The 57671-nt window shown below is 54.3% G+C and carries 61 protein-coding genes and 1 pseudogene (2 of these 62 running past the window's edge); 53 read left to right on the plus strand and 9 right to left on the minus strand.

Annotated features, from left to right (window positions below; all coding sequences use genetic code 11):
- From ABID47_RS03065 to ABID47_RS03180, 24 genes are all read left to right on the plus strand, one after another.
- Positions 1-148: the 3' portion of a hypothetical protein gene (locus ABID47_RS03065; protein ID WP_167372870.1), read on the plus strand. Its footprint begins 17 nt before the window's first position; 148 of the gene's 165 nt are visible here — the last part of the coding sequence; its start codon lies beyond the left edge, outside the window; it ends in the stop codon at positions 146-148.
- Between the two features lie 347 nt (positions 149-495).
- Positions 496-1665, plus strand: coding sequence for a chorismate synthase (gene aroC / locus ABID47_RS03070; RefSeq protein WP_076170099.1), 1170 nt, complete (start codon positions 496-498; stop codon positions 1663-1665).
- A 2-nt stretch (positions 1666-1667) separates the two neighbouring features.
- Complete coding sequence (gene aroB / locus ABID47_RS03075; protein ID WP_354495698.1) at positions 1668-2774, plus strand: 3-dehydroquinate synthase; 1107 nt, start codon at positions 1668-1670, stop codon at positions 2772-2774.
- The gene (gene aroH / locus ABID47_RS03080) at positions 2767-3141 is read left to right on the plus strand and encodes a chorismate mutase (RefSeq protein ID WP_076170100.1); all 375 of its coding nucleotides are present in this window, start codon (positions 2767-2769) and stop codon (positions 3139-3141) included. The genes aroB and aroH overlap by 8 nt, the downstream gene beginning before the upstream one ends.
- A 318-nt stretch (positions 3142-3459) precedes the next feature.
- Complete coding sequence (trpE, locus tag ABID47_RS03085) at positions 3460-5013, plus strand: anthranilate synthase component I (RefSeq protein ID WP_354494880.1); 1554 nt, start codon at positions 3460-3462, stop codon at positions 5011-5013.
- Between the two features lie 25 nt (positions 5014-5038).
- The gene (gene trpD / locus ABID47_RS03090) at positions 5039-6079 is read left to right on the plus strand and encodes an anthranilate phosphoribosyltransferase (protein WP_076170102.1); all 1041 of its coding nucleotides are present in this window, start codon (positions 5039-5041) and stop codon (positions 6077-6079) included.
- Positions 6069-6899 (plus strand): indole-3-glycerol phosphate synthase TrpC, encoded by an 831-nt coding sequence (gene trpC, locus ABID47_RS03095; RefSeq protein ID WP_354494881.1) that lies wholly within the window; start codon positions 6069-6071, stop codon positions 6897-6899. Before trpD ends, trpC begins: the two co-directional genes overlap by 11 nt.
- Positions 6892-7563 carry a phosphoribosylanthranilate isomerase gene (locus ABID47_RS03100; RefSeq protein WP_354494882.1) on the plus strand — a complete coding sequence of 224 codons (672 nt, stop codon included), beginning with the start codon at positions 6892-6894 and terminating at the stop codon, positions 7561-7563. The genes trpC and ABID47_RS03100 overlap by 8 nt, the downstream gene beginning before the upstream one ends.
- Positions 7560-8759: a tryptophan synthase subunit beta gene (trpB, locus tag ABID47_RS03105; RefSeq protein ID WP_145131995.1), complete on the plus strand. Its 1200-nt coding sequence runs from the start codon at positions 7560-7562 to the stop codon at positions 8757-8759. The genes ABID47_RS03100 and trpB overlap by 4 nt, the downstream gene beginning before the upstream one ends.
- Positions 8756-9562, plus strand: coding sequence for a tryptophan synthase subunit alpha (gene trpA, locus ABID47_RS03110; RefSeq protein ID WP_354494883.1), 807 nt, complete (start codon positions 8756-8758; stop codon positions 9560-9562). Before trpB ends, trpA begins: the two co-directional genes overlap by 4 nt.
- 28 nt (positions 9563-9590) lie before the next feature.
- The gene (gene hisC, locus ABID47_RS03115) at positions 9591-10688 is read left to right on the plus strand and encodes a histidinol-phosphate transaminase (RefSeq protein ID WP_354494884.1); all 1098 of its coding nucleotides are present in this window, start codon (positions 9591-9593) and stop codon (positions 10686-10688) included.
- Between the two features lie 27 nt (positions 10689-10715).
- Positions 10716-11813 carry a prephenate dehydrogenase gene (locus ABID47_RS03120; protein ID WP_354494885.1) on the plus strand — a complete coding sequence of 366 codons (1098 nt, stop codon included), beginning with the start codon at positions 10716-10718 and terminating at the stop codon, positions 11811-11813.
- A gap of 499 nt (positions 11814-12312) precedes the next feature.
- Positions 12313-12906, plus strand: a complete 594-nt coding sequence (locus tag ABID47_RS03125; protein ID WP_076170192.1) for an RNA polymerase sigma factor — start codon at positions 12313-12315, stop codon at positions 12904-12906.
- Positions 12903-13505 (plus strand): anti-sigma factor, encoded by a 603-nt coding sequence (locus ABID47_RS03130; RefSeq protein ID WP_354494886.1) that lies wholly within the window; start codon positions 12903-12905, stop codon positions 13503-13505. The genes ABID47_RS03125 and ABID47_RS03130 overlap by 4 nt, the downstream gene beginning before the upstream one ends.
- A gap of 38 nt (positions 13506-13543) precedes the next feature.
- On the plus strand, positions 13544-14131 hold the full coding sequence (locus ABID47_RS03135; RefSeq protein WP_354494887.1) for a histidine phosphatase family protein: 588 nt from the start codon (positions 13544-13546) through the stop codon (positions 14129-14131).
- Positions 14132-14224: 93 nt separating this feature from the next.
- Positions 14225-15352: a hypothetical protein gene (locus ABID47_RS03140; protein ID WP_354494888.1), complete on the plus strand. Its 1128-nt coding sequence runs from the start codon at positions 14225-14227 to the stop codon at positions 15350-15352.
- A gap of 44 nt (positions 15353-15396) precedes the next feature.
- Positions 15397-15903, plus strand: coding sequence for a gamma carbonic anhydrase family protein (locus ABID47_RS03145; RefSeq protein ID WP_089548041.1), 507 nt, complete (start codon positions 15397-15399; stop codon positions 15901-15903).
- Positions 15904-15927: 24 nt separating this feature from the next.
- Positions 15928-16107 carry an IDEAL domain-containing protein gene (locus tag ABID47_RS03150; RefSeq protein ID WP_076170113.1) on the plus strand — a complete coding sequence of 60 codons (180 nt, stop codon included), beginning with the start codon at positions 15928-15930 and terminating at the stop codon, positions 16105-16107.
- A 151-nt stretch (positions 16108-16258) separates the two neighbouring features.
- On the plus strand, positions 16259-16699 hold the full coding sequence (locus ABID47_RS03155) for a DUF2487 family protein (RefSeq protein WP_354494889.1): 441 nt from the start codon (positions 16259-16261) through the stop codon (positions 16697-16699).
- Between the two features lie 170 nt (positions 16700-16869).
- The gene (locus ABID47_RS03160) at positions 16870-17412 is read left to right on the plus strand and encodes a ubiquinol-cytochrome c reductase iron-sulfur subunit (RefSeq protein WP_181908922.1); all 543 of its coding nucleotides are present in this window, start codon (positions 16870-16872) and stop codon (positions 17410-17412) included.
- 15 nt (positions 17413-17427) lie between these two features.
- Entirely contained in the window at positions 17428-18099 is a 672-nt protein-coding gene (gene qcrB, locus ABID47_RS03165) for a menaquinol-cytochrome c reductase cytochrome b subunit (protein WP_076170115.1), read from the plus strand.
- Positions 18100-18118: 19 nt separating this feature from the next.
- On the plus strand, positions 18119-18994 hold the full coding sequence (locus tag ABID47_RS03170; protein WP_076170116.1) for a menaquinol-cytochrome c reductase cytochrome b/c subunit: 876 nt from the start codon (positions 18119-18121) through the stop codon (positions 18992-18994).
- 152 nt (positions 18995-19146) lie between these two features.
- Complete coding sequence (locus tag ABID47_RS03175) at positions 19147-19770, plus strand: DUF1405 domain-containing protein (protein WP_105444696.1); 624 nt, start codon at positions 19147-19149, stop codon at positions 19768-19770.
- 61 nt (positions 19771-19831) lie between these two features.
- Positions 19832-20713 carry a sporulation protein YpjB gene (locus tag ABID47_RS03180; protein ID WP_116229709.1) on the plus strand — a complete coding sequence of 294 codons (882 nt, stop codon included), beginning with the start codon at positions 19832-19834 and terminating at the stop codon, positions 20711-20713.
- Positions 20714-20798: 85 nt separating this feature from the next.
- Here ABID47_RS03180 and ABID47_RS03185 read toward each other — a convergent pair whose 3' ends face one another.
- Entirely contained in the window at positions 20799-21668 is an 870-nt protein-coding gene (locus ABID47_RS03185) for a YitT family protein (RefSeq protein WP_076170119.1), read from the minus strand.
- Positions 21669-21855: 187 nt separating this feature from the next.
- Between ABID47_RS03185 and ABID47_RS03190 the strand changes: the two genes are divergently transcribed.
- The 27 genes and pseudogenes from ABID47_RS03190 (at position 21856) to ABID47_RS03320 (ending at position 48886) form a co-directional block, all read left to right on the plus strand.
- A complete protein-coding gene (locus ABID47_RS03190) occupies positions 21856-22185 on the plus strand; it encodes a nucleotide pyrophosphohydrolase (protein ID WP_354494890.1) in 330 nt (109 codons plus the stop codon).
- Between the two features lie 50 nt (positions 22186-22235).
- Positions 22236-22772: a tetratricopeptide repeat protein gene (locus tag ABID47_RS03195; RefSeq protein WP_116229710.1), complete on the plus strand. Its 537-nt coding sequence runs from the start codon at positions 22236-22238 to the stop codon at positions 22770-22772.
- 115 nt (positions 22773-22887) lie between these two features.
- Positions 22888-23688 (plus strand): 4-hydroxy-tetrahydrodipicolinate reductase, encoded by an 801-nt coding sequence (gene dapB / locus ABID47_RS03200; protein ID WP_145023933.1) that lies wholly within the window; start codon positions 22888-22890, stop codon positions 23686-23688.
- Positions 23689-23706: 18 nt separating this feature from the next.
- Positions 23707-24129 (plus strand): methylglyoxal synthase, encoded by a 423-nt coding sequence (gene mgsA, locus ABID47_RS03205; protein WP_116229712.1) that lies wholly within the window; start codon positions 23707-23709, stop codon positions 24127-24129.
- Complete coding sequence (bshB1, locus tag ABID47_RS03210) at positions 24126-24839, plus strand: bacillithiol biosynthesis deacetylase BshB1 (protein WP_354494891.1); 714 nt, start codon at positions 24126-24128, stop codon at positions 24837-24839. Before mgsA ends, bshB1 begins: the two co-directional genes overlap by 4 nt.
- A 194-nt stretch (positions 24840-25033) precedes the next feature.
- Positions 25034-26196: pseudogene (bshA, locus tag ABID47_RS03215) on the plus strand (N-acetyl-alpha-D-glucosaminyl L-malate synthase BshA).
- Between the two features lie 31 nt (positions 26197-26227).
- Positions 26228-27493 carry a CCA tRNA nucleotidyltransferase gene (locus ABID47_RS03220; protein WP_354494893.1) on the plus strand — a complete coding sequence of 422 codons (1266 nt, stop codon included), beginning with the start codon at positions 26228-26230 and terminating at the stop codon, positions 27491-27493.
- Positions 27480-28454 carry a biotin--[acetyl-CoA-carboxylase] ligase gene (locus ABID47_RS03225; RefSeq protein WP_354494894.1) on the plus strand — a complete coding sequence of 325 codons (975 nt, stop codon included), beginning with the start codon at positions 27480-27482 and terminating at the stop codon, positions 28452-28454. The genes ABID47_RS03220 and ABID47_RS03225 overlap by 14 nt, the downstream gene beginning before the upstream one ends.
- Before the next feature lie 272 nt (positions 28455-28726).
- Positions 28727-29599, plus strand: coding sequence for a 3-methyl-2-oxobutanoate hydroxymethyltransferase (gene panB / locus ABID47_RS03230; RefSeq protein WP_354494895.1), 873 nt, complete (start codon positions 28727-28729; stop codon positions 29597-29599).
- On the plus strand, positions 29596-30483 hold the full coding sequence (gene panC, locus ABID47_RS03235) for a pantoate--beta-alanine ligase (protein ID WP_354494896.1): 888 nt from the start codon (positions 29596-29598) through the stop codon (positions 30481-30483). The genes panB and panC overlap by 4 nt, the downstream gene beginning before the upstream one ends.
- A gap of 3 nt (positions 30484-30486) precedes the next feature.
- The gene (gene panD / locus ABID47_RS03240) at positions 30487-30870 is read left to right on the plus strand and encodes an aspartate 1-decarboxylase (RefSeq protein ID WP_076170868.1); all 384 of its coding nucleotides are present in this window, start codon (positions 30487-30489) and stop codon (positions 30868-30870) included.
- Between the two features lie 134 nt (positions 30871-31004).
- On the plus strand, positions 31005-31634 hold the full coding sequence (locus tag ABID47_RS03245; RefSeq protein ID WP_354494897.1) for a tetratricopeptide repeat protein: 630 nt from the start codon (positions 31005-31007) through the stop codon (positions 31632-31634).
- 153 nt (positions 31635-31787) lie between these two features.
- A complete protein-coding gene (dinG, locus tag ABID47_RS03250; protein ID WP_354494898.1) occupies positions 31788-34649 on the plus strand; it encodes an ATP-dependent DNA helicase DinG in 2862 nt (953 codons plus the stop codon).
- 116 nt (positions 34650-34765) lie between these two features.
- Positions 34766-35452: a redox-sensing transcriptional repressor Rex gene (locus tag ABID47_RS03255; RefSeq protein WP_145158511.1), complete on the plus strand. Its 687-nt coding sequence runs from the start codon at positions 34766-34768 to the stop codon at positions 35450-35452.
- Positions 35406-36740 carry an amidohydrolase gene (locus tag ABID47_RS03260; protein ID WP_089548029.1) on the plus strand — a complete coding sequence of 445 codons (1335 nt, stop codon included), beginning with the start codon at positions 35406-35408 and terminating at the stop codon, positions 36738-36740. Before ABID47_RS03255 ends, ABID47_RS03260 begins: the two co-directional genes overlap by 47 nt.
- A 41-nt stretch (positions 36741-36781) precedes the next feature.
- Positions 36782-37300: a cell wall elongation regulator TseB-like domain-containing protein gene (locus tag ABID47_RS03265; protein ID WP_354494899.1), complete on the plus strand. Its 519-nt coding sequence runs from the start codon at positions 36782-36784 to the stop codon at positions 37298-37300.
- A 462-nt stretch (positions 37301-37762) separates the two neighbouring features.
- Positions 37763-38287, plus strand: coding sequence for a hypothetical protein (locus tag ABID47_RS03270; RefSeq protein WP_105442124.1), 525 nt, complete (start codon positions 37763-37765; stop codon positions 38285-38287).
- Entirely contained in the window at positions 38287-39789 is a 1503-nt protein-coding gene (locus tag ABID47_RS03275; RefSeq protein WP_354494900.1) for an AAA family ATPase, read from the plus strand. Before ABID47_RS03270 ends, ABID47_RS03275 begins: the two co-directional genes overlap by 1 nt.
- A gap of 124 nt (positions 39790-39913) precedes the next feature.
- On the plus strand, positions 39914-40786 hold the full coding sequence (locus tag ABID47_RS03280; protein ID WP_076170885.1) for a 3-hydroxyacyl-CoA dehydrogenase family protein: 873 nt from the start codon (positions 39914-39916) through the stop codon (positions 40784-40786).
- Positions 40783-41991: an acetate/propionate family kinase gene (locus ABID47_RS03285; protein ID WP_116229725.1), complete on the plus strand. Its 1209-nt coding sequence runs from the start codon at positions 40783-40785 to the stop codon at positions 41989-41991. The genes ABID47_RS03280 and ABID47_RS03285 overlap by 4 nt, the downstream gene beginning before the upstream one ends.
- A gap of 44 nt (positions 41992-42035) precedes the next feature.
- On the plus strand, positions 42036-43331 hold the full coding sequence (gene asnS / locus ABID47_RS03290; RefSeq protein ID WP_212967864.1) for an asparagine--tRNA ligase: 1296 nt from the start codon (positions 42036-42038) through the stop codon (positions 43329-43331).
- A gap of 20 nt (positions 43332-43351) precedes the next feature.
- Entirely contained in the window at positions 43352-44044 is a 693-nt protein-coding gene (locus ABID47_RS03295) for a DnaD domain-containing protein (RefSeq protein ID WP_076170893.1), read from the plus strand.
- A 286-nt stretch (positions 44045-44330) separates the two neighbouring features.
- Positions 44331-45218 carry an NAD-dependent epimerase/dehydratase family protein gene (locus ABID47_RS03300; protein ID WP_354494901.1) on the plus strand — a complete coding sequence of 296 codons (888 nt, stop codon included), beginning with the start codon at positions 44331-44333 and terminating at the stop codon, positions 45216-45218.
- 210 nt (positions 45219-45428) lie between these two features.
- Positions 45429-45962, plus strand: a complete 534-nt coding sequence (locus ABID47_RS03305; RefSeq protein ID WP_240913289.1) for an RNA polymerase sigma factor — start codon at positions 45429-45431, stop codon at positions 45960-45962.
- On the plus strand, positions 45959-46414 hold the full coding sequence (locus ABID47_RS03310) for a hypothetical protein (protein ID WP_354494902.1): 456 nt from the start codon (positions 45959-45961) through the stop codon (positions 46412-46414). Before ABID47_RS03305 ends, ABID47_RS03310 begins: the two co-directional genes overlap by 4 nt.
- 42 nt (positions 46415-46456) lie before the next feature.
- Complete coding sequence (locus ABID47_RS03315; protein WP_354494903.1) at positions 46457-47683, plus strand: hypothetical protein; 1227 nt, start codon at positions 46457-46459, stop codon at positions 47681-47683.
- Between the two features lie 291 nt (positions 47684-47974).
- On the plus strand, positions 47975-48886 hold the full coding sequence (locus tag ABID47_RS03320) for a phosphotransferase (RefSeq protein WP_435530583.1): 912 nt from the start codon (positions 47975-47977) through the stop codon (positions 48884-48886).
- Positions 48887-49020: 134 nt separating this feature from the next.
- On the opposite strand, the gene ABID47_RS03325 is transcribed toward ABID47_RS03320, so the two are convergent.
- Positions 49021-49401 carry a hypothetical protein gene (locus ABID47_RS03325; RefSeq protein WP_354494904.1) on the minus strand — a complete coding sequence of 127 codons (381 nt, stop codon included), beginning with the start codon at positions 49399-49401 and terminating at the stop codon, positions 49021-49023.
- A gap of 184 nt (positions 49402-49585) precedes the next feature.
- Here ABID47_RS03325 and ABID47_RS03330 point away from each other — a divergent pair, with 184 nt between their 5' ends.
- Positions 49586-49708 (plus strand): hypothetical protein, encoded by a 123-nt coding sequence (locus ABID47_RS03330; protein WP_354494905.1) that lies wholly within the window; start codon positions 49586-49588, stop codon positions 49706-49708.
- A gap of 189 nt (positions 49709-49897) precedes the next feature.
- On the plus strand, positions 49898-50440 hold the full coding sequence (locus ABID47_RS03335) for a hypothetical protein (RefSeq protein WP_354494906.1): 543 nt from the start codon (positions 49898-49900) through the stop codon (positions 50438-50440).
- Positions 50441-50540: 100 nt separating this feature from the next.
- Here ABID47_RS03335 and mtnB read toward each other — a convergent pair whose 3' ends face one another.
- The 7 genes from mtnB to ABID47_RS03370 form a co-directional block, all read right to left on the minus strand.
- Positions 50541-51218, minus strand: a complete 678-nt coding sequence (gene mtnB / locus ABID47_RS03340; RefSeq protein ID WP_354494907.1) for a methylthioribulose 1-phosphate dehydratase — start codon at positions 51216-51218, stop codon at positions 50541-50543.
- 2 nt (positions 51219-51220) lie between these two features.
- Entirely contained in the window at positions 51221-51895 is a 675-nt protein-coding gene (locus tag ABID47_RS03345) for a 2-hydroxy-3-keto-5-methylthiopentenyl-1-phosphate phosphatase (RefSeq protein WP_251676965.1), read from the minus strand.
- The gene (locus ABID47_RS03350) at positions 51892-53115 is read right to left on the minus strand and encodes a 2,3-diketo-5-methylthiopentyl-1-phosphate enolase (RefSeq protein WP_354494908.1); all 1224 of its coding nucleotides are present in this window, start codon (positions 53113-53115) and stop codon (positions 51892-51894) included. Before ABID47_RS03350 ends, ABID47_RS03345 begins: the two co-directional genes overlap by 4 nt.
- On the minus strand, positions 53112-53972 hold the full coding sequence (gene proC / locus ABID47_RS03355) for a pyrroline-5-carboxylate reductase (protein WP_234489343.1): 861 nt from the start codon (positions 53970-53972) through the stop codon (positions 53112-53114). The genes ABID47_RS03350 and proC overlap by 4 nt, the downstream gene beginning before the upstream one ends.
- A gap of 46 nt (positions 53973-54018) precedes the next feature.
- Positions 54019-55266, minus strand: coding sequence for a glutamate-5-semialdehyde dehydrogenase (locus tag ABID47_RS03360; protein WP_116229739.1), 1248 nt, complete (start codon positions 55264-55266; stop codon positions 54019-54021).
- A gap of 37 nt (positions 55267-55303) precedes the next feature.
- A complete protein-coding gene (gene proB / locus ABID47_RS03365) occupies positions 55304-56407 on the minus strand; it encodes a glutamate 5-kinase (RefSeq protein ID WP_116229740.1) in 1104 nt (367 codons plus the stop codon).
- Between the two features lie 383 nt (positions 56408-56790).
- A protein-coding gene (locus ABID47_RS03370; RefSeq protein WP_354494909.1) for a pyridoxal phosphate-dependent aminotransferase crosses the window boundary here: on the minus strand, positions 56791-57671 show its 3' portion. The gene runs 331 nt beyond the window's last position; the window shows 881 of its 1212 coding nt (coding positions 332-1212); its start codon lies off the right edge, out of view; its stop codon occupies positions 56791-56793.

The raw sequence follows: 57671 nt of genomic DNA on the forward strand, positions 1-57671 counted from the left end.
AATTACCGCGTATCAGCGCGGGTTTATTACCATTCAGGAATGCGGACAGATTCTGGGCATTGAGAGCGTCCAGCTGAGCCGCCTGGTACAGGATTCCCTGGAAGGTCAGAAGAATACGCAGCGAAGCGGCCAGCCGGTCAGCCGGTAGGCAGGCGGAAGCTGGCGCTAATAAGCACCGTTCTTTCACTAGGAAAGACGGTGCTTTTTTGTGCTTGGTTACGGGGCTATTCTTTCAGGTGCCCCGATGCAAAGGACTGAAGCTGTAAACGAACCGAACAGCTGGCCTTGATCGTGGGCTTTCAATATAACGGGCTAATATGAACCAAGCTTCTCCTTGAATCATCTTCAATACAGCGAAGTGTTTTCCCTAGCTTTAGCACATTGTATATAGCTGTAGGGGTTTCTTGTCAAAGCGTGGCACCTATACTATAATGGCAAAAGATATCTGCGGATTTTAGCCAGTTAATGTTTAACAGTTTAAAGGGGGAAAGCACCATGAGTATACGCTACTTAACGGCGGGGGAGACGCACGGACCTCAACTCACGGCCATTATCGAAGGATTGCCGAGCCAGTTGAAACTGGACTTTGAAGCCATCAATTTTCAGCTTGCACGCAGACAGAAGGGGCATGGACGCGGGCGCCGCATGCAAATCGAGAAGGATACGGCGAATATTGTAGGCGGTGTCCGGCACGGTTATACGACGGGAGCGCCAGTTGCCCTCGTGGTCGAGAACAAGGACTGGGCGAGCTGGAGCAGCATCATGAACGTGGAGCCGATCGAAGGGTCGGATGAAGAGAAACGCCGCGTTCACCGTCCCCGCCCGGGACATGCCGACCTGAACGGAGGCCTGAAATACAACCATAAAGACCTGCGGAACGTGCTGGAGCGCTCCAGCGCGCGCGAGACGGCGGCACGCGTTGCCTGCGGGGCGATCGCCCGCCAGTTTCTCGAAGCTTTCGGCATCAAAATTGCCGGGCAGGTCATCCGGATCGGCGAGATTGAAGCGCCGGCCAACAACCTGAGCGTCGACGAACTGATCGAACGCACCGAGGCTTCCTCGGTTCGGGTGGTAGATCCTGAGACGGAAGCGAAAATGGAAGCCTACATCGATGAAATCAAGAAAGAAGGCGATTCCATCGGGGGGATCGTGGAGTGCGTCGTTGAGGGCGTACCGGTCGGTCTGGGGAGTTACGTGCAGTACGACCGCAAGCTGGACGGACGGATCGCTCAGGCGGTCATGTCGATCAACGCGTTTAAAGGCGTCGAGATCGGCATCGGGTTTGAGGCCGGCGTGCTGCGCGGATCCCAGGTTCACGACGAGATCCTGTACGAGGAAGGCAAGGGATATACCCGGGCCAGCAACCGCCTGGGCGGTTTTGAGGGCGGCATGACCAACGGCATGCCAGTTGTCGTCCGGGGCGTGATGAAGCCGATCCCGACGCTGTACAAACCGCTGCAGACCGTGGATATTGACACGAAAGAGCCGTACACCGCTCAGGTAGAACGTTCGGACGCCTGCGCCGTTCCGGCGGCGAGCGTGGTGATGGAGCATGTGGTCGCATGGGAAATCGCCAAGGCGTTCCTGGAGAAGTTCGGCGGCGATTCCATGGACGAAATCAAAGCCAACTATGAAAATTACCTTGCCCAAGTGGAGAGGTACTAATGATGAGAACCGTACAAGTGGAGCTTGGCGACCGTTCGTATCCGATCTATATTGGCCCGTCCCTTCTTCCCGAAACGGGAAGTTATCTGGAGAAGCATGGGCTGACCAAGAAAAGCACGCATCTGATCGTCACGGATGAGCAGGTTGCGGCCCGCCATCTGGACACCCTCAAGCAAAGTCTGGAAAGCCGGGGATATACAGCGGTCGTCTCGATCGTCAAATCGGGGGAAACGTCCAAATCCCTCGCAGTGTATGAAGAAGTGATGACGACGGCCATCCAGGGCGGTCTGGATCGCAGCTCGGCCGTTCTGGCACTCGGCGGAGGCGTAGTCGGAGACCTTGCCGGCTTCGTGGCTGCTACATATATGCGCGGTGTCAAGTTCGTGCAGATTCCGACCACGATTCTGGCGCATGACAGCAGCGTCGGCGGGAAGGTAGCCGTCAACCACCGGCTCGCCAAAAACATGATCGGCGCCTTCCACCAGCCCGAGCTGGTGCTATACGACATGGATACGCTGCAGACGCTCCCGGCACGCGAAGTATCCGCCGGTCTTGCCGAGATGGTCAAGCACGGCCTGATCCGGGATGCGGAGTTTGCCGGCTGGTGCCGCGACCACGCGTCTGAGCTGCTGTCCCTGGACCGGGAGGCGCTGGCGTACGGATTGGAACGCGGCTGCTCCATCAAGGCCGATGTCGTGTCAGCCGATGAACGCGAGGGCGGCCTGCGCGCCATTTTGAATCTGGGCCATACGATTGGCCATGCGATTGAAGCGGTGGGGGGTTACGGAGAATTTTTGCACGGTGAGGCGATTTCCATCGGGATGGCGGGCTCGGCAATGCTGGCTGTCAAACTGGGACGCGATGCCTCCATCTTTCCGGAAACGGTGTCCATGCTGAAGGCACTGAAGCTTCCGGTCGTACTGCCGGAGCACTTGTCCACGGATGAGCTGATCGCGGCGATGAAGCATGACAAGAAATTTACGGAAGGCACCATGGTGTTTATCGTCCCGGATCGGATCGGGGAGGTCAGCATTGTGAAAGACATTCCGGAGGCTCTGGTCCGCGAAGTGATCGAAGAGCTGAGAAGAAAGGAGCCTGAGCATGTATAACCGGGGAATACGGGGAGCAACAACAGTAACCCGCAACGACGAACAGGAAATTCTGGATGAAACCCTTCGTTTGATGAAGGAAATTGCCGACCGCAACGAGATCAATCCGGAAGACATTTGCAGCATCTGGATTACGCTGACCCAAGATCTGGATGCAGCGTTTCCGGCCAAAGCGATCCGCCAGCTGGAAGGCTGGGAGCTTGTACCGCTGATGTGTTCGATGGAGGTTCCTGTCAAGGGAAGCCTGCCGCGCTGCATCCGTCTTATGGTGACGGTCAATACCGAGAAGGGCCAGGCAGAGATCAACCACGTCTACCTGAATGAAGCGAAGAAGCTGCGCCCGGATTTGGCCGCACCCAAAGCCTGAGTTGAAAAACATGGTTGCCATAACAGGGAATGTTCCTGTATAGTGTAGGTAGTTGAGATGAGTAGAGTTTAGATGAGATGAGTTAAGTATAGAAGAGCAGAGTCCATAAGGTTGCATATATATTTCGTCAACATGTCCGTGCTAAGGCAGTCAAGGCGTTTCCTTGTATTAGGGAACAGGTGAATGCTGATGCGGTTCATGCTGTCGGACTCTTTCATATACTTATTGAAATCCAAACCTCTACTTCGGTAGAGGTTTTTTTGTTGCTTTCGAGTCTGCTGCTCAACAAAGTCCTGATCAATCGAAGGAGGGTACACGATGTTGAATCCTAGTAAAGAGCAGGTCATCGCCCTGGCCGGGCAGTACAATTTGATCCCGGTCGTCAAGCGGCTGCTGGCCGATATGGAAACGCCTATCCGTATATTTCAGCGCTATGCCCAGCGGGAATGCGCATTTCTGCTTGAAAGTGTAGAGGGAGGAAGCCAGTGGGCCCGTTATTCGTTTATCGGGACGGACCCGTTCATGATGATCTCCGGCAAGAAGGGGGAAATCGTGCTGGAGCAGGGCGGACAGAAGCAGTCCATGAAAGGGAAGCCTGTTGAGGAGCTCAAAGCGCTGCTTCGCTCGTATCGAAGTCCGAAACTCGATGATCTTCCTCCGTTCACGGGAGGAGCGATCGGCTTCTTCGGATACGATCTGCTGCAGTATTATGAGAAGCTTCCCGCGCATCAGGTCGACGATCTGGGGATGGACGACATCCGCTTCATGTTCTGCGACACCGTCATCGTGTTCGATCATGTGAAGCAGCAAATTTTGCTGGTCGGCAACGTGCATGTAAAGGAAGGGGACAACGACGAAGCGATCCTCAAAACGTATGACGAGGTGGACCGCAGGCTGGAGGAGATCGCGGGGCAGCTGCAAGAGCAGGGTCCGCGAGAGAATGTCAACGGTCGCAGCATTCCGGTGGACATCGACCTCGGCGAAATCAAGTCGAACATGACCAAGGAGCAGTATATGGCGAACGTTCGCCAAGCGCAGGAGTATATTCGCGCAGGGGACATTTTTCAGGTAGTGCTGTCCCAGCGCTTTCATATCGAGACGGAGGTGTCCCCGCTGCATGTGTACCGGGTGCTGAGAACACTGAATCCTTCGCCTTATATGTATTATTTGAAAATGCATGAAGAAATCATTGTCGGCACCTCACCCGAAGCGCTGGTCAAGGTCGACGGCAACCGGGTCAGCACCCGGCCGATCGCAGGCACGCGGCCGCGGGGAGTCGATGAGGCCGAAGACAGCCGCCTTGCTGCCGAGCTGCTCGCCGACGAAAAGGAGCGCGCCGAGCATCTGATGCTCGTGGATTTGGGACGCAACGATCTTGGCAGGGTGTCGGCGTTCGGCACCGTGAAATGCGACAGCTTTATGGAAATTGAGAAATATTCGCATGTGATGCACATGGTTTCGAATGTATCGGGGACGCTGCGGGACGACAAAGATTTCTTCGATGCCTTTCTGTCCTGCCTGCCGGCGGGAACGGTGTCCGGAGCACCGAAGTTGAGAGCGATGGAGATCATCGCTGAGATGGAGCGGGAGGCGCGCGGCGCTTATGCCGGTGCCATCGGGTATCTGGGATTTAACGCCAACATGGACTCCTGTATTACGATCCGGACGATCATATTCCGCAAGGGCAAGGCTTACGTGCAGGCGGGAGCAGGCATCGTGTGGGACTCCGTTCCGGAGAAAGAGTATGAGGAGACGGTAAACAAAGCCAAAGCGCTCCTGAAATCGATCCGGACAGCGGAAGCGATGTTCCCGCCGGTCAAACAGGAGCGGGAAGTGACCAATCAGGATTATTTCTTTGAATATACACCTTAATGGACCGGAAAGGAGAGGAAAGAGCATGAGCGCAAGCGAATTGATACATGCGAGTTTGTCACAATTGATCGGAGGCGCGGATCTTTCAAGGGAGGAAGCCCGCGGACTGATGCAGTGCATCATGGAAGGAGCAGCAACATCTTCCCAGATCGGGGCGCTGCTGACGGCGCTGCGGATCAAGGGGGAGACCGTGGAGGAAATCACGGGGTTTGCCGAAGCGATGAGAAGCGTCGCGAGCCATGTGGCGACTGATAACGCAAGGCTGCTGGATACTTGCGGAACGGGCGGATCGGGGATCCACAAATTCAACATTTCCACCGTCTCGGCGATTATTTCTTCTTCCGTTTCGGTCCGTGTGGCTAAACATGGCAACCGCTCGGCCTCCGGCCGCGCGGGCAGCGCCGATGTGCTGGAGGCGCTCGGCGTTAACATTCACTTGAGCAGTGAACAGGCTAAACGGTGCCTCGAGGAAATCGGCATCTGCTTCCTGTTCGCCCAAATCTACCATCCGTCCATGAAGCATGCAGCCGCTCCACGCAAGGAGCTCGGCGTACGGACGGTATTTAATATGCTGGGACCGCTGACGAATCCGGCCGGAGCCGACCGTCAGCTGCTGGGAATCTACGACCGGAACAAGACCGAAACGATCGCAAACGTGCTGAAGGAGCTCGGCTCCAAACGGGCGCTCGTTGTGACCAGCCTGGAAGGGCTGGACGAAATCAGCATCTCGGGGCCGACGCAAATTTCCGAACTGCGTCACGGCGAAGTGCGGACCTATCAGATTCACCCGCATGATCTCGGGTTGGACGTCCACCCGCTTGAAGCCGTTCTGGGCGGCGATGCGGTGCAGAATGCCGCCATTATCCGTTCGGTGCTGGCAGGCGAGAAGAGCCCGTACCGCGACATCGTGCTGGCCAACGCGGGGGCATGTATCTATGTCGCAGGCCTTGCGGACAGCATCGCGGAAGGCGTACAGGCGGCGGCCCGAGCCATCGACAACGGCAGCGCATCGGCCAAACTTGAGCAACTGATCCAAATGACAGGAGAGCTGAGCTATGTATCTTGATAAAATCGTACAAACCAAACGGACCGAGGTGTCCCGACTCGCCGAGCATTTTTCACTTGCGGAAGCGGAGCGCCAAATCGCGGCGATGCCCGCGACCAAAGGGTTCCACAAGGCGCTGACTGCAGGACGCAAGCGGAGCATGGGTCTGATCGCCGAGGTGAAGAAGGCGTCGCCTTCCAAGGGTCTCATCCGTCCGGATTTTCATCCGGTGCGTATCTCCCAGGCTTATGAAGCGGCAGGGGCCGACTGCCTGTCAGTTTTGACGGACGTGGAATACTTCCAGGGGAGCGGTCAGTATTTGCGCGATGTGCGCGCCGCGGTGAACCTGCCGCTGCTGCGGAAGGATTTCATCATCGACGAGCGGCAAATTTATGAAGCCCGCCTCCTCGGTGCGGACGCGGTGCTGCTGATCGCGGCCATTCTGGAGCCCGATCAAATCGCCGCTTACCTGCAGCGGGCGGGTGCGCTCGGGCTCGACGCTCTGATTGAGGTTCACAGCCGGGAAGAGCTTGAAGCCGTGCTTGGCCTCGGAGCGGATCTGCACCAAGGAGCGCTGATCGGGATCAACAACCGGAATCTGCATACGTTCGAGACTTCCCTGGAGGCAACGGCAAAGCTTCGGGAGCTGATTCCACAAGGGATTCCGGTCATCAGTGAGAGCGGTATCGCCGGCAAAGAAGATATGGCTTATTTGGAGCAGGCGGGAGCAAGCGGCGTGCTGATCGGAGAGTATTTCATGCGCCGGGATGACATCGCGGAGGCGGTCCGTGACTTGATGGGGCCGATCTTATCCGGGGAAGAAGTGAAGCATCGTGGGTGAGACGGCGGTAAAAATTTGTGGACTTCAGGACGTTGAAGTGCTAAAATCAATGGTAAACTTGCCTGTGGATTATATCGGATTCGTATTCGCACCGAGCCGGCGCCGGGTAACGCCTGAGCAGGCTGCCCTGCTTTCAGCGCAGCTGAAGGCGTGGAAGACGCCCGAAATTCCGCAAAGCGTCGGCGTGTTCGTCAACCCGGAACTGGAAGAGCTTGCCGCGATCGTGAAGGAAGCCCAGCTCGACGTCGTTCAGCTCCATGGACAGGAAAGCCCGCAATTTTGCCGGGAGGTCAAGGAGCGCTTGGGGACCCGGGTATTCAAGGTCTTATCGGTTCAATCCCTTAATGAGAATTCTGAAGCATCTATAAATCATGAACTATACGCAGGCGTGATCGATGGCCTGCTGCTTGATACATTCGATCCGCTGTATGGCGGAGGATCGGGAAGCACGTTTGCCTGGGAGGAGATACCGGCATACCGCGATTGGGCGAGAGCCCAAGGGATTCCGCTGTTTGTAGCCGGCGGACTTCTGCCGTCCAACGTGGCCGAGCTGATCGATAAGTACAGCCCGGACGGCGTAGACGTTTCCAGCGGCGTGGAAAGTGACGGAGTGAAGGATATAGACAAAATCGCAGCATTTGTGGGAAGGGTGAAGCAGGCATGACAACACAATTACCAGACAAGAACGGACGCTTCGGACCGTTTGGCGGAAGATTCGTTCCCGAGACGCTCATGAACGCGCTGATCGAGCTCGAGGAGTCATACAACCGATATTCGGACGACCCAAGCTTCCAGGAGGAGCTGAACTATCTGCTTAAGCAGTACTCCGGCCGTGAGACGCCCCTGTACTATGCGGAGCGTCTCAGCAAGCATTTGGGGAAGGCGAAGATCTACCTGAAACGGGAGGATCTCAATCACACCGGCGCCCATAAAATCAACAACGCGCTCGGACAAGGCGTCCTCGCTAAACGAATGGGCAAGACGAAGGTCATTGCCGAGACGGGAGCAGGCCAGCATGGTGTGGCAACGGCAACCGTAGCCGCACTCCTTGGCATGGAATGCAAGGTGTTCATGGGGGAAGAGGATACGAAGCGGCAGGCGCTGAACGTATTCCGGATGCAGATGCTGGGCGCCGAAGTCGTACCCGTTACGTCCGGTTCGCGCACGCTGAAGGACGCCGGCAACGAGGCGCTGCGGTACTGGGTCAGCCATGTCGACGATACGTTCTACATCCTCGGCTCTGCCGTAGGGCCGCATCCGTATCCGATGATGGTGCGCAACTTCCAGCGGATTATCGGCGATGAGACGCGCCGCCAAATCCAGGAGGCGGAAGGGCGTTTGCCGGACTATGTTGTCGCGGCCATCGGCGGCGGCAGCAATGCGATCGGCATGTTCTATCCGTTTATCGAAGACAAGGACGTCCGGTTGATCGGCGTAGAGGCCGCTGGTAAGGGTGTGGAGACCGCCTTCCACGCCGCGACGATGAGCAAGGGCACTCATGGCGTCTTCCAAGGCTCCATGAGCTATCTGCTGCAGGACGATTTCGGCCAGGTTCAGGAAGCCCACTCCATATCGGCCGGCCTGGATTATCCTGGAGTCGGACCGGAGCACTCTTACCTCAAGGATATTGAGCGCGCCCAATACGTTCCGATCACGGACCAGGAAGCGCTCGACGCGCTTCAGCTGCTATGCCGGACGGAAGGGATCATTCCGGCCCTGGAATCCGCACATGCGATCGCTGAAGTGGTGAAGATGGCGCCGCGGCTCAGTGAGGACGACATCGTCGTCATCTGCCTGTCCGGACGTGGAGACAAGGACGTGGAGTCCATCATGGCTTATACGGGAGGTAAACAGGCATGAATTTGATGGATCAAACGTTTGCCCGTCTCAAACAGGAGAATCAAACGGCGCTGATTCCGTTTCTGACCATCGGGGACCCGGATCCCGAGACGTCGGTTGAAATTATAGCCGGTCTCGAAGCTGCCGGAGCCGACATGATCGAGCTTGGCGTGCCTTATTCAGACCCCTTGGCCGACGGCCCGGTTATTCAGCGGGCTTCCGAGCGAGCGCTGAAGCATCAGGTAACGATCAAAACCTGCATGGAAACGGCGGTCAGAGCACGCAAGGCCGGGGTGAAGCTGCCATTCATCCTGTTTACTTATTATAATCCGGTGCTTCAGTTCGGGCTGGACCGCTTTTTTGAAGAGGTCAAAGCACATGAGATCAGCGGCATCATCATTCCGGACCTGCCGATCGAGGAGTCAGCAGACGTGCGCGCCCGGGCCGAGCGCTCGGATATCCATGTCGTGCCGCTGGTGGCTCCGACTTCCCATGAACGGATTAAATCGATCGTGGAAGGAGCCAGAGGCTTCATTTACTGCGTATCCTCGCTCGGCGTGACGGGTGAGCGGGCGAGCTTCCACGAAGGCGTGGAAGATTTCATCGCCAGCGTGAAGAAGTATACGGATATTCCGGTGGCTATCGGCTTCGGTATTTCGAACAGGGAGCAGGCGGTACGCTTTTCCCGGATCTGCGACGGCGTCGTCGTGGGCAGCGCCATCGTCCGCAAGGTCGAAGAGGCCATTCCGCTGCTGCAGGGCGAAGATACGCATGAGCAGGGGCTTTTGCAAATCCGTGAATTTGTGGCACAATTAAAACCATAATCTTGAGTTGAAAGTGAGGGGGGATACGGTGAAACCAAAATCCCAGATAGTGAACATTCCGGTCTATGAGCCGGGCAAACCGATTGAAGAAGTCAAGCGGGAGCTTGGTCTCAGCGAAGTCATCAAGCTGGCTTCCAACGAAAATCCTTACGGCGCTTCGCCGCGTGTGAAGGAGGCGGTGCTTGCCGAGCTCGACAACATCAGTCTGTACCCGGACGGAGGCGCGGTGGAGCTTACGGCTGAAGTGGCCCGCTTCCTTGGAGTTGAGCCCGGGCAAATCATTTTCGGCTGCGGCTCGGACGAAGTCATCGCCCTGATCTGCCGCGCGTTCTTGGTATCCGGCGATGAGACCATCATGGCGGATCAAACCTTCTCCGTGTATAAAAGCAACGCCGACATCGAAGGGGCCGTCAGCATCGAGGTTCCGCTGTCGGACGGAAAGCATGATCTTGAAGCGATGCTCGCCAAGCTCAGCAGCAAGACGAAGATCGTGTGGATCTGCAACCCGAACAACCCGACGGGAACGATTCTCTCCGAAACCGAATTGACCGGTTTCCTGGATCAAGTTCCATCGAATGTGATGGTGGTGCTGGATGAGGCTTACTTCGAGTATGTAACCGACCTCTCCTACCCGGACGGAAGCAAGCTCCTATCCCAATATCCAAATCTGGTCGTTCTCCGGACCTTCTCGAAGATCTACGGCATGGCTTCCCTGCGGATCGGCTACGGCGTGGCTCAGCCTGAGGTCATTCAGCTGATCAACCGGGTGCGTGAGCCGTTCAACACGACGCGGGCAGCCCAGGCAGCGGCCAAAGCTGCGCTTGCCGATCAGGAATATGTGGCCAACTGCCGCATCGCGAACGCGGAGGGCATCAAGCAGCTGCAGGCTGAGTTCGACCGGCTGGGTCTTGATTACTTCCCGGCGCACGGCAACTTTATTATGGTCAATGTGCGCAAGCCTGCGGTGGAAATGTTCCAATCGCTGCTTCAGAAGGGGATCATCGTTCGCGCCGGATTCGGCAAGTATCCGAACCATGTTCGTGTGACCGTTGGATCCGAGGAACAAAATAAAGCATTTATTCACGCATTGGAGCAGGTATTGAGCGAAGACAAGGCCCAAGTGTAGTAAGTGCGAACAAACGAGTGAGGGAACATGAATACAACGAAGATTGCTATATTTGGAGTGGGTCTGATCGGCGGTTCGCTGGCGCTATGCTTTAAAGGCAAGCCCGGCTTAACCGTCGTGGGCCATGCCCATCTCCCCGAATTGGCCGACAAATATATGAGCCGCGGCGTCGTCGACGCAGCGACGCTGTCCATGGAAGAAGCCGCACTTGATGCGGACTTCATTTTTTTGTGCGTTCCTGTAGGTATGCTTGAAGAATACCTGGACCGGTTAAGCGCCCTGCCATTGAAAAAGGGCTGCATCATCACCGATGTGGGCAGCACGAAGGCAAGCATCGCGCAGGCGGCGCGTGCGCATGATTCTAAGGACTTTTACTTCATCGGCGGGCACCCGATGGCAGGCTCCGAGCGTTCCGGTGTAGAGGCGGCCACGCCGCTGCTGTTTGAGAATGCGTATTATGTGCTGACTCCACCTCCGGGCACGCCTGATCATGCTTATGACGCGCTCGCGCAGCTGCTGTCTTACACCCGCGCCCAAATCGTCAAGGTGGATCCGGTCCTGCACGATGAAATCGTCGGGGCGATCAGCCATCTGCCGCATATCATCGCAGTGGCGCTGGTGAACCAGGTGTGCGATTACAATCATTCCAATTCCTTATACCGGCTGCTCGCGGCAGGCGGTTTTCGTGACATTACCCGGATTGCATCCAGCGATCCGCTGATTTGGCGCGACATCCTGCTGGGCAACAAAAACGTGCTGCTCAGACAGCTCAAGGACTGGAATGAAGGCATCGCCGCGTTCGTAGAGATGCTGGAAGAGGGCGATGGACAGGCCATTCAAGAGGCGTTTGCCAAGGCGAACGATTTCCGCAGTGAGCTTCCGGAGCGCCGCAAAGGCATGATTACGCCTAGTTTCGATCTGTACCTCGACGTACCGGATACGCCCGGTATTATCGGGAAAATCGCCACAGAGCTGGGGGTTCGGCACATCAACCTCAGCAACATGCAGATCATCGAGAGCCGGGAGGACGTCCCGGGCATTCTGCGCCTATCCTTCAGGCAGGAACATGATTTGGAGCGGGCCAAGGAACTGCTGCAATCCATGAGTTATCAGGTATCGCAGTAAATTTTAAAACGTTTACAAAAAAACGCTTACTTTAGTGTTGACAAAATGAAAACGTATACATATAATAAAAGTACAGTATGGTTTCTCTCCACTCCTATCCAAATAAATGGCACTTTGTGCAGCCACCCGATGCGGGTGGTTTTTTTTTGCCTTTTTTTATTTTGCGGCCATTTTTTTTCTATAATCTAGCAACATTTACGGGGCGAAATTCGTCTATTAAGAGATTAGTGACGATTCACTGTGTCCCAAAAAGCGTTAATATCTCCTTGGATTTGGCAATTCTGTTTGAGGTTCGACTGACTAGCAGGAATTAATATGTTACAATGGAAAAGATATATTTGTAGAATCGTTGCCGATTTTGCCGAATACATAGCTTTTTGGACGTTTATACTGCCGCGCGGTGGCGTAAATACCGCAACTTTTCATCACCTGTTCAGTACAAACATATAACTGAATCGAACGGGGATGCTTGTGTACGGTCGAGGAGGTCACAATGGAAATGACGGATTCGCAGATGATACAGGACATCAAGAAGGGCAATGTAGAGCTCTTCTCTGAATTGATGCGCCGTTATCAGCGGAAAATATTGGCTTTTGTATATCATATGCTTAAAAGTTCACATTTGGAGTTAATGGCGGAAGATCTGTGTTCAGAGACGTTTTACAAGGCTTTCAAGAGCCTGCATTCGTTTCGTGAGGTCGACGCGTCGTTCTCCACATGGCTCTATACGATTGCCCGGAATACGGTGCTCAGCGAGCTGAGAAAGCAGCGCAGCGCCAATGTGCCGCTGGAAGAGAGCGGGGTTACGCCGGTTGCGCCGATGGAGGTGGCGCCGGAGCAGGCCATTTTGCGCACCGAGAAGGTGGAGCTGGTTCGCGAGGCCATTAACAACCTGCCGGAAAAGCAGCGATCCGCGCTCATTTTACGGGAATACGATCAGCTCGATTACCAGGAGATTGCCGACATTTTAGGTCAAAGCGTCAGCTCTGTAAAATCTCTTCTATTCCGGGCAAGGTCCAGTGTAAAAGTTCAGCTGGAGCCGTATTTTTACGAGCTGACGTATGAAGAATATGAAGGGATGAAAAGCAAATGAATTGCGATGAGGCTCACAGCCTGTTCGGCATCGTTTTGGATTTGGAAGAAGACGATCCGAGACGGATTGAGCTCGAACAGCATACAGCCACTTGCAGTGATTGCCAAGCAGAATTGGCGTTATGGAAGGAAAGCCGGCTTCTCATGATGGAATTGCAGGAGGAGCCGACCGAAGAACAGGCGGAAGAAATCAACCGGAACGTCATGGACCGCATATACCGGGAGTCCCCATGGCTGATTCCGGACCAGAGCAAACCTTTTGCCGTACCTGCATCTACCCGAAAACGCATGTCCTGGTGGATTGCCGGGTTTGTCATGGTATTTTTGGTGAGCTTTCTGTATTGGGTCATCATGGATAAGCCGTTTGTTAAAGAGACAGCCGAAACGGTACCTACCGGGATTCTTCCGACCGGCGTGGCGGGGTCGTCCGTGGTGACGGAACAGGTCAGTTATGTGATCCCGAAGACGAACAGCGGGATTATCGAGCCGCTTGTCGCCGGTATGGGTCCGACCCATCCACAGTACTGGATGATTCTGTCGGTACTCGGGGTAGGAATGGCCCTCTTTTCATTGGGAAGGGTCAGCCGTATCAGGAAATAGGTTCTTTCGCATATATATAGAAGAAAGGGGGTACGCGTATGATGATCGGTTTGATCCGCCACGGACTGACGGATTGGAATAAGCTCGGCAAAATTCAGGGACAGAGCGATATCCCTTTGAATGAAGAGGGCAGGCAGCAGGCGGAGCGTCTTGGGGAAAGGCTGCTTCACGAACAGTACCGCTGGGATTTTATCATCAGCAGCAAGCTCTCCCGCGCGAAGGAAACCGGGCAAATTCTGGCCGACAAGCTCAACATTCCACTGCTTGAGCCTGATGAGCGGCTGAATGAACGGAGTTTTGGGCAAGCGGAGGGACTGACGGCCGATGAGCGGGAAAGCCGCTGGGGCAAGCAGTGGGATGTGCATGACCTGGGCCAGGAGACGATCGAGCAGATTGAGGCTAGAGCTTTGGCGTTTATGGAGGATATGTGGACGGCTTACCCCGATAAAAACATGCTCGTCGTGAGTCACGGCGGACTGCTGGCACAGCTGTACAAGTCACTGTACAGGGATAAATATACGGAACGGATAGGCAACCTGTCGCTTACGATCCTGGAGAAAAAGGATATCGACTGGGTGCCGCTCCTCTATAACTGCACCCGCCATTTGGCGGAAAAGAACGGATAACTCGGACAAGCGCCGGGTTATTTTTTTTGCCCGGATCGAATAAAAATTGTAATAATTCCCATAATGGTAGTAAAACGGCGAGGCGATGATGACATGAATTTAGCGGATATGCTTTCGTATGCGGATATCGGCCAGCTGACTACCATTGCAAGCCACTACCAATGCCAGTGCAAGCGGAATTCCAAGCATGAACTGATCCAGAGCATCCTGGTCACGCTGAACCGGAGGGAGTTTATCGCGCAGCAGGTCAACACGGTTTCCCTTCAAGATTTACGTTTTCTGAATTCGGTTTTGTTTGACAGCAGATCGTTTTACAGCGTAGAAGATTTGGCGGCTGTTGTCCGGCAGACGACTTTTGACCTCCCGGCAAACGAGGTGCATGAGACCCCGAGGGAAGCTATCGCCCGCTATAAGCGCAGCGGCTGGCTGTTCAACGGGATGACATCCAGCACCAAGTATCTGTTTCAAATGCCGAGCGATCTGAAGGACCGGTTCCGGGCCGAGCTTGGACACACGCTGAAGCGAAAGGTCGTTAAATCCGGAGAGCCTCCGGTTTACCGGGAAGAGCAGGATCTGTGCGCCGAGGATCTGATGTACATGCTGAAGTATGTGAACCAGCAGGAGATCGAGCTGAATCAGGAATTCGTGATGTACAAGCGATACCAGCAGCAATTAATGGACATGTTCCATGTCAGCGAGCCCCTGCTGACCAAAGGGGGATGGCGCTTTGGCTACGGCAGGAGCTTCAATGCATACCCCAACCGGATGGCGCTTCTGTATGACTATGCGTTCTACTACAGATATATCGAAGAAAACGGCAGCCGGCTGGAGCTGTCGGGCAAGGGCGCAGAGCTGCTGGAAAGCGGGACGAAAGAAAGCATGGTACAAATTTTCCGCTTTTGGTTAAAACTTTATAAAAGCGCCATACCTAACTTGGCATCCCTCGTATATTGGACCGGGGAATGCGCCAAGGAATGGGTAACCGCCGCTTCCCTGCATGATGCTTTGGGCTGGCTGATCAAACCGTTTTATTACGACACTGCAGAGTCGATATTAAATGAAAGAATTATCGCGATGATGATGCATCTTGGGCTGATCCGCATCGGAGAAAGTCCGGAGAGCGGCATGGTTCTGAAGATGACCGCTTTTGGACAAAAGCTGGCCAGCAAAAGCCTGAACCTCGGAAGCGGCGAGCTGGAACCGCTCATTGACAAGTCATAGCCGCCTTGTTACAATCACTCCCAAAGTTAAGGGGTGATGAAAACATGCTGTTACCTTACGGCCAGCATCTGCCAAAGATCCACCCGTCCGTCTATGTTGCGGAGGGTGCCAAAATTGTCGGTGACGTTCAAATTGGACAGCAATCAAGCGTATGGTTTAACGCCGTGCTTCGGGGTGATATGGCACCCATCGTGATCGGTGACCGGTGCAACATTCAGGATGGAGCGGTAGGCCACGTCAATACGGACGAGCCGCTGATTCTGGAGGACGACGTCTCGGTCGGACATGCCGCCATCGTTCACGGCTGCACAATAGGCAAAGGTACATTAATCGGAATGGGGGCCATCGTACTGAACGGGGCCGAGATTGGTGAATATGCTTTAATAGGGGCAGGATCTATCGTTACTGAAAATAAAAAAATACCACCCTATACGCTTTCTCTGGGTTCGCCGGCGAGAGTGGTCCGTGAATTAACCGAAGAAGACTTGCGCAGAATGTATCGTACCACTCAAAACTATGTGGACAAGGGTAAAGAGTATAGGATGTTCTAATCAAAGGTTCGGAGGTGCATCCTAATGGATAAGATGAAAGCTACTTATGAAGTCATGTTGGGGCTGGCGGCTGAAATGGTATGGGACGAAGCGTTGCGAAAACACCGGAGCGAAGAGCTTTACCGCGAAATAGACAGGGCTCTGGCATCCGGAGACGAGGCGGCTTTCCGTAACCTGACGGATGAACTGAAGTTGCTTAATTAAGTGGAATAAATGAAAAGAAATGCAGACATCCATGCTGCATTTCTTTTTTGTTGGGCCGGCCTGCGCCAATGAATTTTACAAATTGCTGACACGGGAACAAGCATATTATAGAATGGAATGGTGAAAAATAATGGAAAGGGTGAACCCTTGAATGAAGTTCAGCGAAGTGGAAGAGGCAACCTGGAGTGAGCTCTCCCCCTATTTCGACACCTGCCTCATCCCTTACACCGGCCTGTCGGGCAAAGAGTCTCCCATAGAAGCGACGGAGGCGCTGGCGCGGCTGCGGGATTTTATGGACCTGGTCGAGATCCCGTTTAAAGGGAGGATCATTACATATCCGGCCGTACAATACGGCCAAGGGGAGGATCTGTCGTTATTGCAGGAAGTTTGTCGCAATGTAAGGGAAGCGGGCTTTGCTTACGTCATTGTCATGACGGCAGACATCGAGCTGATCCAAGGCCTGATTGAGGGCTGCGATTTGGTTCTGTCCCGGAAAGGATTCAATGAGGAAACGGGCGGAGCAGGTATAGCAGCCCAGATTAAGGATAAAATACAGGAAATGTGGCAGCGTGACAGCAAGATGGAAATGTGACAGAAATTCAACAATTTAATTGGGTAAATCTTCTTCCGCCTGATAAAAGAGTTGGATATTCTTGACGGTCTTATAAGGCTAATATATTATTATTATGTCCTAGTAAGTCGTGTGATAATAATCATTGAAAGCACTTTAAGACTTGGTTGACAAAGGGGGTTGAAGACATTATGAGCAACCAAAATGAGCACCATGAACCATCTCACAAACCACCCGGTCGTAAAGAAATGTCCCGTCGACAATTTCTGACTTATACATTGGGCGGTGCCACTGCTTACATGGCAGCCGGTGCAGTCCTGCCGATGGTGCGTTTTGCTGTGGATCCGATCCTGCACAAGAAGGGCGAGGGAGAGTTCATTAAAGTTGTCGAAGAAAGCAAAATTACCGACGAGCCTCAAGAATTCTCTTTTGAGCTGAAGCAGCAGGATGGATGGTATGCAAGCACTGCTACATTAACTGCTTGGATACGCAAGGATGAACAGGGAAAAATCTATGCGCTGTCCCCGATCTGTAAGCATTTGGGCTGTACGGTCGGCTGGAACAATGATAAAAGCTTCCCGGATGAATACCACTGCCCATGCCACGGGGCGCGTTATACCAAAGAAGGCAAGAACTTGGCCGTTGCGCCGAAGCCGCTCGACACTTACAAATTAAAGATTGAAAACGGTTGGGTGTACCTTGGCGGAGTCGAACCGAATACTGAAGTGAAATAGGAGGCGTAGAATCGGATGTTTAAGAATGTCTACAACTGGATTGATGAACGTCTTGATGTCACGCCGATTTGGAGAGACGTGGCGGACCATGAAGTGCCGGAGCACGTTAACCCGGCGCATCATTTCTCTGCGTTTGTATACTGTTTTGGCGGATTGACGTTTTTCATCACGGTCATCCAGATCCTGTCGGGGATGTTCCTGACCATGTATTACGTTCCGGACATCATTAACGCCTACGCCAGCGTTGAGTACCTACAGACGAAAGTAGCCTTCGGGCAAATCGTCCGCGGTATGCACCACTGGGGGGCGAGCTTGGTTATTGTTATGATGTTCCTACATACCATGCGCGTGTTCTTCACAGGTTCCTATAAGGCGCCTCGCGAAATGAACTGGGTTGTGGGTATGCTGATTTTCTTTATCATGCTGGGCTTGGGCCTGACAGGCTATCTCCTTCCTTGGGATAACAAAGCCTACTTTGCAACAAAGGTTACGCTGGAAATTGCGAATTCCGTTCCATGGCTTGGGCCGATCATTAAGGAATTCCTGCAGGGCGGTACGATTGTAGGTGCCGAGACGTTAACGCGTTTCTTCGCACTTCACGTCTTTTTCCTCCCGGCCGTGTTGCTCATTCTTCTGGTCGGACATTTTATCATGATCCGCAGACAGGGCATTTCCGGTCCACTATAATAAGAAGGGAGGAATATCGATGGCACACGGTAACAATTCAAAAGAAAAAGTGGTGTATGTCGGCGACTCGCGCGTCCGTAAAGGCAACGGGTTCATTACACCGCCGGACTACACGTCGTATCCAGGCAAATCGGAAGCGTTTATCCCTAACTTTCTTTTGAAAGAATGGATGGTCGGTGTTGTCGTACTTGTCGGATTTCTGGTGCTCACCATTGCGGAGCCGGCTCCACTGTGGTTCCCTGCGAACCCAAGTGCGTCCATTATCCCGATGCCTGACTGGTACTTCTTGTTCTTGTACCAATATCTGAAATTGCCGTACGCATCCGGAAGTTACGTTGTTCTCGGCACGATTGGTGTAAGCGGTGTAGCGTTTGGTTCACTGCTGCTGGCTCCTTTCCTGGACACTGGCAAAGAGCGCCGTTTTTACCGCAGACCGATCGCTTCCTCGCTGATGTTTCTCTCTTTGATCGCCGTGGTGTACCTGACGAACTCCGCATGGCACCACTACAAAGAAGAAATGGCTGCAACCGGTCAAATTCCGGAGAACATCCAGCGTGAAGAGAAAGCTGCCGAAAACAAAGCAAAAGGACTTCCGACGACCAGCGCGAACCAGCAAAAAGAGATCGCGATCGTCGATAAAGAAGATCCGGCAATGGAATCTTATAAAAAAGCAGGCTGCATTACCTGCCACGCAGCGGATATGAAAGGTGCTGCGGGTCCGTCTCTCCGTGGAGTCGGCGACAAACATAACAAAGAAGACATTCTGAAAATCATCAAAGAGGGCTATGAAGGAAAGATGCCTGCCATGTACGACTCAGCAATCGCTGCAGGCCTGACCGACAAAGACATCGATCATTTGGCAGAATGGCTTTCGAAGCAAAAGGCAGAGCAATAAGCGGCCATACTTATGAAAACCTGATCGTATTTACGATCAGGTTTTTTTAAGAGATCAGAAAGTACGGATTACATACTAAAAACACGATGAACGAACCTCAATAACCCAGCTTTAGCGGCAAAGGGATCGTGGGAGTACAAGGAGGGACAAGCGTGTCGATCGCTTATTTCTGGAGCCGTTCGCTCCTCGGAAACCGGGGATTTTTATGGCTCCTGTTATGGTGCAACCTGCTCGGAACAGTATACGGTTACTATTGGTATGCGGAACAAATGGAATATACCGTGGCGAACAACCCCTTCTGGCAGGTCATTTTCGTTCCGGACAGTCCGACGGCAAGCTTATTTTTTACGATCGCAATCTATATGCTGCTGTATCCGCCTAAGACGAAGTTCGGCTACGGATTCCGGCTGCTGATTGAGGCGCTGGCCGTCGTCACGTCGGTGAAATACGGCATTTGGGCAGTGAGCATCATATTTGCCGGATATGCACAGGGATCTCCGCTGGTATGGCAGGACTGGATGCTGGTCATCTCCCATTCGGCGATGGCTATTGAAGCGCTGCTGTACGTCCGCCTGTTCAAGTTAGGCGAGACGATGCTGATTCCGGCCGCGGCCTGGACGTTCCTGAACGATACGGTGGATTATACATACGGGGTATTTCCTTGGCTGCCCGTTCAGCTGATGGACGATATCGCGAGCGTACAATATTTTACTTTCGGTTTGACGCTGTTCAGCGCGCTGCTGGCTTGGCTTGTCATCAGACAGGCAAGGCGCTGACTTCAAGTTCAGTTCTAGGGACATCCCTTCTGCCATACATATACGGTAGGAGGGATGTCCCATGTTACGTAGAGGCACGGCTGCCAGATGGAGCCTGGCGGTCATCATGGTACTGCTTGGACTCGGCTGCAGTCTATCCTGGGTGGCGGCGGACGCCGATACGCTGTCGGCTGCAGGAGGCTCAGGTGGGAATGCGGAGGCGGTGAAGCAGGCGGAGCAGCTCGATACGCTGGCCGACTCGCTATATCAGCATGTACTGGAAGGTAACATCAATCTCGTCCGGCAGGAAATTCTGCAGGCCAGCGATATATTTGAGCATTCATCTTTTCAAGGCTTGACGAGTGTGGAAGGATTTCATGCCTTGTCGGAGAGCTTGGTGGAAATGAAGGAAGCGACGAATCAGGCGCAAATCCAGCAGGAACAATGGCAGACCGCTTCGGCCAAATTCCGGTTGGCCGCGGACAGCTTAAGTCACCCTAAGCAGCCGATGTGGATGCAGTACTACAAAGTGCTTCGTGAGGATTTGAGCGAAATGAAGGCCCGGGCGGCCGCTGCCGACTCCCGGGGGATGAAAGCGGCTTACGAGAGCCTGCAGAACCATTATGAGATCATCCGCCCGGCTGTGATCATTCAGCGTAAGCCGGAGGAAATCACAGCAGCGGATGCCTGGGTATCTTATGCAGGCGGCTTGGTTCAGTCTTCATCGTCCTCGGCTGCCGAAATTCAGGATGTCGTGACTTCCGGCGAGGAAGTGTTTAACGGCTTATTCGGTAAGAAAAAAGACGATAACCCGGCTTTCGCCCCCATTGACGAGGTCAACGGACTGTGGCCGTGGACCTTCTGGGCCGGCTCGTTTATCATCCTGATCCTGACTTATACCGGTTACCGGAAATATAAAGGGGAGCGGGACAGCTTTAAAAGCGTGAAGCCCAAAGAGCTGTAGTTCATAGGGGGACTGGGCCGCATATGCTGTCCATTGGAAAAGCCCGCCAGCTTTAAGAGCCGGCGGGCTTTTTCTGTGCTTCCGATTATTCTTCCTTAAACCCTTCGCCGTGAACGTCATGCACATCACTAATGATGACGAATGCCCGCGGGTCCACCGATTTTACAATATCGTGGAGCCTGCGGATCTCCTGGCGTCCGACGACGCAGTAGGCCATATGCTTGGCCTGCTTGGAGTACGCGCCTATGGCCGGAATCAGCGTAACGCCCCGCTCCATCTCGACCGTGATTTGGTCGGCGATTTCTTGGGCGTGGTCGCTAATAATCGTAAAGGCTTTGGCTGCATAGGCACCTTCCTGGATAAAGTCAATCACCCTGGAGGCAATGAAGACGGCTACGAAGGTGTATAGGATCCGCTCTCTAGGGATGAAGAACAGGGAAGCCCCGATAATGATAATATCGATCACGAGGATGACCCGTCCCATGCTCCAGCCAAATCGCCGGTTGCAAATGCGTGCAATGATATCCGATCCGCCGGTCGTCCCGCCGAAGCGGAATACGACGCCCAGTCCGGCTCCGAGAGTGACGCCTGCATACAGGGAAGCCAATATGTAGTCTCTTTCCGTTTGAAACGGCGTGATCCACCCGGCATCAATCAGCTTTTCGATGAACCACAGAAAAAACGTCAGCGATGCGATCCCGACGCCCGTATAAATCATCTGTCTGCCGCCAAGGATTTTCCAGCCGAGCAGGAAGAGCGGGATGTTCAGCACCAGAGTCGACAGGGACGGCGGAATGGAAAATGCATAATTCAGGAGGACGGTTACCCCTGTAACGCCCCCTTCCATCAGCTGGTTAGGGATAATGAAATAAAGCAGGCCGAAGGCATATACGGCAGAGCCCAAAATGATGGGCAATACGAGCTTGAGCTGAATAAACAACTTGGATGAACTCATGAAATCCCCCGCAATACCAGAAGTAGGAAGAAAGGTTTTTCTTCGCTCCATTCCATAGTATACCTTTTTCCCCGGCGATTAAAAAATATTTGTTTTCATTTCCGCTTTGCGATAACATATGGAGTAAACTAGCGTCCGGCGTGACGTGAAGCATTGTACATACGAAAGAGGGGGACGGTTCGGTATCATGGAGAAGTCATTGGCAGAGATGCAGCGGGAAGTCGACCGGTACATCTCCCAGTTTAAAGAAGGGTATTTCAGTCCGTTATCGATGCTGGCAAGGATGTCCGAAGAGGTGGGGGAGCTGGCCCGCGAGGTGAACCACCGGTTTGGGGAAAAGCCGAAGAAGCCTTCCGAAGAGGATAATTCCATTGAGCTCGAGCTCGGAGATATTTTGTTCATAACGATGTGCTTTGCGAATTCGCTGGGGATCGACCTGGCGGAAGCGCATGACAAGGTCATGCACAAATTCAATACGCGTGATAAGGACCGTTGGACGAAAAAGGACACCGATTAGGCGAAATGAACATATGCTGTAGGAAAACCGCCTGAACGGGGGGAGCAGCTATGCAGTCCGAACCTTTTGTCCAAAAGGCTTACCATTGTATTTTGCAGAACGATTTTGAAGAAGCACTTCATTGGTTTGAAGCAGCGATCGCCGAAAACCCCGAGGATGCAGAAATTCATTATAGATGCTCCGTAACCTATGCAAGAAGCAGCCGGCTGGATAAGGCCATGGAACGTGCGCTAGAAGCCTCTAGGCTCGCACCCGATAAGCCGGAATACGGTTTGTATGTTCAGCATTTGCAGGCGATGCGCATCGTGCAGGATGCGAAGAAAACGATCGATTCTCCCGATGTAGCACCTGCCAATCAATTGTATGAAACGGTATCTATTTTGAAGGAAGCGGTGCGGCTCGACCCGCTCTACGGGGAGGCGTATATTTGGCTTGCGCTTGCCTACAGCCAGCTGAACGAGCACGCGCTTGCCATATCGGCTATCAAGGAAGTCATCGCCCTTCAACCCCATGACCACGGCCTGCAGGATATGCTGGAGCAGTTAAAAGGCCGGCTAAACTCGTATTTATACGATTCATCGACCTAAATAGAATGAACTAAAGGTTTCTCATGTAATGTCTGGATCCCCGGGTCATTTTTCCGTGTCAGAAAAGGACTTTCTTTAGTTCATTCTATAAATCATGAGAAAGTGGGGAGCTAACATGTCAACCATCAAAGTAGCCGTCGCAGGAGCAGCCGGCAGAATGGGCAAGGAAGTCGTCAAACTGGTACTCGAGGATCCCGATCTGGAGCTGGTAGCCGCCGTCGGACGGTCCGGAGAGGGTACGGACGCGGGCACTTTGGCCGGGCTTCCGGAATGCGGCGTGAAGCTTACCTCCGATCTGGAGATGGCTCTGGTCGAAGGTAAGCCGGACGTGCTTGTGGACTTTACGACGCCGCAGTTCGCATACCCCAATACGGTCTTGGCCGTAAACCACGGGGTTCGTCCCGTGATCGGCACGACGGGCTTCACCCCGGAACAAATCGAAGAGTTGGACAAGCAGTGCAAGGAGAAGGGGATCGGCGGGCTGATCGCACCGAATTTCTCCATCGGGGCCATACTGATGATGAAATTTGCGGCGCAGGCGGCCAAGTATTTCCCGCATCTCGAAATCATGGAATTCCATGGGGATCAGAAGCTTGACGCACCTTCCGGCACCGCCATCAAAACGGCTGAGATGATTGCCCAGAACCGCCAGGAGATCCGCCAGGGAAATCCGAACGAGGAAGAGACGATTGAAGGCTCTCGCGGGGGATATTATAACGGTTTCCGCATTCACAGCGTCCGGCTTCCCGGCGTATTCGCCCAGCAGGAAGTATTGTTCGGAGGCTTTGGCCAAACGCTGAAGATCCGCCATGATTCCTATGAGCGGGCAGGATATATGCCTGGCGTCAAAATGGCGGTCGAGAAGGTTATGACGTACGAGGGTATGGTTTACGGGTTTGACCATTTTATAGAGTAGTTCAGGAGGGGTTACAACATGCTAAAAATCGCATTCATCGCACACGACCGAAAAAAAGACGAGATGGTCAACTTTGTCACGGCTTATGAGCATGTGTTTGAGGGACACCAGCTGTATTCCACAGGAACGACAGGACAGCGGATTATGGAGGGCACCGACCTGAAAATCCACCGGTTCATGTCGGGTCCGCTCGGCGGTGACCAGCAGATCGGGGCGCTCGTGGCCGAGAATGAGATGGACCTCATTATTTTCCTGCGGGATCCGCTGATGGCTCAGCCTCACGAGCCGGATATCAATGCGCTGCTCCGTCTTTGCGACGTCCAAGGGATTCCGCTTGCGACCAACATCGCAACGGCCGAAATTTTGGTCAAGGCGCTGGACCGCGGGGATTTTGCCTGGCGCGAGCTGGTACATAAATATAAGCCGGGTGCTGAAATATGAGTGAAACGCTGGATATTCTGATTTTCGGCGCCCATGCGGACGATGCCGAAATCGGGATGGGCGGCACGATCATCAAGCATGTGCAGGCCGGGCTTAAAGTGGGGATCTGCGATTTGACCTATGCGGAAATGTCCTCTAATGGAACGGTTGAGCGCAGGAAGCAGGAAGCGGCAGCCGCGGCTGGCGTTCTTGGCCTTTCCATGCGGAGCAGCCTTGGACTGCCGGACCGTGGACTGTTCATCACATCGGAACATGTGGAAGCCATCACTGCGGAAATCCGCCGTCATGCGCCGAGGGTCGTTTTCGCTCCGTATTGGGAAGACCGCCATCCCGATCATGTAGCCTGCAGCAAGCTGGTTGAAGAAGCGGTGTTCAACGCCAAGCTGCGCCGGTACATGCCGGACAAGCCGCCTGTACAGGTGGAGCAGCTGTATTTTTACTTCATTAATGATATGGGCAGAGCCGATTTGATGGTGGATATTACCGAACAGCAGGAAATGAAGGAACAGGCGCTCCTGTGTTACCGGTCGCAGTTTGAGATGACTCCGGGTGAAGGAGAAACGGTGGTTACCCCGCTGAATCAGGGATATATCGAACGCGTCAGATCCCGCGACCGGCTGACCGGCCAGCGCAGGCTCATTCCCTACGCGGAAGGCTTTGCGATCAAGTCGCCTTACGTCGTGGACATGTTCATTTCAGGATCCGAATAATGACCGATAGACAGGACTGAAGTCAAGCGCCCAATCTTTAGGCTTGATTTCAGTTCTGACTTTTTATAAGCTGAAAGCGCGCAAATACCCGGTTGAGCGGTTGTCCGCTGTAAAATGAAACGTCGCGAGACGTTTTTAATATTCTCTGGGTACATAATATAGAGAAGGCATGTAAAGAAGGGGGGACACGAAGCTTGGGTCAATCACTTAAAATTGGCATCACCTGCTATCCGTCACTCGGAGGCTCAGGTGTAGTCGCGACCGAGCTCGGCAAGCTGCTGGCCGAAAAGGGCCACCAGGTACACTTTATTGCCCACAGCATTCCATTCCGGCTGGGAGGGCAATTCCATAAAAACATTTTTTATCATGAGGTTGAAGTCAGTGATTATTACGTATTCCGCTATCCTCCTTATGACTTATCCCTTGCGACCAAAATGGCACAAGTGGCCAATATGCAGCAGCTGGACATTTTGCATGTCCATTACGCGGTTCCTCACGCGGTGTGCGCCTTCTTGGCCAAGCAGATGGTAGGAAGCAACCTGAAGGTGGTCACGACGCTTCATGGCACGGATATTACGGTACTGGCGCAGGACGAATCGTTAAAGGACCTGATCCGCCTGGCGATCAACGAAAGCGATGCGGTCACGGCGGTATCCGGAGACTTGATCCGGGAAACCCGTGAAGTGCTGGATATCAGCCGCGATATCGATCTGACGTACAATTTTGTGGATAAGCGCATCTACTATCCGCGCGATACGTCCTCGCTTCGCGGCGACTATGCCGAACCGGACGAGAGAATTTTGATGCATATTTCCAACTTCCGCCCGGTCAAACGCGTCGGTGACGTCGTGGACATCTTCGCCAAAGTCAACGAGCGGATGCCTTCCAAGCTGCTGTTCGTCGGGGAAGGTCCGGAGCTGCCGAAGGTCCAATGCAAGATCAGGGAGCTCGGACTGGAGCATAAAGTTCACTTTTTAGGCAAGCAGGACGAGATCGCACAAGTCATCTCGTTGGCTGACGTGCTTCTGCTTCCATCGGAAAAAGAAAGCTTCGGCCTGGTAGCGCTTGAAGCGATGGCATGCGGCGTTCCGACGGTGGGATCGCTCGCCGGAGGAATTCCCGAGCTGGTGGTTCACGGCGAGACCGGGTTCCTGTCCCCGATCGGAGATACGGACCAGATGGCCGATCAGGTGCTGCGGCTGCTGTCGGACGGCGATCTTGCCGCACGGTTCCGCGAGGCCTGTCTGACCCGGGCATGTCGGGAATTTTCCGACGCATTGATCACACGCAAGTATGAACAGATCTATTATCGCGTTCTCGACGCGAGGTGCCCCAGCTGGATGCGGTGTGCAGATAAGAGGTAGTCATTTAGGGGGTCATGGAAAGTTATGAAATGGAAGCAGGCGGATGCCGGGATGGCGGGCTGCGCCGAGCAGGTGCTGTCCGTCCTCGAAGCGCATGGGCATGAAGCGTATTGGGTCGGCGGATGCGTGCGTGATGAACTGATGGGCCGGTCGGTCAACGACATGGATATCACGACTTCGGCTCGCCCTGATGAAGTGACACGGCTCTTTGAACGGACGGTGCCTACGGGGATTGAGCACGGAACGGTCACCGTTCTGGTTGGAGACTACGCCTTTGAAGTTACTACATATCGGGTGGAAGGTTCGTACGAAAATCACCGCCGGCCGGCGGAAGTGGCCTTTGTGCGAAACCTGTCCGAGGATTTGCGCCGCCGGGATTTCACGATGAACGCGATAGCCTGTGACCGGCAGGGACGGTTTGTTGACCCATATCATGGTGAAGACGACATTCGAAAAGGCATCATCCGCTGCGTTGGAGAGGCCCGCGTCCGCTTTCAGGAGGATGCCCTGCGGATGGTGCGATGCATCCGGTTTGCCTCGGTGTTCGGCTACCGTATTGCCTTTAACACCTGGAAAGGCCTTCTCCTGGAAAGAGACGGTATTCAGTATATCGCGCTGGAGCGGATTTGGGCGGAGCTCGATAAAATGATGGAGGGACCTCATCCTTATCTCGGCCTGAGCTTGCTGGGAAGGAGCCGATTGCTGGAAAAAGCCCGGGTACCGTTTACATCTGCCGCCGTGGACGGCTTCCTGTCCAGGATCGGCGACATCCCTTCCAAGGAGACCGCTGTTAGATGGGCCCTGCTTATGCTGGCCTGCGGCTTATCCGGACAGGAAGCCGGAAACCTGATGCGCCAGTATACGTTTTCCAACGATGCCCGCGAGAGGGTCGAAGCCCTTTTGTATTTGGACGAAGAGGTAAAAGAGTTGAGTCGCGACACCCATCTTAGAGAGCAGTGGGTAGGCCTGGTGCTAAAGTACGGTCAAGAAACTGTCCGGCGCTGGCTCCTGCTTTGCTCGGTGCTGCCGCAGGAGAACAGGGGGACGGCAGCGGATGAGCTGCTGGCCCACGGGCTGGATTGGATGGACGAAATGAAGATTTTCCACCTGCACGAGCTCCAGATCGGCGGTTCCGATTTGATCGCGATTTCGGGCAAGAGGGGCGGACCTTGGGTGGGAGAACTGCTGAAGCAATTGCTGTTTAAAGCGGCGGCAGGCATGCTGCCCAATACGAAATTGGATTTGACAGAAGAAGTGAGACGGGTGATGGTTACCGATGAAAAAGGCTGAGACCCTTTTGGATATACTGCTGGATGCGGAAGAATTTGTTTCGGGCGAGGAGATCAGCCGGCGGCTGTCGGTCAGTAGAACCGCGGTCTGGAAACAGATCAACAAGCTCCGTGAGGCAGGGTACGAATTTGAAGCGGTTCCTCATAAAGGCTACAGGATTGTCAGCAAGCCGGACCTGCTGGATCAGCAGGAGCTGGCGCAGCGGATACAGTCTACAGTGATGGGATCGCAGCTGAAAATATTGGGGACGACGGTATCAACCCAGGAAGAAGCGAAAGCGCTGGCTGAGGAGGGGGCGCCGGAAGGCACTCTCGTCATTGCCGAAGAACAGACCGGCGGCAAGGGGAGGATGGGCCGCAAATGGTTTTCGCCCTATGGAAAAGGCATCTGGATGAGCCTGGTCCTTCGGCCCGAGCAGCCGCTCCATTACACACCGCAGCTTACGCTTTTGACCGGAGTGGCGGTGTGCCGGGCGGTCCGCAAGGTGACCGGCGTCATGGCCGGCTTGAAATGGCCGAACGACCTGCTGGTCGACGGGCGGAAAATTTGCGGCATCCTGCTGGAGTCGGCGGCGGAGGACGAGCATGTCCGTTACTGCATTGCCGGCATCGGAATCAGCGCCAACCTGGACCCTGGCGATTATCCGGAAGAGCTGACCGGGATCGGAACTTCCCTGAAGATCGAGGCGGGTGAGCCGATCGACCGGATGTCGCTCATCGCTACGGTGATGGAGGAGTTTGAAATGCTGTACGAGCTGTACCGCAAAGACGGATTTCAGCCGGTCGCCTCGCTGTGGGAGGCGCTGTCGGTAACGCTGGGCAAGCGTGTGTCGATTCAGACCGCACGCGGGCCGATCGAAGGAATGGCCGACGGGCTCGATGCAAGCGGCGCGCTTCGGGTTCGTACCGATTCGGGCGAGCAGATTCCTGTTTTTTCCGGAGATGTCGAACTTAGACGATGAAAAAATAATGAACTTTTGGTATACTTACATGTAGAGGCGGTATCGACGGATGATCGAACTGCACTCTGCATGTTTTTGTTTGAAGAACACCCTCATAACTGCAAATGGAATATTGCCGTTACGTTGGATTCTGCTCTGAGCCGGAAGGACCGAGACAGAAGGGACGATCGCAAGTGACCCTTTATGCCCTTTCGGACCTTTTTAGTGATTCACTAAAAGGTTTTTTTGTTTTTATCCTATTTTTCACACTCATCGAAAGGGGAAGAAGCACAATGGCAAACAAACAACCACTGAATATCGTGAAAATGAAAAAGATGAAGGCGGATGGCATTCCGCTCTCCATGGTAACCGCCTATGACTATCCTTCGGCGAGCTTGGCGGAGGAAGCCGGCGTAGACATGATTCTGGTCGGAGATTCACTCGGGAACGTGGTGCTTGGTTATGATTCCACGCTGCCGGTGACGATCGACGACATGGTGTACCATACGAGATCGGTTGTCAGAGGCGCCGGGCATACATTTATCGTGGCTGATATGCCGTTTATGACGTACCACGGAAGCATCGACAGTACGCTGGACAACGTTAAACGCCTGATGCAGGACGGTCATGCCCATGCCGTGAAAATGGAAGGCGGGCGCGAAATCTGCACCGCGGTGGAAACGATCGTCAAAGCAGGCGTTCCCGTGCTAGGCCACATCGGCTTAACGCCGCAGTCTGTGAACCAGATCGGGGGTTACCGGATTCAAGGTAAAGACGAGGCGGATGCCGCCAGATTGCTGGAAGATGCGAAGGCACTAGAAAAAGCAGGGGCATTCGGCGTCGTGCTTGAACTGGTAACGGAGGAAGTGGCCCGCTTTATTTCCGAGCAGCTGTCGATTCCGACCATCGGGATTGGCGCCGGGCGGTATGTCGACGGCCAGGTGCTCGTATTCCATGATTTGTTTAAGTATGCATCCCCGTATCGCGACAAGCGTTTTGTCAAAACCTATGGTGACATCGGAACGATCGTTCGCGACGGGATCAGCCAGTACGTTCATGACGTGAAGAGCCGCTCTTTTCCGGATGAGACCCATGTATTTACGGCAGACGATCAGGTCGTCGAGAACTTGTACGGCAAAGGAAAGGAGAAGGTGGCACGCGCATGAAAGCTGTAAGAACGATTGAAGAACTGCGCAGCAGTATAAAGGCGCTACAAATAAATTTGGGACCGGAAGCCACGGTCGGCCTGGTTCCAACGATGGGTTATTTGCATGAGGGGCATGCCAGCTTAATCCGCCGTGCCCGCGAAGATAACGGTATTGTCGTCGTCAGTATCTTCGTCAACCCGATCCAGTTCGGTCCGGGTGAGGACTATGAAACCTATCCGCGTGACGAAGCAAGAGATCTGGCACTGGCCGAAGCGGAAGGAGCGGACCTGGTCTTCCTTCCGTCGGTGGAGACGATGTATCCGCGGCCGACCAAGACCAAAATCATGGTATCGGACATTACGACCCGTCTTTGCGGCGCATCCCGTCCGGGACATTTTGACGGCGTGACGACGGTGGTGAGCAAGCTGTTCAACATCGTTCAGCCCGATAAAGGATATTTTGGCATGAAGGACGTGCAGCAGGTCGCCGTGCTTCAGCAGATGGTACAGGATCTCAACATGAACGTGGAGATTGTTCCCTGCCCGATCGTACGTGAGGAAGACGGCCTGGCTCTAAGCTCGCGCAACGTGTACCTGAGCGAAGAGGAACGCCGGCAGGCGCTCGTGCTGTCACGCTCTCTGCGCGAGGCTGCGGCCGCTGTGAGCGAGGGGACGGCGGTAACCGCCGGTGACATTCGAAACCTCTTGCAGCGCGTCATCAGCCAGTCTCCGCTGGCCGATATCGAATACGCCGAGGTCGTATCTTTCCCTGGGCTTCAGCCTTATTCCGATGACGAAGAAATCAGCGGGAAGGACGAGGCCGTCCTGATGGCCCTAGCCGTCCGTTTCGGTCGGACGCGCCTGATCGATAATCGTTTATTTAATCCCAAGGAGGCGAATTGACCGATGTACAGAACGATGATGAAATCCAAAATCCACCGGGCGACCGTTACCGAAGCGAATTTGAATTATGTGGGAAGCATAACGATAGATGAAGATTTGATGGAAGCCGCCGACCTGCTGGAGAACGAAAAGGTCCAAGTGGTGGATAACAATAACGGGGCGCGTCTGGAAACCTATGTCATCCCAGGTCCCCGCGGGAGCGGTGTGATTTGTTTGAACGGGGCGGCAGCCCGCATGGTTCAGCCTGGCGACACCGTCATTATTATATCCTACGCCGTCATGTCCGATGAGGAAATCAAAAGCCACAAGCCGACGGTAGTTTTTGTGAATGAATCCAACAAGCCGATGAACACGATGAGCAAAGAGGTTCACGCCACGATTATTTAAGGACTGGTCATGTATGCGCGGGGAAGCTAAGACAAGGAATGGCAGCCCGGAGCGGGAATGAAAAAGCCCGGGTTAACAAAAAATGAGTTCAGGTGACCGCACTGATTTCATTTTTGTTAAGGTGGGATGCAGCCATGTTTCAGCATGTATTCGCGGAAATGAACAACATGTTAGACGAAATCGTGAAACATTACCCCACAGCGCAGGAGGCCCAAAAGCATCAGCTGATCCAAAAGTGGAATTTGCTCAAAACGATGAGCGACGGCATCATAGAAGAATGGTTGTCTTTTGAAGAGAAAATGGGCGCTTTCCGGGAGCAGGCCAAGATCGCCCCTGTATTTCTGCAGCATGAAACGCCCGAGGTCGAGATGGATTCCTTTATCCGGGGGCAGGGATATTTCAAGCTGCTGATGTACAGGCAGGCGGCCCAGCAATTTGCGCAGGTGATCCTCGAATTCCCCGACAGCTTTTTGGCCCGGATGTACTTGGCCATGGCGTATTTGCACCTGGAGGAGCCGGCGGAAGCCCGCCATCATTTCCAGTGGATTCTGCCGCTTGCCCAGCATCCCAAGCTGAAGGCGATGGTGCTGAATGCGCTTGGCTGTGTCGAGGCGATGCAGGGCCAGCTTGGCAAGGCCCAGGATTATTTTACGCTGGCGCTTTCGCATGATCCCTCGTTCCCGGATCCGCTAATGAATCTGCAGGTTTGCCAGCAACAGTGCGGTCAGCTTCAGTATGGAAGCCAGTTAATATCGCTGATGTAATGCATGTGAGAAGACGATGCCCGCTGCACGGAAAGCGCCGGGTGTCGTCTTTTTCTATAGAACCGGAAGTTCAAGTTTTTCCTTCCTTGAATTTTCAAATGTGAAATCTTCTGTTATGCTGTTAAGGAGACTGGACGAAAGGATTTAGGAATCATGAAATTTGCCGTACTTGACTTCGAAACGACAGGCAACCAGTCCGCAGACGAAATTATTCAAGTTGGACTTGCCATTATAGAAGAGGATGGGACGATTTCAAAGGTGTATGGCTCTTATGTCAACCCGGGTATCGAAATCCCTCCGTTTATTACGGGACTTACCGGCATTACGAATGAGGATGTGGCCGCAGCTCCGGCCCTGGAAGAAATGATGATGGAGCTCGTGCCGCTGCTCGACGACGTGGTCCTGGTGGGGCATAATGTAGCATTCGATTTTAATTTTTTGCAAAACGCACTCGACCGGTGCGGTTATTTGCCGTTCTCTGGGCGGATTTTGGACACGCTCGACCTGCTCAAAATTTGCTTCCCTTCGCTGACTTCCTATCAGCTGGGCATGGTAACCGGACACTTCGGTCTTCAGCATGACCGGCCGCATCAGGCCGACAGCGACGCTTTGGCGACGGCATACGTTCTGCTGAAGTGCCTGGATGAGCTGAACGGCCTGCCGTTGATTACGCTGCAGCGGCTGGCCGAGCTGTTTGCCGATGAGGACAGCGACCTCGGCTGGTATTTCGACGGCCTCTGCCAGGAAAAGGAGCGGGAACCCGCTCAAGATCTGAACAGCCACACCTTTTACCGCCAGCTGGCGCTTAAGGTGGATGACTGGACCGAAATGGCCCCGCCGCGCGACGAAGTGGACGACAATCCGCTCAAAGGCGTCGAGTTTAAGGAATATTTGGCCGAGATCGAAAAACGGCTGCGCGATATTATGCCTCATTACGAGGAACGTGAGCCGCAGACGATCATGTTCGACCAGGTGATGAATGCGCTGGATCAGGACAAGCATCTGCTGATCGAAGCCGGGACCGGGACGGGCAAGTCGCTCGGATACCTGATCCCCTCGATTTATCAGAGCGTGAAGCAGGACCAGAAGGTGATGGTCAGCACGCATACGATCAACCTGCAGGAGCAGCTCCGGGAGCGGGATATCCCACTCTTGACGCAGGTCGTGCCATTTCCTTTCAAGGCAGCCGTGTTCAAGGGCAGACAGCACTATTTGTGTTTGAGAAAATTTGAACATAAAATAAACAGAAGAGACTTTATCAATCCGAAGGAAGACACCATCACGGCCGCCCAGATGATCGTCTGGCTCGCCCAGACCGAATCGGGTGATGACGAGGAGCTGAGCCTCGGCGGCCGTGCGGGAGACTTCTGGGAGACGGTAAGCAGCGACTCGGACTCCTGTCAGGGCCGTGCCTGCCCTTGGTTCCGCAAGTGCTATTACCACCGGGCCAAGCATGAAGCCGGAATCGCGGATGTCGTCATAACGAACCATTCCAAGCTGTTTACGGACGTCAAGGCAGGCCATCAGCTGCTGCCTTCCTACGAGCGGCTCGTGATCGACGAAGCCCATCACCTGGAAGACGTTGCCGGCAAGCATCTCGGACTACATTTGAAGTACTTTACGGTCGTCCATACGCTGACACGGCTCTATAAGGACGCCCGGAGCGGGCAGCTGCCGGCGCTTCGCCAGCTGCTTCAATCGTCGGCCTATGAGCAGGCCGGTGAATGGACCGCCGTGATCGACCGGATGAGCGAGGATTTGGTCGATGTCAAAGAGCACTGGGACAAGCTGAGCGAATTGCTCTTCGGCCTGCTTCCGGAACGGAGCGACGCTGCTCCCGGCGACGGCGGCCAGTATACGCTACGCCTTCAGCCGGGGAAAAAGCCGAAAGAGTGGGAGACGCTGGCGGCGCTCGAAAACCAGATTTTTGTCACGGTAGGGGAAATCGTCCGCAAAGGCGAAAAGATGCTGGCCGAATACAAGGAGGAGCAGGATGATTACGGTTCCGACAGCCTGATCACCGATATCGGCGGGCTGCTCAAGGACCTCAGCTCCGAGCGGGAGAATCTCCGGTTCTTTATGACGCTGAACGACGAAACCGTCGTGTACTGGATGGAAGCGAGCGGCCATTTCCGCAGCAAATCGCTCCAGCTGTACGCTGTTCCGGTTGACGTCAGCAAGCAGCTCAAGGAGCTGTTTTTTGACAAGAAAAAGAGCGTCATCCTGACGTCCGCCACCTTATCCGTAGATAAATCGTTCCAGTATATGATCGATAACCTTGGACTGCAGGAGGACCAGGACAGCGGACGTCTTGTGACGGTCCAGCTTCCGTCCCCGTTCCGGTACAGGGACCAGGCGCTGCTCGTCATCCCGCGGGATTTTCCAAGCGTGAAGGGAAGCGTCGGGGACGCCCTGTTTGTCGAAACGCTGGCCCGCTCACTGGCGGACGCCGCGATCGCGACCCACGGCCGGATGCTGGTGCTGTTCACCTCGTACCGCATGCTGCGCCAGGTATACGAGCCGCTGAAAGAAGCCCTTGCACAAAGCGACATCGCCGTGCTTGGACAGGGCGTAGACAGCGGCAGCCGCACGAAGCTGATCCGGCGGTTTACGGACAGCAGCGCTTCGGTGCTGCTTGGAACGAGCAGCTTCTGGGAAGGCGTTGACATCCCGGGTGAAGCACTGACGTGCCTGGCCATCGTCCGGCTCCCGTTCCAGCCGCCGAACCATCCGCTGGTGGAAGCGAAGAGCGAGCTGCTGCAGCGCCAGAAGAAGAACCCGTTTATGAAGCTGTCGGTCCCGCAGGCCGTCATCCGCTTCAAGCAGGGCTTCGGGCGGCTGGTCCGCACCGCCCATGACCGGGGCATCGTCATCGTATACGATACGCGCGTCATTGAATCGTATTACGGGAAGTACTTCCTGTACTCGCTGCCTGGACCGAAAATGGAGCATATGCAGACAGACCAGATGGTTCCGCGTATCTCTGAATGGCTTCATCAGGACGGTGTGTCTTAAATGAGTCCATTAGATAGAATGAACTAAAGCGGTTAGAACAGGAAGTTCAATGCAAAACTTTAGTTCAATCTATATAACCAAATAAATATTCAAGCCGTTCAATAGGGGGAACATGCATGAAATCGGAGAAAATATCCGAGGCGGTTGTCCGCAGATTGCCTATATATCTTAGATATCTAAATGAGCTGAACAAACGGGAGGTGGCCACGGTCTCCTCCCAGGAGCTCGGGCAGAAGCTGGATCTCAACCCGGCGCAGATCCGCAAGGATTTGGCGTATTTCGGGGATTTTGGCCGTAAGGGGATAGGGTATGACGTGTCCTATCTCATCGAGAAGATCCGTCAAATTCTGAATTTGGACCAGCAGATCAACGCGGTGCTGGTTGGAGCGGGGAATCTTGGTCAAGCTTTGTCCAACTATAACTTTTACCTGAAGGAAAATATGAAGATCGTAGCCGTGTTTGACGCCAATCCGTCCAAAATCGGCACGCGCATCAACACCTTGACGGTACAGGCCATGGATGAGCTGAAAGAAACGATACAAAGCAAAAATATCCGGATCGGGATCATTACCGTCCCGGATTTCGAAGCGCAAAACGTCGCCGATCAGCTGATCGCGGCCGGGATCGAGGCGATTCTGAATTTTGCACCGACGATTCTGAAGGCACCGGCAAGCATTCGGATACACGCCGCCGATTTTACGACGGATTTGCTCAGCCTCGCTTATTATTTGAACAACGGAAAGGACGACACGGAAGATGACGGACAATTTGAAGAGCTCGAGCAGCCGGAGCGCCAATCCTAAATGGGCAATCAAGAACGGCAGCTTTGCCGTTTTGCGGCCGGAGCAGCCTGTACTGCATGGCTGGATGGTCATTGAGGGCGACCGCATCACCTATATCGGTGAAGAGGAGCCGCAGCTGGAGGAGGGCGTACAGGTCGTCGACGGCACGCATTTATTTTTTATGCCGGGCCTGATCAACACCCATGGACATACCGCCATGTCGCTGCTGCGCGGTTACGGAGATGACATGGTGCTCCAGGAATGGCTGCAGGAAAAAATGTGGCCGATGGAAGCGAAATTCACGTCCAGTGACGTCTACTGGGGGACTTCGCTGTCCGTGCTTGAAATGCTGAAGGGCGGCACGACGACGTTCCTCGATATGTACGATCATATGGATCAGGTAGGCAAAGTGGTGACTGAATCCGGCATGCGCGCAGCCCTGACCCGCGGTGTCATCGGTCTGTGCCCGGAGGATGTGCAGCGGCACAAGCTGAACGAAGCCATTCAGTTCGCCAAGGACTGGCACGGGCAGGCAGACGGCCGGATCACAGCGATGATTTCTCCGCATGCCCCGTACACATGCCCTCCTGATTTTATTGAGAAGTTCGTTCAGGCGGCGCATGACCTGGATCTGCCGATGCATACGCATATGTCGGAGACCAAGGCGGAAGTGGAGCAGAATGTACGCGATTATGGAACGCGTCCGGCGATTCATTTGGAGAAGCTCGGCATGTTCTCACGGCCGACGATTCTGGCACACGCGGTCCATTTGACAGATGAGGAAATCGACATTTTGGCGAAGCACCACGTGACGGTATCACACAACCCTGGCAGCAACCTGAAGCTGGCGAGCGGTGTGGCCCGCGTTACCGACATGATGCAGGCAGGCATTACGGTTTCCCTGGGAACCGACAGTGCGGCGAGCAACAACAATTTGGACATGTTTGAAGAAATGCGCCTTGCCGCTTTGATACATAAAGGCGTCTCGGGAGATCCGACGGCGGTTCCCGCCGCGGAAGCGCTGCGTATGGGCACGATCTACGGAGCCCAATCCTTGTTCCTGGAGGGAGTCGGTGCACTAGAGGCCGGGATGAAGGCGGATTTTATTGCCGTGAATACGGATCAGGCTCATTTTCTGCCGCGTACGGACTTCATTTCACACGTCATTTATTCGGCCAGCGCGAAGGACGTTGAGCACGTCTGGGTGGACGGGAAGCAGGTCGTGAAGCACGGCAGCTGTCTCACTTTGGACGAGGAACGCATCCGCAGGGAAGCCCAAGCGGCTTTTGAAGGTCTTCTCTCCCGCTAAGACCGGGATGATTAGCTCACCTTTCAGAAAGGAAGTTCAGGTTGAAGAACAAGAAAAAATGGATCTTTCTCGGCATTGTCGCCCTGCTGCTGATCATTTTCGGCGCTTACCGTTATTTTATTTACGTGCTGCAGGATCAATGGAGCGAAAAGGACACCGCTATTGCCAAAGCGAAGCAGGAAGCCGGAATCGTGTCGGTCACTGATGCCCAAAAGTCTGTGTGGGACCAGAACAGCATCTACTGGGTCGTGGAAGGGACGAACAAGACGGGCCAGGAGGTCATGGTCTGGGTGCAGTTCACCGATCAGGGAAAACCCAAGGAAGGCCAGAATACCGTGCATCAAGAGCTTTTGAGCAGCGGTATGTCCAAAGAGAAGATGAAGGCCAAAATCAAAAGCTCCATTCCCGGCATTAAAGATATGCGCCTCGTACCGGGTGTTTATAACGGAGAATACGTATGGCAGCTGTTCTACAAGGTGAAAGATCACTATTACTATCAATTTTACCGGTTCAGCGACGGAGCGGAAATCGGCAGCCCGTTCACGCTGCCCAATCGATAATTTTGTTTAAACGGCCATATCATGCAGAAAGAACCCCATCCTCAAATGGGGTTCTTTGGCTTACAAAGGATAATATTTAAAATATATTCACACTTTACCTTCGATTTAGTATATACAATGTGATATACTCTTATTTGTATTGAAGAGATATATATGACGAACAGCCCGGATTGTACTATAATTAGAGGATAGCGTTTTTCAGTAAAATTCAGAAGCCCGCTTCAGCTTGGAAGAAGACTTTTCTGCTCTTTATCGAAAAACATGGTATATAGAAGTGCGGTCAGATGCGTGGATCAAACGAAGAGATGCTTGTGTTTCGCGACAAGCGCAAAACCATCCATCGAATCGGGCTGAACAGAAGCATGGTGACCGAACAATGGACTTGAACCGCTAACGAAATATTTATTTTTGTCATCTAAAGTTTAGTTTTTTTGCTTTGCCATTTCGAAAGGGGGACAACAAGTGAAATTGCGTCCATTGCCTATTATTATAACTGTTGTTGTATCGGTTGCCGTACTGTTTGGCGGCTGGTTCTTTTATCGGCAAACGACCCTGCAGGGTCCGCTGCAAAAAATCGTCAGCAATTATCAGGGCGTGAATAACGCACATTTTAATATTACCCGCGATCAGGTGGATTTGAAACTCGATTTGAAGCCGAATGTAAATTTGGCTGATTTGGCGGATAAAATCTCCACCGAAGGCAAATCCGTCGTCGGCACCCGGGCGCTGAAGTTCGATTTTGTGGATCATTCATCGGACAAGCTGAACCAGTATTGGGATAAAGCGATGTTCTCTGTAGCCGAAGCGATGGAAAACAAGCGCTATACGGAAATTCCGGTCAAGCTGCAGGATCTGGCTAAGGGTACCGGAATTCAGACGAAAGCCGAAATGGACACGAAAAATGTCTATATTACGCTGACGGACGGCAGCTCAAGCAAGTTTCTTGTTCTGCCCCGTGATCCCGGCAAGATGGGAGTGTGGGAATAATGCCTAGATTGCTGAAGGAAGTTTTGATCGGATTTGTGCCGGTATTATTCATTTTTTTAGCTTTTGTAGGGGTCAATGTCATCCCTCTCATTATCGCCGGACTGATGATCGGCGGACTCCTGTTTATGACCAACATGAGAGGCGGACTGACGGTAGGTGCTGCTTCGGAACGCAAGCGTAAAAAGGGCGGGCCGAAGAAGCTCACTTTTGAAGAAATCGGCGGCCAGGATAATGCCAAGCAGGAGCTGCGCGAGGCACTGGACTTCCTGATCCGTCATGATGAAATCCAGAAGCTCGGCATTCGCCCGTTGAAAGGAATTCTGCTGACAGGACCTCCCGGAACAGGGAAGACGCTGATGGCCAAGGCGGCCGCACATTACACGGATTCGGTATTCGTTGCCGCATCCGGCAGTGAGTTCGTAGAAATGTACGTCGGCGTCGGCGCGGGCCGCGTCCGGGATCTGTTCCGCGATGCGAGAAACCGGGCAGCCAAGGAGAACAAGCAGAGCGCGATCATTTTCATCGATGAGATCGACGTCATCGGCGGCAAGCGCGAAGGCGGGCAGCAGCGCGAATACGATCAGACGCTGAACCAGCTGCTGACCGAGATGGACGGCATTTATTCGTCGGACAGCCCGAGAATCCTTTTGATTGCGGCGACCAACCGTAAGGAGATGCTGGACAGCGCGCTGCTTCGTCCGGGACGGTTCGACCGTCATATTCAGGTGGACCTGCCTGACAAGAAGGGACGCAAGCACATCCTGGAGCTGCATGCGAAGAATAAGCCGCTGCACGAGGAGGTCAACCTCGATAAAATCGCCGAGGAATCTTACGGCTTCTCGGGCGCCCAACTGGAGAGCGTGATGAACGAAGCCGCGATCTACACGATGCGCGAAGGTCTGAAAGAGATCGAGCAGCGCCATCTGTCCATGTCCATCGACAAGGTGATGATGGGTGAGCGCACCGACCGTGAATCGACGATCGAAGAGAAGAAACGCGTCGCCATCCATGAGCTTGGACATGCCATCATGGCAGAGCTGGTGCGTCCGGGCAGTGTCAGCCAAGTGGCCCTCAGCCCACGCGGCAAGGCGCTCGGTTACGTGCGCCATAACCCGCAGTCGGAGCAGTACCTGTACACGAAATCGTTCCTGGAAGAGCAGATCATGATCGCTCTCGGCGGCGCGGCGTCGGAGGAAATTTTCTACGGCGGACGCAGCACCGGTTCGAGCAACGACTTTGAACAGGCGCTCGACATCGTCAAGACGATGATGAGATCCGGCCTTACGTCTCTTGGCATCGTAAACATGGATATGGTTACGACAGAAGAGCTGATGAAGGTGAACAATGAGATTCTGGAAGACCTGATGGGCAGAACCCGCAGCCTTCTGGAGAACCACCGGATCATTTTCGACAAATCTCTGGACATTTTGCTGGCAGAAGAAACGCTGTCCGGCGAACAATTCCGCAAGCTGTTTCATGAGTTTTCACTACTGCCAGCCTGATGCGCTGGCTCTTTTTTTTACTTTTTTTTAATGCTGCGTTATTATTATAAGTTGGGTCGTAAATGTATTTTTCGACAAGAAGGGTACAATAAATATAGAAGACCATGGAAGGTGGAGCAGAAACATGTACTTTAAAAAAATTGGTGTTATCGGCGGGGGGACGATGGGCCAAGGCATAGCCGAAATGCTGGCCGCCAGAGGCCTGGACGTTCTGCTGGTCGAGAAAACGCCGGAGAAACTCGATTATTCGTACAGCATGATCGAAACGAGTCTCGATAAGCAGCTTGAGAAATGGGCGATCACCCAGGCGGAGAAAAAGCTCATTTTGGGCCGGATCCAAAAGGTGGTCCATTTTGCCGAGCTGGGAAGCTGCGATATGGTCATTGAGACCATTTCGGAGGATCTTGAAGCGAAGAAGGAAGTATTTGCCCAGCTGGATCAAGTGTGTCCTAATCATATTATTCTCGCCAGCAATACTTCTACGCTCAGCTTAACGGAGCTTGCGAGCACGACGATGTATCCGGAGCGTGTCATCGGCCTGCACTTTATCCATCCTGTCAGCAAAGTTGATCTCGTGGAAATTATCCGCGGCTTGAAGACTTCTGATTCCACGTTCGGGGAAACGAAGCGTTTTGTGGAGGAAGTCGTGGACAAGAAAGGGATCATGGTATATGAGTCCCCAGGCTTTGTGACGAGCCGCATGATCTGCCTGATGATTAACGAAGCGCTGCATATCCTGCAGGAAGGCGTCGCCTCCGCGGAAGATATTGACGATGCTATGCGGATCGGCTATTCGTTCCAGCACGGACCGCTCGAAATGGCGGACCGCTTCGGTCTGGATTCGGTCCTGGCCGCTCTGGAGCGCATGTTCCGCGAGTTCGGCGAACTGAAATACCGCCCGTCCATCGTGCTGAAGAAAATGGTTCGTGCCGGGCATTTGGGCGTGAAAACGGGAGTAGGCTTCTTCAAGTATGACAAGGATGGTGACCGCGTATGAAAATTTTGGTAATTAATGCTGGCAGCTCTTCGCTGAAATACCAGCTGTATGATATGACAGACGAAAGCGTACTTGCAAAAGGACTCGTAGAACGGATCGGCATGGACTCATCCATCGTTACCCATAAACCTACCGGCCGTCCGGACGTGACTGAGGTCAGCGAAATTCTGGAGCATACGACGGCGATCCGCAAAGTGCTTGCACTGCTGACGGATAAAGAGAACGGCGTGATCGAATCCGTCGATGAAATCCAGGCGGTCGGCCACCGGGTCGTGCACGGGGGAGAATTCTTCAAGGAATCCGCTCTGGTGGATGCGGAAGCCAAGTCTAAAATCCGCCAGCTGTTCGATCTGGCGCCGCTTCATAACCCTGCATCCATGCTGGGGATCAAAGCAACGGAGGCGAATATGCCTGGCGTTCCGCAGGTTGTCGTGTTTGATACCGCCTTCCATCAGACCATGCCGGAGACGGCTTATCTGTATGCCATTCCGAGAGTGCTGTACAACAAATACAAAGTCAGACGGTACGGTATGCACGGCACCTCGCATGATTTTGTCAGCAAAGCTGCAGCGGAGTACCTGGGCCGGCCGCTGGAGGATCTGAAGATCATTACCTGCCACATCGGTAACGGGGCCAGCCTAACCGCAGTAGATGGCGGAAAATCGGTTGACACGTCCATGGGCATGACACCGCTCGAAGGCTTGATGATGGGTACACGCAGTGGTGACCTGGATCCGGCGATCGTTCCTTACGTGATGAACAAGGAAGAGCTGACGGTCAACGAAGTGAACTCCATGCTGAACAAGCACAGCGGTCTATTGGCCATTTCCGGCATCAGCAGCGACATGCGCGAAATTACCGAAGGGATGGAGAAGGGCGATGCCCATTCCAAGCTGGCCTTTGACATGTACGAATACCGTCTGCGCAAGTACATCGGTTCATATGCTGCCGCGCTGAACGGTGTGGACGTGATCGTCTTCACGGCGGGCGTCGGTGAGAATTCGGTTGTTTTGCGTAAAAAAGTATGCGAAAATTTGACTTACCTGGGCGTGGAATTGGACGAAGAACTGAACGCCGTCCGTTCCGGCGAACCGCGCCGCATTTCTTCCAAGAACTCCAAGGTGGAAGTGCTGGTCGTTCCGACGAACGAGGAACTGGTGATCGCCCGCGATACCAACCGGATCGTTCAATCCTTGAACGCCTAGGCTGAAGGGATACAGGCAAGTAAAGTTAAGGGAGAGATTGAGGCATGGCCACCAAATGTGTAATTCGTGACGTAAGCAAGCACGTGGGTGAAACCGTCACGATTGGCAGCTGGATCAACAACAAGCGTTCCAGCGGTAAAATTCAATTTTTGCAGCTGCGCGACGGCACCGGATACATCCAGGGCGTCGTCGTCAAGAGCGAAGTCACGGATAAAGTGTGGGAGGACGCGAAAAGCTTGACGCAGGAGAGCTCCCTGTATGTCACAGGCGTCGTGCGCGAGGAACCGCGCAGTCCGTCCGGCTATGAGATGACCGTCACGGATGTAGAAATCATTCATCTGACGGAGAACTACCCGATTACGCCGAAAGAGCATGGCGTCGACTTCTTGATGGATCACCGCCACCTGTGGCTCAGATCGTCCAAGCAGCGGGCGATCCTGGTGATCCGCGCTGAAATTATCCGCGCTGTGCAGGAGTTCTTCGACCAGAACGGCTTCACCCTGGTGGACCCGCCGATCTTGACGCCGACGTCGGCCGAAGGGACCACGAACCTGTTCCATACGAAATACTTCGAGGAGGACGCCTATCTCACGCAGAGCGGTCAGCTGTACATGGAAGCCGCGGCGATGGCCCTCGGTAAGGTGTATTCGTTCGGACCGACTTTCCGTGCTGAGAAGTCCAAAACCCGGCGCCATTTGATCGAGTTCTGGATGATCGAGCCGGAAATGGCATTTACGGATCACGAAGAGAGCCTCCGTGTGCAGGAGCAGTTTATTACGCATGTGGTGCAGTCCGTCGTCAAAAACTGCCGGGCAGAGCTGGAAGCGGTAGGACGCGATGTCTCCAAGCTGGAGAACATCCAGGCGCCGTTCCCGCGCATCACGTACGATGAAGCGATCGAATTTTTGCATGGACAAGGCTTCGATATCCCTTGGGGCGAGGATTTTGGCGCTCCGCATGAAACAGCGATTGCCGAAAATTACGACAAGCCGGTGTTCATTACGCACTATCCGGTCGGCATCAAGGCGTTCTATATGAAGCCGGATCCGAACCGTCCGGACGTCGTGCTGTGTGCTGACATGATCGCTCCGGAAGGATATGGCGAAATTATCGGCGGCTCGCAGCGGATCGACGATCCGCAGCTGCTGGAGGAACGCTTCAAGGAGCATGAGCTGTCCACGGACGCCTACCAATGGTACTTGGACCTGCGTAAATACGGAACCGTGCCGCATTCCGGATTTGGTCTTGGATTGGAACGGACGGTAGCCTGGATTTGCGGTCTGGATCATGTGCGCGAGACGATCCCGTTCCCGCGGACGCTGTACCGCTTGTACCCATAATGCCGGAAGAGGTGGAGCTCATGGATAATGCAGGTTGGAAGACATGGGCCGAGGGAGCATCATCCGGACTCGGGGCAGGCATGGCGGTCATTCCGTATGTGCTGCTTCGCCATTACCGCAAGCTGAAGCTGACGGATAGCGAAGCGATGCTGCTCGTTCACCTGATTGCGTTCAAGCAGGTCGAGCAGAAGGACTTTCCGACGATGGAGGAGCTGGAGGAGGTTACGGGATCCGGCGCCCAGTCGATTGCGGAGTCGCTGCAGAAGCTGATGAGGGCAGGGTTCATCGCCATCGATGAGGAGCTGGACGAGCTGCGCGGCATTCAATATGAACGGTACAACTTGTCCGGTCTGTATCATCAGCTGAGCCTGTGCCTGGCGAGCGAGGAGAAGCAGCGTACCCAGGCAGCAAACAGACGGACGAAGAAGGCGGCCAAGCCGGAGACGGACAGCAGCAATATGTTTACCGTTTTCGAAAAGGAATTCGGCCGTCCTCTCTCACCGATGGAATGCGAAACGATTTCGGGTTGGATGGACCAGGACCGTTACCCTGAGGAGCTCATCCGCATGGCGCTGAAGGAGGCGGTCTTTGCCGGCAAGGTCCATTTTCGGTACATAGACCGGATCCTGCTGGAATGGAGCCGCAACCGGGTGCGTAGTGCCGAGGACGCCAGAGCCTACACGCAGAAGTTCCGCGGCGGCGGCAGAGCCTGACATCAGAGAGTTCAAAGCGTGCCTTTCCGGTTAAACGGAAGGGTACGCTTTTTTAGCGTCTGAACAGAACGATTAGGCCGCGTGTTTGAATCAGGTAAGGACAGCTGCTGCTTGGAAGCGGTTTGGTTTCCGCCTGAATGTGCGCCGATTCGATGGACGTTTCGCTATAAAAAAGGCCGATCGGCGGGCGGCGGGAACATGATCGGCAGGCAGGAGTATGGTACAATATTTCATAGTGTTCAAGAAGCTGGGCTGTAAGCTTTTTTTACGTAAAAGGAGGATATCCATGAAGAACATACTGATCCTTGGCGGTACCCGTTTTTTCGGCAAACGGCTTGTTGAGCGGCTGCTGGAGGATGGGCATGAAGTCACCATCGCGACAAGAGGAAACACACCGGATCCCTTTGGCGACAGGGTAGAGCGGCTGGTGCTGGATCGCGAGAATAAGGAATCTCTGGCCCAGGCCGTGGCAGACGGCAGGGTGTGGGAGGTCGTATACGACAACATCTGCTACTCCCCTCAAGCGGCCCAGGATGCCTGTGACGTATTTCAGGGAAAAGTCAAAAGATACATACTTACCTCGTCCCTGTCGGTGTACGATCCTTCTTCGCACCGTAATCAGGAGAAGGACGTCAACCCGTACATTTATCCGATCACGATGGGAGGCAAGGATGATTTCTCCTATGCGGAAGGCAAGCGGCTCGCCGAGGCTGTCTTTTTCCAAAAGGCCGACTTCCCGGTATGCGCCGTCCGCTTCCCGATCGTGCTGGGGGAGGATGATTACACGGAGCGGCTTGAATTCCATATCCGGCGCGTCCAAAGCGGTACGCCGATCGGCATGCCGAATCTGAGCGCCAAGCTGTCGTTGATCGATTCTGAAGAGGCCGCCTCTTTCCTGAGCTGGCTGAGAACCCAGCGCGTGGAAGGGCCGATCAATGCCTGCTCGCAGGGGGATGTCAAACTATCGGACATCATTGGCTGGATCGAGAAGGAAACGGGACGCAAAGCCATCATCCAGCGGGAGTCGGCGAAAGAAAATGCTTCTCCTTTTGGCGTACCGGAGTCCTGGACGATGGATACCTCCAAGGCGGAACGGCTGGGATATTCGTTTAAGCCGATCCGCTTGTGGGTACCGGCTTTGATCAAGCAGCTATCGCAGCAGGAGATTGTTTAGAAAATCATTTGCGGCGCTTCAGCTGGCCTGGGGAAGCCATGCACGGATTCATTCAACCGGTAATTTAGGGCAGCCTCTTCCTTCGGGGAGGGGCTGTTTTTCTTTTGGATGATATTGGCACGAATTTTTTTTGAAAAACATGCAGGGTTACCCCGGAGGACTGGCGTCTATAGATACGGGAAGGAGGAGAGAGTTATTGACGAGGAAGCATTGATCGAGCAAATTCGTGATGGCGACCAAAGCGCGTTCCGCACGCTCGTGGAGCGTTACGGACAGCATGTGTTCCATACAGCCTACTCGGTGCTGAAAGATGCCAAGGAAGCCGAGGACGCGGCCCAGGAAGCCTTTATACAAGTGTATAAATCTCTCTCCGAATACCGGTCCCAAGGATTCAAGACGTGGTTGACCCGCATTGCTTTACATAAAGCCATCGATGCTAAAAGAAAGCTGGGAAGACGCAGGGAAGACCAGCTTGCGGATGCAGAGCAGCTGAACCAGTGGCCATCCGGTGAAGCGGATCTGCTGGCCCAGCTGGTCAAGAAGGAGAAAAAAGAGACGCTGGAACGGAGGTTACATCGCCTGCCGCAGCAGCACCGCGAAATTTTGATTCATTTTTATATTCAGGAAAAAAATTACGAGCAGATCGCCAAGGAGCAGGGAATTGCCGTCAAAACGGTGGAATCCCGGCTGTACCGGGCGAGAAGCTGGGTCCGCACCCATTGGAAGGAGGAGGAGTGGAAATGAGTCACAAAGGACGCTCCCAGCCGGTAACGCAGGACTGGGTGGAGTACATTCAGGGGGCTTGCTCCCCGGAAAAAGCGGATTCGCTGGAGTCGCTGCTGCTGGAGGACGATTCGGCCCTGGCGGCATACATGCAGGTCATGAATGATCTGGGGCCGAAGCTGCCCGGTCTCGAATATGAGCAGCGGTTCATCGACAACGTCATGGATGCTCTTCCTTCCGATGACAAGGATGCGGAGCGCGGAGCAAACGAAAATTGGCGCCGGCGGTGGTACGAGCATCGCATGTTCCATTACGCCGTGGCGGCCTGCATTACGCTCGTATTCCTGTCGACCGGATGGTTCGACAAGCTGGGCCCGGAAACGCTGCAAAAGACGGGGATCGGCGGTCAGCCGACGTATGGTGAAAAGCTCGTTCATGTGACGACAGGCTGGCTGGACCGGCTGAAGCCATAAAAAGAGGGAACAGATGACCATTCAGAACCAAGGAAAGGAACGATGACTTTGTATCCACAACGCAGTAAGATGGCTGCTTTTATTCTCAATTTCATCCCGGGCCTCGGCCACTATTACATGGGACGGAAGCTGAGAGGGGTTATATACCCTATGCTGTTTTTTGGAGGCATTTTGTTTGGAGTAATGGTGTCGATCGCACTGGGTGAAGGCGGCATGTTTTTTGCTTTTACCCTTCTGTGTGCGGCTATCTTATGGGGGATCTGCATGCTGGACCTGATCGTGTATCTGGTGCGCTTGCCTGCTCCGCAACCCGGGTATCCGCCGCAGCCTTATCCTCCGCATTGGGAACCGGGGGCCGGTCCTTATCCGGGAGGATATAGCGGGCAGGGGCAGCCTGGGTTTCCGGGGAATGGACCCGAATTTGCCCAGGAAGGAATGTATGCGCAGCAGCCGTACCCTCCTTATCCGCAGCCCAGCCCGGAGAACGAGCGCTTCTTTACGATTTTGCTCTCCTTTATTCCAGGGCTTGGACATCTTCATATGGGATTGATGCAGCGGGGCCTGTCGTTCCTGATCGCCTTTTTTGGGCTGGGGACCGTCATGTTCTTCCTGACCGGCCTGACCAGCCATGCGTTCTTTATGCTGTTCCTCGGCATCCTGCCGATCATCTGGCTGTACTGCATGTTTGACGCCGTGCAGCTGATCCACCGCAAGCAGGCCGGCGAACGGGTTGAGGACCGCACCCTGTTCGACGAGATGGAGGCCGGCAGGGCGGAAGGACGCCGCAGCAAAGTGCTCGCCACGCTGCTGTCTGCTTTTCCGGGAGCCGGACATATGTATCTGGGCCTGCAAAAAAGAGGGCTGCAGCTGATGGTGATTTTCCTGGGGAGCGTCTACATTTTGGATTTGCTGCGTCTGTCCCTGTTCATGTTTCTTATTCCGCTCATCTGGTTTTACGCCTTCTTCGACGGGCTGCAGCAGACGAGCCGATACGGGCGGGAGCCCCTCATCGACCGGCCTGTCATTGAAGGTATCAAGCTGCACCAGAAGTGGCTTGGCATTGGCCTAATGGTACTCGGCGTGTATTATATCGCCACGAGCCTGATCATTCCCGAGCTTGAAGCGCGGTTTCCCGAGTTCCATATCGATTACCGGATTTCGCATTACTTGAAAACGGCCATCGTTGCCCTGCTGCTGATCGGCGTAGGCATCCGGCTGTTGACCGGGCCCAAACCGAGCGGCCGGGAGAGAAGCCACGGGGATTTTTAATCGGATATTCACGCTAAGATACTGTTCAGCCCTTCATGCAGCCTGACTTGAGTCAGGCTGTTTTTTTATGGGGATTAAAGAGGATAAGTATGGTGACATTGGGGCCTTACGAGCAAATGACTTATAGCGGTAACCAATGGAGCACGATATCGATTGCTTTCCTGTTTCAAGAAATGTTATGATAGCCCATGCTCTAGCATGACTTCGGGTCGGAATCGGGTATGAAGGTTTTTATCATGGAAGTCCGCAGCTTGCCCAGGACATAACCGAGAAGGAGGTATTATCTTACCTATGAACCAGTGGGATGCCGATATTCACATCACGGACGCTTTGGTCTGCGAGCTGATCGAAAGCCAGTTCCCGGATCTGGCCGGATTTCGGATCAGGCAGATTGGGGAAGGCTGGGACAACGCCGTTTATAGGGTGGGAGACCGCTATACGTTCCGTTTTCCAAGAAGAAGTTTCGCCGTAGAACTTCTGCGCACAGAAGGGAGGCTGCTGCCGCTCCTTCGCGATTACATTACGCTTCCCTATCCCAAACCGGTGTTCTACGGACAGGAAAGCGAAGCATATCCATTTCCGTTTCTGGGTTACACCTATATTCCCGGAACGTTTCCCGTTGGATTGACCGATGAACAGCGAAGTTTATCGGCGGCTTCCTTAGGAAGCTTTCTGCGTAAACTTCATTCGTTTCCGGTGGGGACGGCAAGGGAAGCGTGGGCTTCGGAAGACCACCGGAACCTGACGGACGTAACTTCACGCAAGATGAAAATGGTAGACATCCTGTCCAGCCTGAAGCCTCATCTGCCAAAGGAGGAGCATGATGCTATCCAGAAATATTTGAACCACCGTGTTACCGTGGACCGGATTATCCCGCAGGAAGTAATGCTCCATGGCGATCTGCACTTTAAAAATATGCTGGCAGACGAGCGTGGACAAATCAGCGGCGTGATCGACTGGGGAGATCTGAATGTCGGCCATCCGGGCTGCGATCTCAATATCGCTTACAGCTTTTTGGGGCCGGCAGAGAGGCAGCTGTTCTTCGAACAGTATGGCGAAGTGGATGAGGAAACCAGGCTGCTGGCCAGGCTGATCGGCGTGTTTATTCCGATGCTCCTTTTGGCTCAGGCGGTTCAAATCCAGGATACCGTTGTGGCGGAAGAAGCGCGGGCCAGTATTCGCCGGGCTTTGTCCGGTGATTGAAACGGCTGATAATGATCCGCGGGGAGCGTATGGTCGTGGTCCAACGGGAACGGACGATCTTTTTTGAAAAGCGCCACCGAACCAGTAAAGCATGACGGTGCCAGCTCCCCGAATGCCAAGGCAGTAAACATGGCTTAATCGCTGGGGATTTTGGTTAGCTCAAACCGGCTGCCCCATCTTTGGGTAGTGGCGATGAGGGTACGGTCTCCTTTCGTGAAAAAATAGCCGCTCCCATCATGCTCCTTATAGTCCCACCCCTGCTTCTCCAGCATGGAAATGATGCGCTCACCATTCTGCTGTGAATTGAGCCGGCTGATATACCAAGTATTTTTTTCATCTGACAACAGGACTGCAGGCTTATCGCCGGACTGCATGCCCTGATTCCATGCCGTCTTTTTGTCGATCCCTTGTAGTGGAAAAGCCGGATATAGAAGATGGGTCTGAAGCATTAGCCACAGTATAACGGATAGCAGAACCAAGGCTCCCGACGCGCCGATATACCATTTTTTCAACACTATATATTTCCCCTTTGTTTATAAGATGAAGTTCACAGTGCTAAAATTTTCTTTTATCCCATTATAGCCCGGATGTTCGATGTCTTGACAGGCCTACATAAAGGAATCAGGCGTTACTTCCCTCTCACTTAAAGCGTTTTATATAAAGAAAATAACGTAAGCATCTTTTGAAGGGGGCGCTCGATTGAAAAGTATAATGACTGCTTTCCTGCTGGTTGTGTTCATCTTAGCGGGCTGCAGCCAAGAGAAAGATACGTTCAGCTCCCCGCTGTATCAAGGCCGAAGCTTGATTGTCGGAGTGTGGTGATGCTACGATTTCTTACGAGGATTGGCCTGACATGGGGCCCGGTTTCTTCGTACTTGGATATGATGGAGGGACAGGGCATCAATTTGGCACAGGTTTGTACAATGACACCAAAAACGAGACGAATGTCAAAAGCGCTTACTCCGATATCTTCAGGCAGATCGAAACCGGGCTATAGATGGTTATATCGTATTGAATAAGGAGGAACATGTCCTGAAAATCATCGGTTACTCGCTGTTAGTGCTTCTACTGTTACTTACCGGATGTGCTTCCGTCCCCCAATCTTACAGCATGCCTGAGTATAAGGGCAGAGGCTTAACGATCGGAGTGGTTGGAGGGGCGCCATCCGTAAGGGAGAACAACGTTACCTTTGTAACCTTAAAAGAAGCAGATCTGGAGAAAGGTGCCGCGAATTTAACCCGTTATGATGCCGTGTTTATCATGAAGAAGCATGTGTCTCATTTTGAAGCTCTCATGGAAAATAATGAACTGAACTTAGAGGACGGCGTTCCGATCTTTTTTTTACAAACTTCGAATTTAGCGGATCCTCTCTTGAGCGGCGAGGGCTTGCTCCGGAAGAATACTTCCGAATCCAATGAATTTGCGTTAGGTTATGTGAAGAAGGGAGACCAGAATAAAACATTTTCCTTGGTCTTGGATGAACAAAACGACCCTTTCTTAAACCTGGAGAATGCCTATACCATCCTTTTCAAAACAATCGAATCGGGTATTTAACCGGACAAAAAAATCCTTACTCCGACGCCGGCAGATCCGGTTTGGAATAAGGATTTTTTGCTCTTTTCATCATGAGCAGCAGGACTGCTTCCGCCGCTGATTAACGACGGCCATCCAGCGTAAGCGGGGCGGCGCTGTTCTGAAGAAGCATACTGCGGTACAAATATTCAAAAATGAATTCAAACGCCTCCAGATGCTTTTTCGCTTCAAACGCGTTTTTGCCCCAGGCATAAATGCCGTGGTTGCGCAGCAGGATTCCCGGTACGGCCGGGTTCAGCGCGCCTTCCACGAGTTCGGCAATGCGGGGAATATCCGCATAGTTCGGAAGCACAGGGATGGAAATTGGCGCATTCTCCTCCCAAATGTTGAACGCTTTGATCAACTCGATGCCCTGAGCCGGCACGGCTCCGGCTTCCCCGAACCATTCGCTGATCAGGTTGTTAAAGATCGTATGCACATGGAACACGGCGCCGCAGCCGGTGAGACGGTATATTTCGCAGTGGATTTGCGTCTCCGCGCTGGGCTTCAGCGAGGTCGTTTCCACCGCCCGGCCGCTCTTGTCCACGAACAAAAAGTCTTCCGGCGTCGTCAGCGACTTGTCTTTTCCGCTCGCCGTAATGGCGAAATAAAAGGCCTCCGGGTCAAATTCGCCCACCCGCATCGAAAGATTGCCGCTGGTTCCCGGAAACCAGTTCTTCGCGGCAAACTGCTGTTTGATCAGGCTCAACTCCCCGAGAACCTGCTGCTTATGCTCCAGGCTAATGCCGGCAAAGGTCATGTCTACAGCACTCCTTGTCGTTGTTTCTTCTTCATGTCCTCGATAATGTCAAAAAAGGTTTCAAAAGGAACATGCTTCACGCCAAGCTCCGCGCATTTGTCCGTCAGGATGGAGCGGGAGTAGACGAGGTCGGCGATTTTGGCGCCTTCGAAGTCGGTCAGGCTGTCGCCGATCAGAATCCGCTCGTATTCGTCTTCCGGAAACCGGCGCATGACCGTCGTTTTACACATCCCGCAGCCGTTATGGCAGGGATCCTGGCAAGGGTGCGGCCAGAGGATCTCGATCCGCTCTCCGCTGAAATCGGCGCTGTTGCAAAAAATATGGTCGGACGGAATCCCGAACGGCTCGAGGAGCGGATCGATAAAAAAGTCCATGCCGCCGCTTGTCACGTAAAAGTCGATATTTTCCTCTTTAGCATAGTCCAGAAATTCACGAAAGCCGTCGCGAATGCCTGCCCGGCCCAAGACGTAGCTGACAATTTCGTCCTTCATCGAAGAAGGAAGCAGGGCGAACATGGCGCCGACGCCTTCGCGCAGGGTGATCTTCTGGCTGACCGTATCTTCCATGATCGGCTTGTACCCCGCCGGGTCAAAATGCTTCATGATCGCCACGATGTTATCCGACAGCGTGATCGTGCCGTCAAAATCGCAAAAGATTACGCGTTTCTTGGCTGTCATCGTTCGCCTCCCCAGGCGTCCAGGGCGGCCTTCAGCTCAGGATGGCCGTCTTCGGCATACTGGGCGAGCGGAATGGACTGCTGCGCCGCAGCAATCGCCTGCACAAACGCCCGTCCACCGGCCTCCGTACCCATCGGATGGCCGTGAATGCCGCCGCCGGCGTTCACGACCACGTCGGTTCCGAAATCCCGCAGGATGAGCGGCACGAGTCCGGGGTGAATTCCCGCCGAAGGCACCGGCATGCTGGCCTTCATGGGCAGTTCCCGGCTGATCAGCTCGTCACGGATCGCCATGTTTTCCGCCTTAGGCATCGTCACGGATCCGTAAGGGGAAGGGAAGAGCACCAGATCCGCGCCGGCGAGCCGCATAAGCTGGCCGAGCAGCACCGAGGCAGAGATACCATAATGCGGCGACGGGTAGAAGGCTCCCGCGAGGGCCGGATGCGCGGCGATCGGAACGTTGATCTCCGGATCGCTGCTCAGTTCATGCAGCACGTCGTAGCCGTAGGACAAGACGTTGAACAGCAGCGCGTTCGCGCCGGCGCCGATTGCCTTCTTCGCCTGGCTCTTCAAGCTGGACGTCGGTCCGGTCAAATTGGCCGCATACAGCAGCTTCTTGCCTGTTTCCTTCTGTGCCGCTTCCGCCGCCTTCAGGCATACTTCCACGCGCTTTTCGATCGGCGTCAGTTCGTTCTCGAACAGGATCTCGTCGTCTTTAATCAGGTCGACTCCCCCAAGGGCTTGTCTCAGAAACTGCTCGCGCAGCTCGTCCGCATTTAAGCCGATGACTGACTTGAAAATGCTCATCAGAAGCGGCCGGTCATGGACGCCTAGAATGTCCCGAATGCCGGCGATGCCGAATTTGGGGCCGGGGAAACCCTGCATGAATTGATCTGAAAAGCCGAGGCGGTTCAGCTTGATTTTGCCGTCCATCGAGATTTTGCCGAAAACGGTGACGAGCAGGGCCGGAATGTCGCGGCTGAAGTTGATGTCCGGGTAAGCGATGGTGACGTCGGCGTACCGCTCGCCGGGAGCGGCTCCTTCCGGCTCATGAACGTCCACCTGGAGCACTTCGCCAAGATGCTTCTGCATCGATTCCCGCTTCGCTTGGGGAAGCTCGGTCCAGCTGCCGACGGTCATGCCGACAGCGATCGATTCGGCCTTTTTACGAAAGTCGGCCTTGTCGTCATACAGCCGATACGTGGCTGTGCAGCGGCTCATGAAATTCCCTCCTTCAGCGCGGCCCCCATTTCCCGGGAGCGTTCCGCGCAGCGGTTCACGGCGGCGATCACCGTTTCGAAGAAATCGCCTTTGTCAAGCGTCTCCAGTGCCGCCTGGGTGGAGCCGTTCGGCGACGTCACCTTCGCCCGGAGGGCGGCAGGCTCCTCGCCGGTCTGCTGCACCATCCGTGCGGCGCCGAGAACCGTCTGCACCGTAAGTTCCTTGCACTGCTGCGGCGTCAGGCCGCCGCGGATGCCGGCAGCCATCATCGCTTCCATCATGTAATAGATATAAGCGGGGCCGCTGCCGGAGATGCCGGTCAGAATTTCCAGCTTCTCTTCGTCCACGACCGTTACCGTACCTACGGCCTGGAACAGCGTCATGACCGTCTGGCGGTCCTGGTCGTTGATTTCCTTGGAGAAGGAGACGCCGGTTGCGCCGAGGCCGATGGAGCTGGAGGTGTTTGGCATCGTGCGGGCGACGGGCTGCTTGCGTCCGAGCAGATCCTGGATCGTGCGGATGGTGAGCCCTGCGATGACGGATACGATCAGCGTGTTATCGGAGAGCAGCGGACCGAGTTTGCGCAGCACGTTAGCCGCATCCTTCGGTTTGATAGCGAGCACGATAATCGGAGATTCACGCAAAATTTCCGTGGTTTCTGCCGGATCATTGTTCGTTTTGACATTGTAGCGGTGCTTGAGCTCTTCGAGCCGTCCCGAGTTGGAGCGGTTCAGCATGGTCAGGCTTCCGGCATTGACGACCGATCTTCCGATCAATCCTCTGACGATGGCTTCCGCCATCGCTCCTGCACCGTAAAAGGTAATGGGCTGGGCAATCATGGCCTGTTGTTGACTCATTATAATTCCTCCTTGCGCGGTAAGCCGGTATTGTAGAGCTCCGGTATTACCCGCGAATTTGTCCATTTCCATGGATGATGTATTTCGTGGAAGTCAGAGCCGGCAGGCCCATCGGGCCGCGGGCGTGCAGCTTTTGCGTGCTGATGCCGATCTCTGCGCCAAATCCGAACTCGAAGCCGTCCGTAAAGCGGGTGGATGCGTTATGGTATACGGCGGCAGCGTCCACTTCCTGAAGGAAACGTTCGGCATGGCGCTGATCGGCGGTAACGATGCATTCGGAATGCTTGGTACCGTAAGCAGCAATGTGCTGCATGGCCTCATCTATCGATTCTACAATTTTTACGTTCAAAATGTAATCATTGTACTCCGTTGCATAATCTTCTTCTGTGACCGGGAGAGCCCAGTCGACGATTCTGCGGGTTTCTTCATCCCCGCGCAGCTCGACGCCGGCTTCCTTGAACGTTCCGGCCAGTGCCAAGAGATGTTGCTTGGCATACGCCTGGTGCACGATCAGCGTCTCCATCGAATTGCAGACCGACGGACGCTGTACCTTGGCATTGATCGAAATCTCCTCGGCCATCACGGGATCGGCCGTCTCATCCAGATACGTATGGCAGATGCCGGCGCCCGTTTCGATGACCGGCACGGTGGCGTTTTCCACTACGGTGCGGATGAGCGAGCTGCCGCCGCGTGGAATGACGACGTCGAGCAGGCCGTTCAGCTTCAGCATCTCGTCAACCGAGGAACGGTTCGGATCCTCGATCAGCTGCAGCGCCTCCGGCGGAATGGCGGTAGTGGCGAGGGCGCCATGGAGCACCTCGACGATTTTGCGGTTGGAGGAGAGGGCTGAGGAACCGCCCCGCAGCACGACGGCATTGCCTGTCTTCAGGCACAGGCCGGCAGCGTCGACGGTCACGTTCGGGCGCGCTTCGTAAATGATGCCGATAACGCCAAGCGGTACACGGTATTTGCGGATGCGGAGCCCGTTTGGCCGTTCGATATTCTCCAGCTCGTCGCCGACCGGATCGGGGAGCTCGACGATTTGCTCGAGCCCTGCGGCGATGGCGTCGATCCGCTGCGGATTAAGCGCCAGGCGGTCGAGGAGCGAGGATGAAGTTCCCTGCTGGCGGCCGCGCTCAAGGTCCTCGACGTTGGCCGCGATAATTTCATCCTGCTTCTGACGCAGCGCCTCAGCCATGCGAAGCAGCGCCTGATTTTTCTCGGCGGTGCTCAGCCGGTTTAATACGGCGGCAGCAGCGCCGGCGCGTTCTGCTTTTGATCTTACTTCACTCATATCATAAATGCCTCCTTGTCCTTATTATGTGAGTAACCTATTTTAAGGTAATCCACTCATCCCTATGAATCACTTCGAGCCGGTGAACGGTATCCAGCGTCCGGATCACTTCAGCACTGCCCAAGCCCTGAATCCGCCTGAGCTGCTCATCGTCATAATTGACGATGCCGCGGCCGCAGACCGTCCCTTCCAGGTTCAGCACCTCGACGACGTCGCCGGCATGAAACTGGCCTTCGACCTGCTTCACGCCAACGGGGAGGAGGCTGTGGCCGCCATGAACGAGCGCTTCCTCCGCTCCCCGGTCCACGTAGAGAGTGCCGAGCGGTGTGGACATGAATCCGAGCCACTGCTTCTTCATCGGCAGCGAGTGCAGCTCGGTGTCGAAGTAGGTTCCTTTGCCGCGGCCTTCCATGGCGCTGCGAAGATCGCCGTTCTCGGTCACGCGGCCCACGAAGACCGGCACGCCGCCGCGGGTGGCGATTTTGGCTGCATCCACTTTGGAACGCATGCCGCCCGTACCGACGGAAGAACCGGCACCGCCGGCAATGGAGTAGATCTCCTCGGTAATTTCCCCGACATGGTCAAACCGGATCGCATTCGGATTATTCCGCGGATCGGCCGTATAGAGACCGTCCGTATCGGTCAGGATCAGCAGGTGCTGGGCTTTGACCAGATTGGCGACGAGCGCCGACAGCGTGTCGTTGTCGCCGAATTTCAGCTCATCAACCGAAACGGTATCGTTCTCGTTGAATATGGGGACCGCCCCCTGCTTCAGCAGTTCCTCGACGGTCATGCTGGCATTGTTCATGCGCTTGCGGCTGCAAAAGTCGGTGCGGGTTAGCAGGATTTGCGCGGCGGTGATGCCGTGCGAGGCGAATGCTTCCTGGTACGCCTGCATAAGCAGCGCCTGGCCGACGGAGGCCGCGGCCTGCTTTTCGTGCAGAAGCTTGGGCCGGAAGCTGTAGCCGATCGCCCGGAAACCGGCGGCGACGGCTCCGGAGGTGACAAGCAGCACTTCGCATCCGGCTTTGATGAGTGCTGCAATTTCGTCCGCAAAGAAGGCGACCGCATCGCGGTTCAGTCCGCCTTCAACGCTAGTGAGCGAGCTGCTGCCGATTTTGACGACGACTCGAGATGGCATAGGATATCACGTTCCTTTTCTAATATAAGACTGCTCTGTTTTCCTCATAAAAACATCCTGGTACAACAAAAAAACTTTCGTCCTTTGGAGTAAAGGACGAAAGTTTATACTTCCGCGGTACCACCTTTATTGATGATTGGATCATCCGGCTTTGGGCCCTGTAACAGAAGGCACTGTCCTGCACACAGGCAGGCCGCTCAGGGGTAGGTTTCGGAAGGGCTCGCGGTAAATTCTTTCAGCCGGTGGAATTTACTCTCTGGGCGCGAGTGGCCGTTCTTACTGGTCCCGTCAACGCGTTTCATTATGATTCTATATATGCTTCCTTTGGTTCTTCCGCTTTATTTTCACCTAGAATACCACGAAGCGGCGGTCTTTGCAAAAGGTTATACGAACAGATTCAGCCGTCCGATCCGCTCGGCAGCTTCCTGCAGCCTCTCCTCGGAGGTCAGCAGCCCGACCCGGACGTAGCCTTCGCCATGCCGGCCGAAACCGATGCCGGGAGCAACCGCCACCTTGGCATCTTTCAGCAGGAGGTCGGCAAACGACTCCGACGTAAAGCCGTTGGGCACCGGCAGCCAGCTGAAGAAGGAACCGCCCGGCTTCTCCGCCGTCCAGCCGATGCGGCCGAGACCGTCGAAAAAGGCGTTGCGCCGCGATTCATACCGCTGCACGAGCTCCTGTACGCATTCCTGGGAGGAGGTGAGCGCCGCAGCGGCCGCGGCTTGGATGCCGCCGAACAGGCTGACGTAGATATGATCCTGCAGGTTGTTGATGAGCGAAATCACGTCCCTGTTGCCCAGCGCAAATCCGACGCGCCAGCCAGCCATGTTGTACGTTTTGGACAGGGTGTAAAATTCGATGCCGACTTCCTTGGCGCCCGGTGCCTGCAGGAAGCTGACGGGGCGCTCGCCGTCAAAGCCGATGGCGCCGTAAGCGAAGTCGCTTGCGACGACGATGCCGTTCTCTCTGGCGAAGCGGACCGTGTCCTCATAGAAGCTTAGCGGGGCGACGGCCGATGTCGGATTGTTCGGATAATTCAGGAACATCAGCTTGGCGCGTGCCCGGTCCGCCGGGCTGATCCGGCCGTAATCCGGCAGGAAGGCGTTGTCCGCCAGCAGCGGCATAAACGACATTTCGGCTTTGGCCAGCGCTACGCCGGACCAGTAATCGGGGTATCCCGGATCCGGAACGAGGCACAGATCACCGGGATTGAGCAAAATCTGCGGGAGCTGCACCAGGCCCGTTTTGCCGCCGAACAAAATGG

It is taken from the genome of Paenibacillus favisporus, assembly GCF_040545415.1.
In the GTDB taxonomy this organism is placed as follows: Bacteria; Bacillota; Bacilli; order Paenibacillales; family Paenibacillaceae; genus Paenibacillus_AQ; species Paenibacillus_AQ favisporus.

Bases quoted from the DNA above. Each gene is read 5' to 3' on its own strand.
- dinG (WP_354494898.1), top strand. From the start codon at position 31,788: ATGAAATTTGCCGTACTTGACTTCGAAACGACAGGCAACCAGTCCGCA.
- ABID47_RS03360 (WP_116229739.1), bottom strand. From the start codon at position 55,266: ATGAGTGAAGTAAGATCAAAAGCAGAACGCGCCGGCGCTGCTGCCGCC.
- ABID47_RS03320 (WP_435530583.1), top strand. From the start codon at position 47,975: ATGAACCAGTGGGATGCCGATATTCACATCACGGACGCTTTGGTCTGC.
- ABID47_RS03170 (WP_076170116.1), top strand. From the start codon at position 18,119: ATGGCACACGGTAACAATTCAAAAGAAAAAGTGGTGTATGTCGGCGAC.
- aroC (WP_076170099.1), top strand. From the start codon at position 496: ATGAGTATACGCTACTTAACGGCGGGGGAGACGCACGGACCTCAACTC.
- ABID47_RS03140 (WP_354494888.1), top strand. From the start codon at position 14,225: ATGAATTTAGCGGATATGCTTTCGTATGCGGATATCGGCCAGCTGACT.
- ABID47_RS03195 (WP_116229710.1), top strand. From the start codon at position 22,236: ATGCAGTCCGAACCTTTTGTCCAAAAGGCTTACCATTGTATTTTGCAG.
- ABID47_RS03280 (WP_076170885.1), top strand. From the start codon at position 39,914: ATGTACTTTAAAAAAATTGGTGTTATCGGCGGGGGGACGATGGGCCAA.
- ABID47_RS03185 (WP_076170119.1), bottom strand. From the start codon at position 21,668: ATGAGTTCATCCAAGTTGTTTATTCAGCTCAAGCTCGTATTGCCCATC.
- ABID47_RS03350 (WP_354494908.1), bottom strand. From the start codon at position 53,115: ATGAGCCGCTGCACAGCCACGTATCGGCTGTATGACGACAAGGCCGAC.
- qcrB (WP_076170115.1), top strand. From the start codon at position 17,428: ATGTTTAAGAATGTCTACAACTGGATTGATGAACGTCTTGATGTCACG.
- ABID47_RS03120 (WP_354494885.1), top strand. From the start codon at position 10,716: ATGAATACAACGAAGATTGCTATATTTGGAGTGGGTCTGATCGGCGGT.
- asnS (WP_212967864.1), top strand. From the start codon at position 42,036: ATGGCCACCAAATGTGTAATTCGTGACGTAAGCAAGCACGTGGGTGAA.
- ABID47_RS03160 (WP_181908922.1), top strand. From the start codon at position 16,870: ATGAGCAACCAAAATGAGCACCATGAACCATCTCACAAACCACCCGGT.
- ABID47_RS03125 (WP_076170192.1), top strand. From the start codon at position 12,313: ATGACGGATTCGCAGATGATACAGGACATCAAGAAGGGCAATGTAGAG.
- ABID47_RS03225 (WP_354494894.1), top strand. From the start codon at position 27,480: ATGAAAAAGGCTGAGACCCTTTTGGATATACTGCTGGATGCGGAAGAA.
- trpE (WP_354494880.1), top strand. From the start codon at position 3,460: ATGTTGAATCCTAGTAAAGAGCAGGTCATCGCCCTGGCCGGGCAGTAC.
- ABID47_RS03260 (WP_089548029.1), top strand. From the start codon at position 35,406: ATGACGGACAATTTGAAGAGCTCGAGCAGCCGGAGCGCCAATCCTAAA.
- ABID47_RS03220 (WP_354494893.1), top strand. From the start codon at position 26,228: ATGAAATGGAAGCAGGCGGATGCCGGGATGGCGGGCTGCGCCGAGCAG.
- aroB (WP_354495698.1), top strand. From the start codon at position 1,668: ATGAGAACCGTACAAGTGGAGCTTGGCGACCGTTCGTATCCGATCTAT.
- trpC (WP_354494881.1), top strand. From the start codon at position 6,069: ATGTATCTTGATAAAATCGTACAAACCAAACGGACCGAGGTGTCCCGA.
- ABID47_RS03150 (WP_076170113.1), top strand. From the start codon at position 15,928: ATGGATAAGATGAAAGCTACTTATGAAGTCATGTTGGGGCTGGCGGCT.
- ABID47_RS03190 (WP_354494890.1), top strand. From the start codon at position 21,856: ATGGAGAAGTCATTGGCAGAGATGCAGCGGGAAGTCGACCGGTACATC.
- ABID47_RS03135 (WP_354494887.1), top strand. From the start codon at position 13,544: ATGATGATCGGTTTGATCCGCCACGGACTGACGGATTGGAATAAGCTC.
- panC (WP_354494896.1), top strand. From the start codon at position 29,596: ATGAAAGCTGTAAGAACGATTGAAGAACTGCGCAGCAGTATAAAGGCG.
- ABID47_RS03180 (WP_116229709.1), top strand. From the start codon at position 19,832: ATGTTACGTAGAGGCACGGCTGCCAGATGGAGCCTGGCGGTCATCATG.
- ABID47_RS03285 (WP_116229725.1), top strand. From the start codon at position 40,783: ATGAAAATTTTGGTAATTAATGCTGGCAGCTCTTCGCTGAAATACCAG.
- bshB1 (WP_354494891.1), top strand. From the start codon at position 24,126: ATGAGTGAAACGCTGGATATTCTGATTTTCGGCGCCCATGCGGACGAT.
- trpD (WP_076170102.1), top strand. From the start codon at position 5,039: ATGAGCGCAAGCGAATTGATACATGCGAGTTTGTCACAATTGATCGGA.
- ABID47_RS03130 (WP_354494886.1), top strand. From the start codon at position 12,903: ATGAATTGCGATGAGGCTCACAGCCTGTTCGGCATCGTTTTGGATTTG.
- ABID47_RS03300 (WP_354494901.1), top strand. From the start codon at position 44,331: ATGAAGAACATACTGATCCTTGGCGGTACCCGTTTTTTCGGCAAACGG.
- ABID47_RS03345 (WP_251676965.1), bottom strand. From the start codon at position 51,895: ATGACAGCCAAGAAACGCGTAATCTTTTGCGATTTTGACGGCACGATC.
- trpB (WP_145131995.1), top strand. From the start codon at position 7,560: ATGACAACACAATTACCAGACAAGAACGGACGCTTCGGACCGTTTGGC.
- panD (WP_076170868.1), top strand. From the start codon at position 30,487: ATGTACAGAACGATGATGAAATCCAAAATCCACCGGGCGACCGTTACC.
- proC (WP_234489343.1), bottom strand. From the start codon at position 53,972: ATGAGTCAACAACAGGCCATGATTGCCCAGCCCATTACCTTTTACGGT.
- ABID47_RS03295 (WP_076170893.1), top strand. From the start codon at position 43,352: ATGGATAATGCAGGTTGGAAGACATGGGCCGAGGGAGCATCATCCGGA.
- ABID47_RS03145 (WP_089548041.1), top strand. From the start codon at position 15,397: ATGCTGTTACCTTACGGCCAGCATCTGCCAAAGATCCACCCGTCCGTC.
- ABID47_RS03315 (WP_354494903.1), top strand. From the start codon at position 46,457: ATGACTTTGTATCCACAACGCAGTAAGATGGCTGCTTTTATTCTCAAT.
- ABID47_RS03155 (WP_354494889.1), top strand. From the start codon at position 16,259: ATGAAGTTCAGCGAAGTGGAAGAGGCAACCTGGAGTGAGCTCTCCCCC.
- aroH (WP_076170100.1), top strand. From the start codon at position 2,767: ATGTATAACCGGGGAATACGGGGAGCAACAACAGTAACCCGCAACGAC.
- trpA (WP_354494883.1), top strand. From the start codon at position 8,756: ATGAATTTGATGGATCAAACGTTTGCCCGTCTCAAACAGGAGAATCAA.
- proB (WP_116229740.1), bottom strand. From the start codon at position 56,407: ATGCCATCTCGAGTCGTCGTCAAAATCGGCAGCAGCTCGCTCACTAGC.
- ABID47_RS03255 (WP_145158511.1), top strand. From the start codon at position 34,766: ATGAAATCGGAGAAAATATCCGAGGCGGTTGTCCGCAGATTGCCTATA.
- panB (WP_354494895.1), top strand. From the start codon at position 28,727: ATGGCAAACAAACAACCACTGAATATCGTGAAAATGAAAAAGATGAAG.
- ABID47_RS03275 (WP_354494900.1), top strand. From the start codon at position 38,287: ATGCCTAGATTGCTGAAGGAAGTTTTGATCGGATTTGTGCCGGTATTA.
- dapB (WP_145023933.1), top strand. From the start codon at position 22,888: ATGTCAACCATCAAAGTAGCCGTCGCAGGAGCAGCCGGCAGAATGGGC.
- mtnB (WP_354494907.1), bottom strand. From the start codon at position 51,218: ATGACCTTTGCCGGCATTAGCCTGGAGCATAAGCAGCAGGTTCTCGGG.
- mgsA (WP_116229712.1), top strand. From the start codon at position 23,707: ATGCTAAAAATCGCATTCATCGCACACGACCGAAAAAAAGACGAGATG.
- ABID47_RS03245 (WP_354494897.1), top strand. From the start codon at position 31,005: ATGTTTCAGCATGTATTCGCGGAAATGAACAACATGTTAGACGAAATC.
- ABID47_RS03310 (WP_354494902.1), top strand. From the start codon at position 45,959: ATGAGTCACAAAGGACGCTCCCAGCCGGTAACGCAGGACTGGGTGGAG.